This is a genomic window from Burkholderia sp. RS01, from assembly GCF_039748055.1.
Classification (GTDB): Bacteria; Actinomycetota; Actinomycetes; order Actinomycetales; family Micrococcaceae; genus Arthrobacter.
Map to the genome: position 1 here is coordinate 57,076 of NZ_JBDLAK010000018.1, position 51,226 is coordinate 108,301.

Sequence of the window (51,226 nt, forward strand, 5' to 3'; positions counted from 1 at the left end):
TTGTGCTGCGCCAAGCCTCGAAGGCCTCGAATCCCGCCCTGTTTTCGCGGCTGGATTCCGCCGGCCAGTGGCAGGACATCTCGGCCACCGAGTTCCTCGCGGACGTCTCCGCCCTGGCCAAGGGCCTCATCGCCAGCGGCGTCGACGCGGGTGACCGTGTGGGCATCATGTCCCGGACGCGCTATGAGTGGGCGTTGATCGACTTCGCCATCTGGTTCGCGGGCGCCGTCTCCGTGCCCATCTATGAGACGTCCTCGCCCTCGCAGGTCGCCTGGAACCTGGGCGACTCCGGCGCGGTGGCGGCTTTCGGCGAGTCTGCCCATCACGAGAACATCATCCGGCAGGCCGCAGCGTCCGAGGGGCTCACCGCGCTGGCCCACGTGTGGCAGCTTGAAGGCAGCGGCCTCGATGCGGTCCGTGCGGCCGGAACCGGCGTCAGCGACGACGACCTGGAAGCACGGCGGAGGGCCGCCGGGCTCAGTGACCTCGCCACCATCATCTACACCTCGGGAACGACGGGCCGGCCCAAGGGCTGTGAACTGACCCACGGCAACTTTGTGGAACTGTCCGAAAACGCCCTGGCCACATCGCTGCGCCAGATCGTCAATCAGCAGGCCAGGACCATCATGTTCCTCCCCCTGGCGCATGTCTTTGCACGGTTCATTTCCGTCCTGTCCGTTGCGGCCGGTGTCACCGTGGCCCACACGCCCGACATCAAGCACCTGCTGCCCGATCTGCAGAGCTACCAGCCCACCTTCATCCTCGCCGTGCCCCGGGTGTTCGAAAAGGTGTACAACTCGGCCCTCACCAAGGCAGAGGACGGCGGCAAGGGAGCAATCTTCCACAAGGCCGCGGATACTGCCATCGCCTATTCCCGCGCCAGGCAGAACGGCAGCGTCGGACTCGGCCTCAAAATCAAGCACGCGATCTTCGACAGGCTCGTCTACAGCAAGCTCCGCGCGGCCATGGGCGGCCAGGTGGCCCATGCCGTATCCGGCGGAGGCCCGCTGGGCGAACGGCTGGGCCACTTTTTCCAGGGAATCGGCATGCAGATCCTGGAAGGCTACGGCCTCACCGAGACCACGGCGCCCATCAGTGTCAACACGCCCGAACGGATCAAAATCGGGACGGTCGGCGCGCCGATTCCCGGCAACACCGTCAAGATTGCCGACGACGGGGAAATCCTCATCAAGGGCACGTGCGTCATGCGCGGCTACTACAACCGTGATGACCTGACTGCGGAGGCATTCGTGGACGGCTGGTTCCGCACCGGGGACATCGGCCAGCTCGACGACGACGGCTTCCTGACCATTACCGGCCGGAAAAAGGAAATCATCGTGACGGCCGGCGGCAAGAACGTGGTGCCCGCCCAGCTCGAGGACCAGATCCGGGCGGACGCCCTGGTCTCGCAGGTGCTCGTGGTGGGCGACAACCGCCCGTTCATCGGCGCACTGGTGACGCTCGATGAGGAAGCCCTTCCCGGGTGGCTGCAGCGCCACGGACTGCCCGCGGAGATCACGGTCACCGACGCGGGCGGCAACGCCGTGGTCAAGGCCGCGGTGCAGGAGCTGATCAGCCATGCGAACCAGTCCGTATCGCAGGCGGAGGCCATCAAGGCATTCAGGATCGTGCCCAGCGACTTCACGGAAGCGTCCGGTCACTTGACACCGTCCATGAAGGTCAAGCGGGCGCAGGTCATGAAGGACTTCGAGGACGTGATTGACGAGATGTACAAGTCGCCGAAGCCCACCCCGGCCTAGCCGGGCAGTTGCCACCGAGCCTCACAACAGATGACTGAGAGTGGTTTTTAGCTCAGGAAAGCGTCGGCTGCCGCCAGTGCCTCGTCCAGGATCGCCAGGCCGGCGGCGGCGTCGGCGTCGTTCACGTTGAGGGGAGGGGCGACGTTCACGCGGTTGCCCATGGTCAGCGGCAACAGGCCCCGCTCTAGGCACGCCTTCGTGAAGGCGGCCATCGGCGCATTCGCCTGGCCGGTGGCTCCTACCGGCACGAGCGGCTCTTTGGTCAGCCGGTCGCGGACCAGTTCGACGGTCCAGAGGCCGCCGATGCCGCGAACGTCGCCGGCCGTCCGGTGCTTCTTGGCAATTTCCCGGAGTCCTGGCCCGAGGATGTCCGCGCCGAGACGGGCAGCTGCCGCGACGGTGCCCTCCTCGTGCATCGCGTTGATGGCACCGACGGCTGCTGCGCAGGCGAGCGGGTGGCCGCTGTACGTCAGGCCCGCCGGGTAGGGGCGCTTGGTAAACGTCTCGTAGATTGCGTCGCCGACCAGCACGCCGCCGAGCGGCACGTACCCGGAGTTCACGCCCTTCGCGAACGCCAGCAGGTCCGGTGCCAGCCCAGCGTGGTCGACGCCGAACCAGGCTCCCGTGCGGCCGAAGCCGACCATCACCTCGTCGGCTATGTAGACGATCCCGTGGCGGTCGCACAGGTCGCGGACCCCACGCAGGTAGCCGGCCGGTGGCACGATAACGCCCGAGCTGCCGATCACCGATTCCAGGACCAGGCCGGCGATCGTCGACGGGCCTTCCATCAGGATCACCTGCTCGAGATGGGCCAGCGCCCGCTCGGACTCTTCTTCCGGGGTCCCCGATCCGAACGCCGACCTGTACAGGAAAGGTCCGAAGAAGTGGACGGCTCCCGCCGCGCCAGTGTCCGAGGCCCAGCGGCGAGGGTCGCCGGTGAGGTGGATGGAGGCCGCCGTCGAGCCGTGGTAGGAGCGGTAGGCGGCGAGCACCTTCGGCCGTCCAGTGTAGAGGCGCGCCATCCGAACCGCATGCTCGATGGCCTCCGTTCCCCCGGTGGTGAACAGCACGTGCCCAAGGCCCTCAGGCGCCACTTCCACAATCAGCCGCGCCGCTTCGCCCCGGACATCGGACGCATTGCCGGGTGCGAGCGTGCACAGGCGGTCAGCCTGGTCCTTGATCGCAGCAACGATGCGCGGATGTTGGTGACCAAGGTTGGTGAACACCAGCTGCGAGCTGAAGTCCAGGTAGCGCCGTCCGCTGGCGTCGACGACGTAGCTCCCGGAGCCCCCGACCAAGGTAGGCACGTCCCGCGGCCCCTGGACGGCCCAGGGATGGAAGACCAGTTCGTCGAGATTCATGACCAACCTCCGTTGCTTCAGTACCGGACTGTGCACCTGTACTGATTCACCTTGGCACCGTCATCCGGCAGCGTCCATACGGTGCAGGCTGACAGCCGCCCGCTGAAGGTCAGGCCTGCTGGAGTTCGTCCATCACCAAAGCGGCAAGCTCGACGGCGGCACCACGCGTTGCGGGCCGGAGCTGGCTCAGCTGGATCCGGGATCCCTCCGCAAGATGCCGGTCGTGCGGAATCCGGACCACATTCTTGACCCGGGACAGGAAGTGCTGCTCGATCTCATCTATGTTGACCAGTGTCCGGTCGCCCGCCGCCATGTTAATGACCACCGTGGCCTTGGCCACGAGGTCCTGGCGGCCGTGGGCTTCCAGCCACGACAATGTCTCCGAGGCCAGCCGCGCTTCATCCACACTGCCGCCCGAGACGAGGACCACGGCGTCGGCCTTTTCGAGGGTGCCCTTCATGACGGAGTGCACCATGCCGGTGCCGGAATCTGTCAGGACGATTGAGTAGTACCGGCCGAGGATGTCAGTGACGGCCCGGTAGTCGGCGTCGTCGAATGCGTGCGCCACCATGGGATCGGTGTCCGAGGCCAGGACGTCGAGCCGCGAGCCGTCGCGGGCCGTGTAATTGGACAGCTGCGCGAAGGAATTGACCGTGAACCTGTCCTTGACCAGCTGGCGTGCCGTGAAGTCCGCCCGGCCCGGAGAACGGTCTGACAGGGTTCCGCGGTCCGGATTGGCGTCCATGGCGATGACGCGGTCCTCGCGCAGGTCCGCGAGCACCATGCCCAGCAGGGTGGTGACCGTGGTCTTTCCGACGCCGCCCTTGCGGGAGAGGACCGGCACGTACCGCGTCCGCTCCCCCAGGCGCATGGCGATCCGGTGCTCCATGGCCCGCTGGATCCGGATCCGGTCCGGATCGCCCAGGTTCACGTAGCCAAAAGTCGCCTGGAACAGCCACCGGCGCCAGCCCTCGACGGGCGCGGCTGCCGTTCTGTTCAGCAGGCGGTCGGCGGTCAGCGCCGCTGCCGGCTCCGGCCCTTCGGCGCGTTCCCGGCGTTCGCTCACGTGTTCGTGTGCCTGACCTGAAGCGGGTGCCTGATCTGAAGCGGGTGCCTGCGCCGTTGAAGTCGCCGGCACGGCTTGCGTATCTGCGGGTTCCTGCACGGCGGGGTGCCCCGGCTCCGGCTGGCCGGCCTCCTGCGGACTGGCATCCTGCGGGCCGGGCCCGGCGGTGACAACGGGAATCGATGGTCCCGCAACAGGCTGCGGAATGCTGTTGACGGCCGACAGCGACCCCGCAGACGTGCGGTCCTGCGCGTCGGACACGGTCACGACACTGATTTCACCGGACGGCGGAAAATTTGGAACGGCCGGAACCGAGTCTGCACGCATGCCGTCCGCGCGAATGGCGTCGTCGTCGACGGCGCCTTCGTCTACGGCTAACGCGGGGGCCGCGCTTTCAGCTGCGGCCGCGGCCCCCAGAGTGGCCGCATCCGGCGGCGGGCTGTTCGTCTGGTCGGCGTTCATCTGGTCTGCGTTCAAATGGTCCGGGCTCATCCGGTCTGTGCCCGGGTCCGGCGCCGAAACTGCAGAACCGGGACTCCGGTCAGGCCGCGGCGCGGGCTTGGGCGTGTTCGTCTGCGTCATGGCTCCCGCTCAGTGTGGTCATCTCGTATGCGAAGGCTGTGAGGGCGGCAAATGCCGCCCTCACAGCCTTCACTCAGGATTCCAGCCTACCGGTATGAGGCCGCGGGAAGCAGGAGTGCTGCCCCGCGACGGAGCCGACGGCTACTCAACCACGAGCAGCAGGTCCCCGCCCTGTACCTGTTCCACGGCGGAAATGGCCAGTCGCGCCACTTTGCCGCCCACCGGCGTCGTGATGGATGCTTCCATCTTCATGGCCTCAATAGTGGCAACGGTGTCGCCTGCCTTGACAGTGTCGCCCGCCTTGACGGTGACCGTCACGGCTCCAGCGAACGGGGCGGCGACCTGGCCCTGCTGGGCGGGGTCGGCCTTCTCCGCGGCTTTAACGTTGCTGACCACGGACTTGTCGCGCACCAGGACCGGCCGGGACTGGCCGTTGAGGGTGCACATGACCGAGCGCATGCCCTTCTCGTCCGGTTCCGAGACGGCTTCCAGCGAGGCGATGAGACGGACGCCCTTCTCCAGCTGGATGACGTGCTCCTCGCCGCGCTGCAGGCCATAAAGGTAGTCGCGCGTGTCCAGCACGGAGACGTTGCCGTACGTCTCCACGCTCTTCAGGTAGTCCTTGGTGGGACCGGCGAACAGCAGCCGGTTCAGGGTCTGCTGCCGGGTCTTCGAATCGCCCTGGAGCGCTGCGCTGTCTTCGGCGCTAAGCTCGGCATCGCGGACCTTAATGCTCCTGCCCTGCAGGGCCTTCGTGCGGAACGGCTCCGGCCAGCCACCGGGAGGATCTCCGAGTTCGCCGGACAGGAAGCCGATGACCGAGTCCGGGATGTCGTAGTTCTGCGGGTTCTCGTTGAAGTCGGCCGGGTCGGCGTTGAGGCCGACGAGGTGCAGGGCGAGGTCGCCCACCACCTTGGAGGACGGCGTCACCTTCACGAGGCGGCCCAGGATGCGGTCCGCCGCGGTGTACATGTCCTCGATCGCCTCGAAGCGCTCGCCCAGGCCCAGGGCCATGGCCTGCTGCCGGAGGTTCGAGAGCTGCCCGCCCGGGATTTCGTGCTGGTAGACGCGGCCGGTGGGGCCCGGAAGTCCGGACTCGAACGGAGCGTAGACCCGGCGCACCGCTTCCCAGTAGGGTTCCAGCGAACTGACGTTGGCCAGGCTCAGCCCGGTGTCCCGCTCGGTGTGGGCCAGTGCCGCGACCAGCGCGGAGGCCGACGGCTGGCTGGTGGTCCCGGCCAGTGACGCGGAGGCAACGTCCACGGCGTCCACACCCGCATCAACCGCGGCGAGCAAGGTGGCAAGCTGTCCGCCGGCGGTGTCGTGGGTGTGCAGGTGGACGGGGAGGTCGAACCGTTCCCGCAGCGCCGTGACGAGCTTCGCGGCGGCGGCGGGCCGGAGGAGTCCGGCCATGTCCTTGATCGCGAGGATGTGGGCGCCGGCGTCGACGATCTTCTGCGCCAGCTCCAGGTAGTAGTCCAGGGTGTAGAGCTTCTCGTCCGGGTCCAGCATGTCGGCCGTGTAGCACAGTGCGACTTCGGCGACGGCCGTTCCGGTGGCGCGGACAGCACGGATGGCAGGTGCCATCTGGTTGACGTCGTTGAGGGCGTCGAAGATCCGGAAGATGTCGATGCCGGTGGCGGCAGCCTCGTTCACGAACGCCTCGGTGACCTCTTCCGGGTACGGCGTGTAGCCCACGGTGTTCCGGCCGCGGAGCAGCATCTGCAGGCAGATGTTCGGCAGCGCCTTCCGGAGTGCCGCGAGGCGGTCCCAGGGATCCTCGCCCAGGAAGCGCAGGGCGACGTCGTAAGTCGCGCCACCCCAGGCCTCAACGGAGAGCAGCCCGGGCAGCAGCGAGGACACGGCGGGTCCGGCGGCAACCAGATCCCTGGTGCGGACGCGGGTGGCCAGCAGCGACTGGTGGGCGTCGCGGAAGGTGGTATCGGTGACCGCAACAGCTGACTGCTCGCGCAGGGCGCGGGCGAACCCTTCCGGACCGAGCTCCTGCAGCCGCTGGCGTGAGCCGGGCTGCGGCGTGCGGCCCGCCACGGCGGGGAGCTTGGCGGCCGGATCGGAGTGCACGGTGAGCTCGCCGTTGGGCTTGTTCACCGTGACTTCGGCGAGCCACGTCAGCAGCTTGGTGCCACGGTCGGCGGAAACGCGGGCCTTCAGCAGCTCGGGACGCTCGTCGATGAACGACGTCGCCACGTTGCCGGAGATGAAGTCGGCATCGTCCAGCACGGCCTGCAGGAACGAGATGTTGGTGGACACGCCGCGGATACGGAACTCAGCCAGGGCACGGCGTGCCCTGGCCACGGCTGCGGGGTAGTCCCGGCCGCGGCACGTGAGCTTCACGAGCATGGAGTCAAAGTGCGGGCTGATTTCGGCGCCCGAGTAGACCGTACCGCCGTCGAGCCTGACGCCGGCACCGCCGGCAGAGCGGTAGCCGGTGATCTTTCCGACGTCGGGGCGGAAGCCGTTGGCAGGGTCCTCGGTGGTGATGCGGCACTGCAGCGCCGCGCCCTTGAGGAAGACCGTGTCCTGGGAGAGGCCAAGATCGGCCAGGGTTTCGCCGGAGGCGATGCGCATCTGCGCCTGGACGAGGTCGACGTCGGTGACTTCTTCCGTGACGGTGTGCTCCACCTGGATGCGCGGGTTCATTTCGATGAACACGTGCTGCCCGGCACGCTCCCCCACGGTGTCCACGAGGAACTCGACCGTTCCGGCGTTGACGTAGTTGAGGGCCTTGGCGAACTTGACGGCGTCGCGGTACAGCGCCTGCCGGATGCCTTCGTCCAGGTTGGGGGCCGGAGCGATCTCGATCACCTTCTGGTGGCGCCGCTGGATGGAGCAGTCGCGCTCGAAGAGGTGCATGACGTTGCCCTCGGCATCCGCCAGGATCTGCACTTCGATGTGGCGCGGGCGCAACACCGCCTGCTCAAGGAACATCGTGGGATCACCGAATGCGGCGTCGGCCTCGCGCATGGCTGACTGCAGGGCCTCGGGCAGGGCCTCCCGGGTGTCCACCCGGCGCATGCCGCGGCCGCCGCCGCCCGCCACGGCCTTGGCGAAGATCGGGAAGCCGATCTCGTCCGCGGCCGCGATCAGTTCATCGAGGTCCTTTGACGGCTGGCTGGACTTCAGCACCGGGACGCCGGCCTTGCGCGCGGCCTCCAGGGCTGCGACCTTGTTGCCGGCGAGCTCGAGGACCTCGGCAGGCGGCCCGACGAAGGTGATGCCGGCTGCTTTCGCGGCGCGGGCGAGGTCCGGGTTTTCGGACAGGAAGCCGTAGCCGGGGTATATGGCGTCGGCCCCGGACTCCTTGGCCACGCGCACCACTTCGTCAACGTCAAGGTAGGCGCGGACGGGGTGGCCCTCTTCACCGATCAGATACGCCTCGTCGGCCTTCTGGCGGTGGATCGAGTTACGGTCCTCGTTGGGGAACACAGCGACGGTTTTTGCGCCGAGCTCGTAGCCCGCGCGGAAAGCGCGGATAGCGATTTCGCCGCGGTTGGCCACCAGAATCTTGGAAAACATACTTCTCCTGCATCATTGCGGGTGTATCGGTAAGTGGTCACAGTGTCTAAGACGGGCGCGTTGAAACACAAATCATTGTGTCTACCATCACAGAATTATCCGTCATGTCGGGGCCACATTCACTCCTGTGCCCGGCTGGAGCCGGAGCTGCTTACCGATGAGCCATGCCCGGGCCGGATAAGGAGGGTTTCGGGGCGGGGTCAACATATGATGAATGGGGCGGCGGAAGCCTGTCCCCGGTTCCGGCAGTACCGGAACGGAAACTACCCCAACTCGGCAACCGGCGTTAGGTATTGGTTTTTCAAGTGCAAGTAGTCAGCATCAGCAGCCTCAAAGGCGGTGTCGGCAAGACATCGGTCACAACCGGATTGGCGTCTGCGGCGCTGGCCGCAGGCATTCCCACGCTCGTGGTGGACCTCGATCCGCATGCCGACGCCAGCACTGCCCTGGGAGTGCAGCCCAACGACAAGCTGGACATCGGAAGGATGCTCCGGAACCCGCGCAAGGCCCGGCTTCCTGAGAATGTGGTCCCCAGCGGCTGGATCGGGCGCGCGGAAAGCAACGGCTCCGGCCCGGCCGTGCTGGACGTGGCCGTCGGGTCTGCCTACACCGGAATCTACGACCGCCCCGATCTCGGCAAAAGGGACCTGCGCAGGCTTTCCGCGGTCCTGGCCGGCGCGGACAAGTATGAGCTCGTCCTGGTGGACTGCCCGCCGTCGCTGAACGGGCTGACGCGCATGGCGTGGTCGGCCAGCAACAAGGTGGCCCTGGTGGCCGAACCGGGACTGTTCTCGGTGGCCGGCACGGAGCGGACCATGCGCGCCATCCAGCTGTTCCGGCAGGAGTTCGCCCCCAATCTTTCCCCGGCGGGCATCGTGGCCAACCGCGTCCGGACCGGATCCTCGGAGCATGCGTTCCGGCTCGCCGAAATGAAGTCCATGTTCGGCGAGCTCCTACTGACGCCGCACATCCCGGAACAGGCCAACTGGCAGCAGATCCAGGGGGCCGCACACTCCGTGCACCATTGGCCCGGCGAATCCGCCAAGTCCGCGGCAGGCCTCTACGACACGTTGCTCGGCAACCTGATGTCACTGACCAAGGTCAGCAGGAGCCGCAGCCACCGTTAAGGGGCTCCTTCACTGCCCACCAGCTTCCGCTGACAACAAATGAAGGCCGCTTCCCCATCAGGGAGGCGGCCTTCGTTGTATGCGATGGACGGCGCTTAGCCGATCTTCCGGGCTGCACGGCGCTTGCTCAGTTCGTCGTCGGGAAACGTCTGCTCGACTGCGTGCTCACTGGGCAGGGACGCCAGGCTGCCTTCCACTTCGCGCCACACGCGGCCCACGGCAATGCCAAAGACGCCCTGACCGCCCTGGACGAGGTCGATGACCTCGTCTGCGGAGGTGCATTCGTAGACGCTCGCGCCGTCGCTCATGAGAGTGATCTGGGCCAGGTCCTCCACCCCGCGCTCGCGCAGGTGTTCCACCGCGGAGCGGATCTGCTGAAGTGAGACGCCGGTGTCCAGGAGCCGCTTGACCACCTTCAGCACGAGGATGTCTCGGAAGCCGTAGAGCCGCTGCGAACCCGAGCCGGCGGCGCCGCGCACGGCGGGTTCGACCAGTCCGGTGCGGGCCCAGTAGTCAAGCTGCCGGTAGGTGATGCCTGCCGCCTTGCAGGCCGTGGGGCCACGGTAGCCCGCGTCCTCGTCAAGGACGGGGAGGTCCTCAGTGAAGAGAAGGCCCTGAGCGCCGCTCGCGGGCACAGCTACGCCGGCCGTGGAGGGCTGCTTCAGCTCGCCTGCTTCGCCTTTCGGACTCACGTGGATCCTCCTTGTCATGAGTTCCCCGGGGGAACTTGCCGCAACAGCTTCTACAGGCATGAAGATCACGCATGTAATTTGGCCGGAGTAGCACTTTCCAGTGTGACTTGCGCGGCTGTTGTATGCAATGGGAACTTGGTACCTTCGACGTTAGGCCCGCCACGGCCCAAGGTCAAAGACGTTCGGGTCATTGTTGGGGCGTGTCGAAACTTTCACCCTTAACTTTAACCTTAACGTGACCTTCAGCCGTCGAAGTCCTCTGGCTCCACGTCATCCAGGAACTCCCGGAACCTGCGCAGCTCACGCTCTTCGTCCACAGTGGGGCCGGGCTCGGTGTCCTCGCCGTCGTCGTGTTCGGTGATCCTCACGCCGGCCTCGTCCATCACGGAGTCGGCGCACCAGATGCGGCATTTTGCCCGCAGGGCGATGGCCAGGGCGTCCGAGGCCCGGGAACTGACCGTGGCGCCGTTGTCGAACTGGAGCTGGCCGTAGAAGATGTTGTCTTCCACTGCCACGATGTTCACGCTGACCACGGCATGCCCCAGGGTTTCCACGACGTCGACAAGGAGGTCGTGGGTCATGGGCCGCGGCGGCACGACACCTTGTTGTGCCAAGGCGATCGCGCTTGCTTCCGGCGTACCGATCCAGATCGGTACGTGCCGTTCACCGTGGATCTCCCGAAGCAGAACCAGCGGCTGGTTGGAGGGCAACTCGATCCGTACGCCCACAATCTCTACTTCGATCATCAGATTTCCATCCGCGAAATACGGTCCTGGACCAGCGCTCTGTGCAGTGTCAGGCAGAGGTCGCTGATTTCGCGGGCCGCCTCAGCGGCCCGTGCCTGCGATGCCGCGTCCTTGCGCGACGTCAGCGTGGCCACGGCGCGTTCCACCAGGCCGAATTCCCGCTCAGCCGCGGCCTGGAAGGGACGCAGGTGCCGGGGCTCCAGGCCGTGTCCCTCGAGTTGGACGCATGCACGGGCCACCTGCAGGGCGTGTTCGTCGAACTTGCCGTTGGTGTGGCCGATCAGGCCGAAGCTCAGCAGGGACTGCAGGAGCGGAACGCTGGCGCCTGACTCCGCGCGCAGCTGTTCCTCGCTCAGCTTGCGGGCTTTATTCTGCAGCTCGGCGGCGAGTTCATCCGAGACGATCCGCGGGGACACCGTCACGCCGGGCGGGAGGTTTTCGGGGCGTTCCCCGCGGTCTATCGCGTCAAGGTAGTCCTTGATCACCTTCAGCGGCAGGTACTGGTCGCGCTGGAGGGACAGGACGAAGCGGAGGCGCTCGACGTCGCTGTCCGAATACTGCCGGTATCCCGCGGGCGTGCGCCGCGGATTAATGAGCCCTTTTTCCTCAAGGAACCTGATTTTCGACGCCGTCATGCTTGGAAAGTCGTCGCTCAACTGAGCGAGCACTTCCCCGATGTTCAGGACCTGGGGTCCCCGGCGCTCCGGTTGTGCCATTGCCACAGGCAGCCGCTCCGAATCAGACGCGTCCTGCTGCGCGGGCAGGGCTCAGGTAGAAGGTGAGTCGGAATTTGCCGATCTGGACTTCGTTTCCGGACTTCAGCTCCACGCTGTCCACGCGGTCGTGGTTGACGTATGTGCCGTTCAGGCTGCCGGTGTCCACCACCTCGAAGCTCCGGGACGTGCGCCGGAACTCGACATGGCGGCGGGACACCGTCACGTCGTCGAGGAAGATGTCGGCGTCCGGGTGCCGCCCGGCCGTGGTGACGTCGGAGTCAAGCAGGAATCGGGCACCCGAGTTGGGCCCGCTGTGGGCCACGAGCAGCGCGGAGCCGGAGGGCAGCGCCTCGACCGCGGAGCGTTCCTCCGGGGAAAGCTTAGGCACGATCGTGGGCTCATCATGGACGGGAGTGAGGTTGATCGAGGTTGTCTCCGAAGCCCTGCCCACGCCCGTGCCGTAATCGCTGTTGGTGTGGTTCTGTTCGCCGCCAACCATGGATTCCTCCTCCTTCGTTGCAGATGTCCCCCTGCAATCAACGCATACCGTCCGGAAATGCCTGGCAAATCCGGTGTACCGCCTGCTGGCCGGCCATTGGACTCCAATAGCCGGTCAGCGGGACCGGTTAGCTTTAGCCTACCTGCTGTTCGTACTCCGATGCACTGAGCAGGGAGTCCACCGCGTCGGCTTCGGCGAGCTTGACCTCGATGAGCCAGCCGTCGCCGTAGGGATCGGAGTTGATCAGGGCCGAATCGGTGTCCAGCGATTCATTCCGGGCGACAATTTCGCCCGAGACCGGGGCGTAAATGTCGCTGACGCTCTTGGTGGACTCAACCTCACCGATGACGTCGTTTGCCTTAACAGTGGTGCCGACTTCCGGCATCTGGGCGTAAACGACGTCCCCGAGCGCGTCCTGGGCGAAGTCGGTGATCCCCACGCGGACAACACCGTCGGCATTCGGAGCGGACACCCATTCGTGTTCGGCGGTGTAGGACAGATCAGAGGGAATGTTGCTCATCAGGGGCCTTTCATCGGGTTTGTCACCAATGTCAACGGAGGCGTAGGGAACAAGCCACCGCTGAAAGTATATGCACATCTCCGAAGCCGCCGGACGCGGCCCTAACGCCCACTCCGGCGTCCGGCTGTGGCAAAGTGGGTGCATGCCAGAACTACCGGAAGTGGCCGGTCTGACGTCTTTCCTGAACGGGCGTCTGCGGGGCGCCGTGCTGGAGAAGCTCCAGGTGCTGTCCGTGGCCGTGCTCAAGACAGCGGACCCGCCCTACACGGCCCTGGTGGGCCGCACCGTCACCGGCGTGGAACGCTTCGGAAAATTCATCAGCATCGACGCCGACGGCCTGCACCTCGTGTTTCACCTCGCCAGGGCGGGGTGGGTCCGGTACACGGAATCTCCCTCGGCCGCTCCCCTCCGTCCGGGAAAGGGCCCCATCGCCGCCCGGGTCGGGTTCGCCGGAGCGGACGGCCAGCATGTCGGCATCGACCTGACTGAAGCCGGGACCAAGAAGAGCCTGGCGGTCTATGTGGTGCGTGATCCCCGTGATGTCCCGGGCGTTGCCGGGCTGGGACCGGATCCGCTGGACCCCGGATTCGGCCCCGGGGAGTTCGCCGATATTCTCGCGTCACATTCGCAGCAGATCAAGGGCGTGCTACGGAGCCAGGGCGTCATGGCCGGCATCGGGAACGCCTACAGCGACGAAATCCTGCACGCGGCAAGAATCTCGCCGTTTGCCATCGCCAGTTCCCTCGACCGGGACAGCGTGCGGATTCTGTACGACGCCGTCCACAGTGTCCTGGGGGCAGCGGTGAAGGAGGCAGTGGGCAAGGCGCCCGGCGACCTGAAGGACACGAAGCGGGGCGCCATGAGGGTCCACGGCCGCACCGGCCTGCCGTGCCCGGTGTGCGGCGATACCGTGCGTGAAGTGTCCTTCTCCGACACCGCGCTTCAGTACTGCCCGACGTGCCAGACCAAGGGGAAGATCCTGGCCGACCGCAGGACGTCCCGCTTCCTCAAATAGTCGCCTTTCCGGCAGGGCCTACGCGGCCGGTTCCGGACAACAAAAAACCCCGCCAATCCGGATACCGGATTGGCGGGGTTTAGTTGGTCGGGCTGACAGGATTTGAACCTGCGACCCCTTGACCCCCAGTCAAGTGCGCTACCAAGCTGCGCTACAGCCCGTCAGTTCCGCCGTTCTCCGCTTCAGTGAAGTTCAGAAGAATTTCACCTAAGCAGTCCGGCCGAACCACCTCCAAAAGCTTACACGATTCCGGAGGGTGCCCGTGACATTTTCAGCCGCCACGGGCACGGTGTGTCCTAATTAACGCTTCTTGCCGCGTTTTTCGCGGACACGCATGTTGACTTCAATGGGCGTGCCTTCGAAACCGAACGTTTCGCGGAGCCGCCGGGTGATGAACCGGCGGTATCCGGGGTCCAGGAAGCCTGTGGTGAACAGGACGAACTTCGGCGGCCGGCTGGAGGCCTGCGTGCCGAAGAGGATCCTGGGCTGCTTGCCGCCGCGGACCGGGTGCGGGTGGGCGGCCACGAGCTCGCCCAGGAAGGCGTTGAGCCGGCCCGTGGGGATGCGCTTGTCCCAGTTTTCGAGGGCAAGGTCCAGCGCGGGCACGAGGCGGTCCTTGTGCCAGCCGGTCTTGGCCGAGATGTTGACCCGCGGCGCCCAGGCCACGTGGGCCAGGTCCTGCTCAATTTCGCGTTCCAGGTAAGTCCGGCGTTCGTCGTCCAGCAGGTCCCACTTGTTGAACGCCAGCACCATGGCGCGTCCGGATTCGATGGCGAGCTGGAGGATGCGGACATCCTGCTCGCTGAGGACCTCGTCCACGGCGAGGAGCACGACGGCGACCTCCGCCTTTTCGAGCGCGCTCTGGGTCCGCAGGGAGGCGTAGAAGTCGGCGCCCTGGGCCATGTGCTGGCGGCGCCGGATGCCGGCGGTGTCGACGAAGCGCCAGGTACGGCCGCCGAGTTCGATGAACTCATCCACCGGGTCGCGCGTGGTGCCCGCAGTGTTGTCCACGACGACACGCTCGGAACCGGCGAGCTTGTTCAGGAGCGACGACTTGCCCACGTTCGGGCGGCCGATCAGGGCCACACGCCGGGGGCCGCCGGAACGTTCCAGGCCCTCGATGGTGGAGAATTCCGGCAGCGTGTCCATGACATGGTCCAGAAGGTCGGCGACGCCGCGGCCGTGCAGGGCGGACACGGGGTACGGCTCGCCGAATCCCAGGCCCCAGAGCGTGGCGGAATCGGCTTCCTGCGCAAAGTCATCCACCTTGTTGGCGACCATGATGACCGGCTTCTTGCTCTTGCGCAGCATCTTCATGACGCCTTCGTCCGTGGCAGTCGCGCCCACGGCGGAGTCAACGACGAACAGCACGGCATCAGCCAGCTCCACGGCCATTTCGGCCTGTTCCGCCACCCGGGCGTGGATGCCGCGGGCATCGTGCTCCCAGCCGCCGGTGTCCACCACGGTGAAGTTACGGCCGTTCCAGTGGGCGGAGTACATCACGCGGTCGCGGGTCACGCCCGGGGTGTCCTCCACGACGGCCTCGCGGCGGCCGAGGATGCGGTTCACAAGGGTGGACTTGCCCACGTTCGGGCGGCCGATGATGGCCAGCACGGGATCGAGCTTGACCGGCCCTTCAAAGTCCTCGTCGTCGTAGCGGCCGCTGAGCAGCGCTGCGTCTTCGTCGTCGAGTTCGTAGTCGTCCAGCCCGGCCCGGAGAGAGGCCGCGCGGAGCTCGGCCTCGTCATCGTCCAGGGCTGCGAGATGCTCAGCCACCTGGTCGGTGCCGGTGGGCGTGTATTCGTCTTCGCCGGCGCCCGAGAGGCCGGAGGTTTGAGTCGTATCGCTCATTGCACTTTCCTTAGTGGTGATCTGCCGGCGACCCGGCTACTGCGTTGGGACGTTCTTGCGGGAATTCCGCGTCGGGCAATGGCTGCCCGCTCAGGTAAATGGTGTCCTGGACATGTTTCGCCAGCGCAGCGCGGATTTCCATTCCCGCCCTGTCCATTGAAGCACGCCCGGTTTCGTTGGGTTTTCGGCCAATGCGGAGGGGCTCAGCGAAGCTCACGTGCAGCCTCCGGCCCGGCCTGGGAACCGTGTCCAGGTGTTCGCCGCCCTTCCGCGTGCCGAGGATGGCCACCGGGACCACCGCTGCCGCGGAGTTCAAGGCGAGCCATGCCACTCCGTTACTGATTCCGGATGCCTTGCCGCTGCCCCGCGTGCCTTCGGGAAGAATCCCGACGCAACGGCCGGCGTCGAGCACCTCCTTGCCGAGCTGGAGGGCAGACCGGTCCCCGGAGCGGTCCACCGGAAGCTGGCCGGAGGCCCTCAGCACGCGCCCCAGGAAGCCCTTGAACATCTCCTGTTTGACGAGGATGTGCATGGGGCGCGGGGATGCGCCGAACATGACCGGGCCGTCCAGGAAGCTGATGTGGTTGCCCGCAAAGATCACCGGGCCGTCGGCCGGCACGTTGTCGCGGCCCGTGACGGAGGTCCGGTAGATGACGTGGTCCAGCAGCCAGCCCACGGGCCGGCTCCATCCCATGGTCCAGGCCGCAGGCACGCCGCTGCCCGGAGCACCCTCGTTGGCCGCGCCGGACGCGTCACTCATGGTTGATGACCTTGGTGACAATCCGCAGTGCCGCGGCCACGGTCTCCTCGAAGTCGAGCTCCGACGAATCGAGCGTGACCACACCGTCAGCGGCCTGCGTGAAATTCACAACGGTTGAATCCCTGGCGTCGCGCTGGGTCACCTGGGCGGCAAGCTCCTCCGCGCTTTGGGTGCCGCCAAGCTGGATGCCGCGCCGGCGCAGGCGGGCTTCCTCGCTTGCGGTCAGGAGCATGCGCACCTGTGCACCGGGCACGACGACGGTGGTGATGTCCCTGCCTTCCACCACCATGCGGCGGTGGTGCTTTTCGATCAGCGCGCGCTGGCGCCGGATGAGTTCGGTCCGGGCTCCCAGCGTTGTGGCCACGGCGCTGACCGCGGCGGAGATCGCCGGCTCGCGGATGGCCTCGGTGACGTCTTTGCCGTCCACGCGCACATACTCTTCATGCGGAGTGGTGCTGATGTCGAGCGGCAGTTCTTCAGCCGCAAGTTCGACGGCGGCTGCGTCGGTGAGGTCGATGGCGCGGTCGAGGCAGAACCAGGTCAGCGCCCGGTACATGGCGCCGGTGTCCAGGTAGGCGAGGTTCAGCCGGCGGGCAACTTCCTTGCTGACGCTTGATTTTCCGGATCCGGACGGCCCGTCGATGGCGACAACGAGGGGCCGGCCCAGGCGCAGGGCAGGCAAAGTATCAATCAGTTCCTGTGTCATTTACTGCAGTACCCGCCATCCGCGGTCATTGAGGGCTTCGATGAGGAGATCGTGCCTGTTGGGGAGAACGGACAGTTCCACCATGCCGACGTTTTGGCCGGATGAGTGGTCGAGCCGCAGGTCCTCCACGTTGACGCCGATCTCGCCGATCTCCGTCAGGAGCCGGGCGATCTGGCCCGGCTTGTCGTCCACGAGGACGGTCAGCCAGGAATACGCCTGCGGCGGCCCCCCGTGCTTGCCAGGGATCCGTGCCTGCCCGGCGTTGCCTTCGCTGATCAGCTGGGCCAGGTCCAGGCGGGCGCCCGGGGCCGTTGGATCCTCCAGCGTGCCGATCAGCCTGTTCAGGTCCTCGCGGACTCCGTGCAGGATGCCAACGACCTTTTCGGCGTTGGCCCCAAGAATCTGCACCCAGAGCGTGGGATCACTGGCGGCGATGCGCGTCACGTCCCGCAGCCCGTTGCCGGAGAGGGACAACGCGGGCAGCGGAGTGCCCTGCAGCCGGCTGGCCAGCAGCGACGACATGACCTGGGGCAGGTGCGATACGAGCGCTACGGCCTCGTCGTGTTCGTCCGCGGTGAACTGCGAGACGACGGCGCCAAGGTCGCCCGCCAGGGCGCGGGCGGCCTGCAGCGCCGCGGGAGAGGACTCCTCGGCGGCGCACACCACCCAGGGCATGGACGTGAAGAGCTCGCCGCGTGCGGCAACAGGCCCGGACTTCTCGCGCCCTGCCATGGGGTGCGTTCCGACGTACCGCGACAGGTCCACGCCGCGGCGGCGCAGTTCGTCCAGGATGGCCGCCTTGACGCTGGCAATGTCCACGACGGTGGCCTCCGGGAAGTCAGCCAGTGCACGTTCCACGACGTCCGCCGTCACGTCCGGCGGAGCCGCCACGACGACGAGTTCGGGCTGCTCCTGGCCCAGTGCGTCCAGCGGCAGGCCGGCGCCGATGTCCACGGCGACGGCCTGGTTGGTGGGCGACGGGTCAGAGAGGTACACGGCGACGCCCCGGCCGCGCAGGCCGAGGCCGATGCTGGCGCCGAGCAGCCCGGTGCCGATCACGGCGACCGGGCCGTTCAGGTGCCCGCGGCCGTGCGTGCGGAAAGCAGACATGCCTTACAGCCCCACGGACGCCAGCAGGTGGCCGACTTCCTGCTTGCCGAGGTTGCGGATGCTCCCCTGGCGCTGGTCGCCCAGGCCGATGGGGCCCACCTTGACGCGCACCAGGCGCAGCACGGGGAATCCGACGGCGTCGAAGAGCCGGCGGACAATACGGTTCTTGCCCGAGTGCAGCACGACTTCGATGAGCACATGCCCGGGAGTCGAATCAACGAGCCGGAACGAGTCCACCGAGGCGATGCCGTCCTCCAGTTCAACGCCGGCCTTCAGCTGCGCGCCGATGCCCTGCGGGAACGGCCCCCGGACCTGGACCAGGTACGTCTTGGGAACCTCGTAGGAAGGGTGCGTCAGGCGGTTGGCCAGTTCGCCGTCGTTGGTCAGCAGCAGGAGGCCCTCGGTGGCGACGTCCAGGCGGCCGACGTGGAAGAGGCGCTCTCCATGGGTGTTGCGGACGAAGTCGCTGATGCAGGGACGCCCGTCCGGGTCCTCCATGGTGGACACGACGCCCTTGGGCTTGTTGAAGACCATGTACACGAGGGACTCATCGAGCTGGATGCGCAGGCCGTCCACGTGGATAACGGACGCCTTGGGATCGACGCGGACACCGAGCTCGGTGACTACCTGGCCGTCGACTTCCACGCGGCCTTCGGCGATCATCTCTTCGCAGACGCGCCGCGAAGCCACTCCCGCCTGCGCCATGACCTTCTGCAGGCGGACGCCGTCGGCGTCGTGCAGTTCGGACTGCGGCACGGGACCGCTGGGGCCGCGCTTGCGCGAAGGCTTGCGGACCGCGCCGAGGCTCTGGCCGAACCGTTCGCCGCCGAATGCGCGCGTGCCGAAGGTCTTGGCCGCAGCGGACCGCGGCTTGGGCTTGAGCGCGCCGGGGGTGCCGGGCGCCTTTCCTGCCCCGGGCTTGCGGGCTCCGGGCTTCCGGACTGCCGGCTTGGCGCCGGACTTCCAGTCGCCAGCGGCCGGCCGGCCGGCCGTCTCGCCGGCGGGCGATTCGTCGGGATCGACGAAAGGCTCCTCCCGCGGCCTGGGTGCCTTGTAGGGGCGGTCGCCGCCCTTGGAGAAGTCCCGCTGGCCGGCGCCGAAGCCGCCGCCGCGCGGGCTGGGGGCACCGCGTCCTGCGCTGCCCGCTGAATTTCGTTCCGGACCTTTACGTCCTGAACTTTTACGTGGTGAACCCTGGCGTCCCGCCTGTGTCATGACCCGTCCTTCGTTGTGTTGACCGGCAACGGTTGTCCTAGGACAACACTAGCCAGCCGTGCAGATTAAATCTGCCCTGGTGAATACTGTTGCGCAGGCAAAACTGCCTACATTCTTCCGGCGTCATAGAACTCTTCAATTCCTTCAAGCCCCGGAAGGTGCGGTGAAAGCTGAGGCAACTCAGCCACCGAGCCGATTCCCATGCGTTCAAGGAAATACGACGTCGTACGGTACAGGACAGCGCCTGACTCCGGATCTGTTCCGGAGTCCTCGATCAGCCCCCGCTGGGTCAGCGTCCGCACGACAGAGTCAACATTGACCCCGCGAATTGCAGACACCCTCGCCCTGGAAACGGGCTGCCGGTACGCGATGACGGCGAGCGTTTCGAGCGCCGCCTGCGTCAGCCTGGCCGTCTGTCCCTCCAAGACGAAGGCACCGACGACGTCAGCGAATTCAGCCCTGGAGTAGATGCGCCAGCCACCGGCGACATTCCGCAATTCAAAGCCCCGGGGGCTGGAGGTGAAGCCAGCGTTACTGGCAATTTCCATATCCGGGGCTTTAACAGTATAGCCGTCATACTCGCGCTGCAGTTCCAGCAGCAGGTTCTCCACGGCCGCCACGGTCAGGTTGAGTCCCGCGGCGAGGTCCGTTGCCGATGCCGGCTGGTCCAGCACCATCAGGACGGCCTCGAGCGCAGCGCGCGCTCCGCCCGGCAGCGCCGTGACATCGGTGCCGCCGCTGTCCGTGTCATCCGACGACGGTTCCTGCACAGGTTTCCTCACGGCTGTTCCTCATATTCTTCGGTCAGGTGGTCGCTGCTCCACTCCGCGCCGGGCGCCGTCCAGCGGACGGTGAGGTCACCCAGCGGCGCAAGCTGGTTGAAGGCCACCACCTGGTCGCGGAACAGCTCAAGCAGGGCCAGGAAGCGGGCAACCACCACCAGCGTGGATTCTGCATCTGCAATCAGGGCGCGGAACGACAGTGGCCTGCCCTGCTGCAGGCGCAGTCCGATCAGCTCAGCCTGTTCCTTGACGCTGACGGGGCTGCCGTGGAGGTGCGCCAGCCCCACTTCGGTGGGCGCGGGGGTCTTGGGTTTCAGGGCAGTTTCCGCGAGGGCGGCGAACTGCTGAGGCGTATGCTTCCAGACGAGCTCCGGCAGCATGGCCGCGAAGTGCTCTTCCAGCGCCACCTGCCTCGGGTACCGCCGAGCCTCCAGCTCGAGCGTGGCATCCAGCAGCGCCGCCACCTGCTTGAACGCCTTGTACTGCAGCAGCCGCGCAAAGAGCAGGTCCCGCGCCTCCAGCAGGGCGACGTCTTCGTCGTCCTCGACCTCGCCGGCCGGAAGCAGGCGTGCAGCCTTCAGATCCAGCAGGGTGGCAGCGATGACGAGGAACTCGCTGGCCTCATCAAGGGCCCACTCCTCCCCCAGTTTCTGCAGGTTCCGGATGTACTTGATGAACTCATCGGTCACTGTGGCCAACGCCACCTCGGTGATGTCCAGCTGGTGCTTGGAGATCAGGCCCAGAAGCAGGTCGAACGGGCCGGTGAAGTTCGCCAGCCGGACTTCGAAGCCGGGCTTCCGGACTTCCGGCGGGGTCCCGCCGTCGTCCGCCTGCTGGCCGTGCTGCGCGAGCGGCGTTGCCGACTCAGCCGACATCCAGGCTAGGGCGCGCCGCCGCGCGAGATGAGTTCCTTGGCGAGGCGGCGGTAGGCGTCGGCGCCGATGTGGTTGCCGGCGTAGCTGGTGATGGGTTCGGCGGCCACAGTGGCATCGGCGAACTTGATGGAACGCTTGATGACGGTCTCGAAGACTTTGTCGCCGAAGGCTTCCACGAGGCGCGTAATGACCTCGCGGCTGTGGAGCGTGCGGGCGTCGTACATGGTGGCGAGCACGCCGTCCACCTGCAGCCGCGGGTTGAGGCGGTCCTGGACTTTGTCGATGGTCTCGACCAGGAGGGCCACCGCCCGCAACGCGAAGAATTCGCAGATCAGCGGGATGATGACGCCGTGGGCGGCCGTCAGGGCGTTGACGGTGAGGAGCCCGAGGGACGGCTGGCAGTCGATGAGGACGACGTCGTAATCGTCTTCAACCTTCTTCAGCGCCCGGTCCAGCACCTGTTCGCGGGCAACCTCATTGACCAGCTGGACCTCGGCAGCGGAAAGGTCGATGTTGGCGGGCAGGAGATCAACGTTTTCCACGCCGGTCTGGTGGATGGCATCGCGGATGTCCACCTTGCGGTCCATGAGGACGTTGTAGACAGTGAGATCAAGTTCGTGGGGGTTGACGCCCAGCCCGGCGGACAATGCACCCTGGGGGTCGAAGTCCACCAGGAGCACGCGGCGGCCGTATTCCGCCAGCGCGGCCGCGAGGTTGATGGTGGACGTGGTCTTACCCACGCCGCCCTTCTGGTTGACCATGGCAATCACACGGGCCGGTCCATGGGAGGACAGCGGCGCGGGCTCCGGAAATTCGCGGTAGGGACGTCCTGTGGGACCCATCACGGCGTCTTCCAGGTCGAGTTCCGTGCCTTCCAGAGTTGCTGAACCCTGTTCGCTGCTCACGTATCTATCCACACTTTCGATGACGGTGATTGTTCTCTGCCGCTGAATGCCCGGGCCGCTATCTGCCCGGCGCCCATGCTGCTTCCACCCAAGGCTACAGCGCCCGACACGGCATTCGGTGGAACTTGACTTTTGATGGCGCTTGAGCCTTGACCTTTTACCTGAGGTCGAAGGTTGGTGTTCCGCCCAAGCAAACCGCCCGCACAGGCTGGGCCTGTACGGGCGGTTGGCCGGCGCCGAGGCGCCGTGGACTCGGGAGTCCTAGGCGTGGGCAGGAATTGCCTTCTCCTGGGTTTCGAGCACTCCGTGATGGGCCATCATGGTCTGCTCGTCGAAGGGCTCTTCGCCGGACAGGACGCGGCTGACCTGTTCGCCGTCGATCTCCTTGACCCAGGTTCCGATCAGGACCGTGGCCACGGCGTTGCCGGTGAAGTTGGTCAGGGCGCGGGCCTCGGACATGAACCGGTCGATGCCGACGATCATGCCGACGCCGCCGAGGAGTTCCGGCCTGTGGGCCTGCAGGCCGGCCGCCAGGGTGGCAAGGCCTGCACCGGTCACACCGGCTGCGCCCTTGGAAGCGATGATCATGAAGATCAGCAGGGAGATCTGGGCCCCCAGGTCAAGAGGGGTTCCCATCGCGTTGGCCACGAACAGTGATGCCATGGTCAGGTAAATGGCAGTGCCGTCCAGGTTGAACGAGTAGCCCGTGGGCACGGTCACGCCGACCACCGGCTTGGAGACGCCCAGGTGTTCCATCTTGGCGATCAGTCGGGGCAGCGCGGCCTCGGAGGACGAGGTGGAGAAGATCAGGAGGTACTCACGTGCGAGGTACTTCATGAGCTTGAAGATGTTCACTCCGGCCACGACCTGCAGCAGGCCGCCCAGGATGACGACGATGAAGAGTGCGCAGGTGATGTAGAAAGCGACCATGAGGGTGAACATGCTCACGATGGCCTGGAAGCCCGTGGCGCCGACAACCGCGGCGATGGCACCGAAGGCGCCGACCGGGGCGAGCCACATGATCATGATCAGGATCCGGAAGACGACTGCCTGGCCGAGGCCGATGGCCTTCAGGACCGGGGCGCCCTGCGGGCCCATTTTCTGGAGGGCGAAGCCAACGAGGATCGCGGCGAGCAGCGTGGGAAGCACGGGGACGTCACTCGGGATGATGCCCAGCAGGAAGTCCACGGTGCTGTCCGTTGCGGCCTTCTTGTTCGGGTCGTAGGGAGCAAGCTCCAGTCCCTCACCGGGGTGGATGATGTTGCCGACAACGAGACCGATGGCCAGCGCGAACGTCGACATGACAACGAAGTAGCCGAGGGCAAGACCGCCCACCTTGCCGACCGTTGCGGCCTTGGCAATGGAGCCGATGCCCAAAACGATGGTGCAGAAGATGATCGGGGCGATCATCATCTTGATGAGCTTGATGAACCCGTCCCCCAGCGGCTTCAGCGATTTGCCGACCTCCGGGAACAGCAGCCCCACCAGTGCGCCCAGGATGACAGCGGCGATGACGGCAATGTAAAGGTAGTGGGACTTGTCCAGTCCCTTGCGCCCGGTCTTGGCCGGTGCGGCCGACTCTCCTCGTTGAGAAGCCATGATGTGTCTCCTTATGGATAATCTGGAAGACGCTTCGGCACAGTCTCTGGGCTCTTCGCGTCCGTCCTTTGTGATTTCCATCATTCGCCACTGAGTGACTTGGCTCACCGTTGCGTTCATATTGGTCATAGGAGGTGTTGTGATCCACCGTTGGAGCATTGCCAGGCGGCTGTTCGTGGCCAACCTGCTGTTCGTGCTGGCATTGACCGCTGTCGTGGGGACGGCCGCCTTCGTGGACGCCCGCGACCGCACGTACGACGAAACCGGACGCCGGATGGCTGCCCTGGCGGTCTCCATCGCCGATAACCCGCTGGTGCTCCAGGCCGCGGCCTCCCCTGATCCGTCCGCCCGGCTCCAGCCTTACGCGCTCAAGGTGATGGACAATGCCGACGCCGACTTCATCACCATCATGGCCCCGGACCGGACACGGTGGACGCACCCCCTCCACGAGGAGATTGGCCAGCCGTACATTGGCTCGATCTCCGATGCCCTCGCCGGGCACGTGTTCACGGAGATCACGGCCGGAACCCTGGGGCCCTCCGTGCGGACGATCGCTCCGGTCAAGGCCGCTGACGGCTCGGTCAAGGCGCTGGTGGCTGCGGGGGTGACCGTTCGGAACATTGATGTGGCGGTTGCCGGCAGGATTCCGGCGTTGCTCGTCATCGCGGGAGGCCTCCTCCTGGGCGGATCGCTGACGTCCTGGCTCCTGGGGCGTTATCTCCGCGGGGTAACCCGTGGCTGGGGACCCGAACAGCTGGCCCAGCTCTTTGCCTACTACGAATCGGTGCTCCACTCGGTGCGCGAAGGCGTCATCCTGATCGACTCCAAGGGGCGCGTGGTGATGTACAACGACCAGGCGGCTGAGCTGCTGGGGCTTGAGCCGCGGGACTCCGGCGATGATCCGGCGAACACGCCTCTCCTGGCCGACCTCCCGCTGGCTCCCAGCCTGAAAAACCTGTTTGAGTCAGGCCGCGCCGCCCACGACGAGATCCATTTGACCGGCTCCGGCGTCCTCGTGGTGAACCAGGGTCCGGCCGTGGGCCCGGGTTCCCGGTCCGGACGCCCGGCGGCGGCGTTCGGCACAGCCGTGTTCGGAACTGTGGCGACGATCCGGGACCGGACCGAAATCGAGTCCCTGGGAACCGAGCTTGAGACGATGCGGACACTTTCGAACGCACTGCGGGCCCAGACCCACGAGCACGCAAACCGGCTCCACACCATGGTTTCGCTCCTGGAGCTGGGGCGCACGGGGGATGCACTGGACTTCGCCACCCAGGATCTCGAACTGAGCCAGCAGCTGACGGACGACATGGTGAGCTCAGTGCAGGAACCCGTGGTCAGCGCCCTCGTCATGGGCAAGGCCGCCGAGGCCAACGAACGCGGGGTGGAGCTGGCGGTGCAGGCATCCGGCGCAGCGGGCGCGGCAGGCCTCGCCGTCCAGGACCTCGTCACCATCCTCGGCAACCTGCTGGACAACGCCATCGATGCCGCCGCCGACGCCCCCGCGCCGAGGCGGGTGGAGCTGCAGGTGAATTCACACGACGGCGGACTGGAGATCACCGTGCAGGATTCCGGAAAGGGCATTGAACCAGGTGCCGTCGACGACATCTTCCGGTACGGCTTCAGCACCAAGGAGGCCGGTCCCTTCGGCCGCGGCCTCGGGCTGGCGCTTGTGAAGCAGGCCGTTCAGCGTCTGGCCGGTACGATGACCATCACCAACTCCGGCGGCACCGGCGGTGCACGATTCCATATCGTGCTGCCCGCGCCGGACCCGCACAGCCTCCCGGAGGAACACGCGTGACAGACATCCGAGTCCTCGTCGTCGAGGACGAGCCGATAGCTTCGGCAGCCCATGCCGCCTACGTGGGCAGGCTGGACGGGTTCACCCTGGCGGGCACCGCTCCCGACGGACAGTCTGCCCTGCGGATGCTCACGGAATTCGCAGCGGCCGGCACCCCCGTGGAGCTGGTGCTCCTGGACATGAACCTTCCGGACCTGCACGGACTCGACATCGCGCGCCGGATGCGCTCCTCCGGCCATTTCGCGGACATCATCGCGATCACCGCGGTCAGGGAGCTCGCGATCGTCCGCAGCGCCGTGTCAATCGGCGTGGTGCAGTACCTCATCAAGCCGTTCACGTTTGCCACGTTCTCGGACAAGCTGGACAGCTACCGCCAGTTCCGCGAGCAGCTTGCCAGCGCCGAGGCTGGATCAGCCAAGGCCGGCGCCTCCCAGAGCGACGTCGACCAGGCATTCGCCAGCCTCAGGGCGCCGTCGGAACTGCCCCTCCCGAAAGGCCTGGCACCCTCAACCCTTGACGCCGTCCGCGACTTCATCCGGAACCAGCCGGGGGCGGTGTCCGCCACCGAGGTCATGACCGCGCTGGGAATGTCGCGCGTGACGGCCCGGCGCTACCTGGAGTATCTTGCCGACGCCGGCACCGTCTCCAGGACCGCACGCTACGGCGCGCCGGGGCGCCCCGAGAATGAATACCGCTGGTCCCGGGCCTAGGTTTCGACAAGCTCAACCAGCAGCGCCGGCCGCCGGGCGCAGAATTCCGATCAGCCGGTCGAGCACGCCGGGGTCCTCTATGGTGGACGGCACCACGTAGTTGTCGCCGTCGGCAATTTGCCGCATCGTCTTCCGAAGGATCTTCCCGGACCTGGTCTTGGGCAGTGCCTCAACCACCGCAACGTGCTTGAAATCGGCCACCGCCCCGATGTCCCGCCGGACCAGGGCGATAAGCTCCTGCACCAGCACGTCCTCCGGCACGTCAGCCCCGGCCTTGAGCACCACGTAGCCGCTGGCATGCTGGCCTTTCAGGGTGTCAGCCACGCCGATGACCGCGCACTCCGCCACCGCCGGGTGCTGCCCGATGACCTGCTCCATCGATCCCGTGGACAGCCGGTGACCGGCCACGTTGATGACGTCGTCGGTGCGCCCCATCACGAAGACGTAGCCGTCCTCGTCCCGGTAGCCGGAGTCGCCGGTGGCGTAGCAGCCCTCAAACGCCCGGAGGTACGACGAGACATACCGCTCATCATTTCCCCATAGCGTGGTGAGGGTCCCCGGCGGCAGCGGAAGCCCCAGCACAATATTGCCTTCCACGCCTGCCTCGACCGCTGCGCCAGCGGCATCCACGATGCCAAGGTTGAAGCCGGGCATCGGCATCGAGGGTGAGCCGGGCTTGATGGGCAGGGCGTCCAGGCCCCGGGGATTGGCGCAGATGGCCCAGCCAGTTTCGGTCTGCCACCAGTGGTCCACGACCGGCACGCCCAGCGCTGCCGCGGCCCAGTGGTAGGTGTCGGTGTCCAGGCGCTCCCCGGCGACGAAGAGGGTCTTGAGGCTGGAAGTGTCGTAGCCGGCCAGCAGGGCGGCCCCGGGATCCGCCTTGCGGATGGCACGCAGGGCAGTCGGCGCGGTGAATAGCACGTTGACTTTGTGGTCACCGATCACGCGCCAGAAGGCCCCGGCATCCGGCGTGCCCACGGGCTTGCCCTCGTACAGCACGGTGGTGGCCCCGGCGATGAGGGGACCGTACACGATGTAGGAATGGCCCACCACCCATCCGACGTCGGACGCGGTCCACATCACGTCCCCCGGGCCGGCGTCGTAGATGTTTTTCATGGTCCAGCTCAGGGCCACGGCATGCCCGCCGTTGTCACGGACCACGCCCTTGGGGCTCCCGGTGGTGCCCGACGTGTACAGGATATAGAGCGGATCCGTGGCGGCGACGTCGACCGGCCCTGCGGGTTCGGCCGCGGCCATTTCGTCATCCCAGTCCAGCCAGCCGGAAAAGTCCGTGCCGCGGGCCTCGAAGCCGTCCCGCTCCTTGACCAGGACCCGCGCGCCTTCCGCTCCAGCGAGCGCGAGGGCTTCCGCGACTGCCGGCAGATACTCCACGCGCCGGGACGGCTCCATTCCGCCGGACGCGGTGACGACGGCCACCGGGGAGGCATCCTTGATGCGGGAAGCCAGTTCCTTGGGGGCGAATCCGCCGAACACCACGGAGTGGATTGCACCCAGCCGGGCTGTTGCAAGCATGGCGATGGCGGCCTCGGGGATCATGGGCATGTAGATCACCACCCGGTCCCCCTTGCCCACGCCCTGTGCCCTCAGGACGCCGGCGAACCTGGCCACGAGATCGGTGAGTTCCGCATAGCTGTACCGGCGCTGGCTGCCCAGCATGGCGGAGTCATAGATGAGTGCGTCCTGGTCTCCGCGGCCGGCCAGGACGTGCCGGTCCAGGGCATTGAAGGACGTGTTGAGGACGCCGTCGGGGTACCAGCCGTAGAGCGGAGCACGGGTGCTGTCCACCGCCTGTTGCGGCGCCCGCGACCAGGACACCCCCGCGGCCGCCTCCAGCCAGAATCGGTCGGGTTCGGCGAGGCTTCGGCCATAGGCGTCGCGGTAACTGTTGGTGACCATGAAGAGTTCCTGTCCACTGCGTTGTGTTGCGGCCCATGCTATCCCCGGCGCTGGTCCGCCGACAAGGGTTGTGTATACATACGGGAAGGATTTCCGGCAATTTTTCCGTAATCGCTGGGACAGATCGGGTTTTCTGTATACACTGAAGGCGATCACCAACGAAGGGAGGCGGGATGCGCGCCAGCGACAGGGCGTATGCGGCACTGCGCGACGACATCATCGAATGGCGCCTCCGCCCCGGATCCGTCCTTGCCGAAGTGGAACAGTCCGAGCGGCTGGGTATTTCCCGGACGCCCCTCCGCGAGGCCTTGAGCAGGCTCACGGCCGAAGGGCTCACGACGACGGCCGGCGGCCGCGGCGTCGTCGTCACCGACATCTCGCTGGAGGACATCGACGAACTCTTCGAGCTCCGCGAAACGCTCGAAGGAAAGGCTGCCGCACTGGCAGCCGAACGAGGCGATGCCGCCATCTTCCTGCAACTGCAGGGCGAGCTGCTCGAAGCGCCGTCACTTATTAGCACCACTGATCCGGCCCGTCACGAGTACTACGAGCTCGTGGGCCGGCTCGATTCGGCGATCGACGCCGCCATCTCCAACTCCTACCTGGCGCAGGCCATGCGGAGCCTGCGGGTGCACCTGGTCCGGGTCCGCAGGCTCGCCGCCGACGACTACGCGCGGCTGACAGCCGCCGCTGCCGAACACGCCGCCATCGCCGAGGCGATAGCGGCCGGCAACCCGCGGCTGGCCCAGGCCGCCACCACCATGCACCTGCACCGCAGCCTTTCCCACGTCAAAGCCACCCATACACCTCAATAGCAAGGAGCCCACATGGTCAAGGAACACCACGTCCGCGTGTACAAGAGCGAGGAAAACCTGCCGCGCGAAGACCAGCTCGCCCACAAGATCGCGGTGGTGGCGGCCGATCCCGTGGCAGTCACGGACGACGTCACCGACATGGTGATCAACCGCGTCATCGACAACGCCTCTGTCGCCGTTGCCTCGCTGAACCGTGCCCCGATCATCGCCGCGCGGGCGCAGGCCCTGACCCATGGGCCCTCGGCCAACGGCAAGGGCGCCAAGGTCTTCGGCATCGGCGAGCGCGTTTCCCCCGAATGGGCAGCATGGGCCAACGGGGTGGCGGTCCGCGAACTGGACTACCACGACACCTTCCTGGCAGCTGACTACTCCCACCCCGGCGACAACATCCCGCCCATCACGGCCGTGGCACAGCACGTGGGCTCCAGCGGGGCGGACCTCATCCGCGGAATCGCCACCGGCTATGAGATCCAAGTCAACTTGGTCAAGGCCATCTGCCTGCACAAGCACAAGATTGACCACGTGGCGCACCTCGGCCCGTCGGCGGCTGCCGGGATCGGCACGCTGCTGGGGCTCGACGTCGAAACCATCTTCCAGTCAGTTGGGCAGGCGCTGCACACGACCACCGCAACCCGTCAGTCGCGCAAGGGTGAGATCTCCACCTGGAAGGCCCACGCCCCCGCGTTTGCCGGCAAAATGGCCGTCGAAGCCGTGGACCGCTCCATGCGCGGCCAGACCTCCCCGGTTCCCATCTATGAAGGCGAAGACGGCGTGATCGCCTGGATGCTCGACGGCCCGGACGCTTCCTACATGGTTCCGCTCCCCGAGGCCGGCGAGGCCAAGCGGGCCATCCTGGACACCTACACCAAGGAACACTCCGCCGAGTACCAGGCCCAGGCCTGGATCGACCTGGCCCGGAAACTCCACAAGGAACACCCGGAGGCCACCGACCCGGCCAACGTCAAGTCCGTGCTGATCAGGACGAGCCACCACACGCACTACGTGATCGGCTCCGGCGCAAACGATCCGCAGAAGTACAGCCCCACCGCCAGCCGCGAAACCCTGGACCACTCCATCCCCTATATCTTCACCGTGGCCCTGCAGGACGGCTCCTGGCACCACGTGGATTCCTACTCCCCCGAGCGCGCCGGCCGGCCGGACACCGTGGAACTCTGGCACAAGGTCACCACCGTGGAAGACCCGGAGTGGACCCGCCGCTACCACTCCCTGGACATCTCCGAGAAGGCATTCGGCGGTTCCGTCGAAATCACGCTGGCCGACGGCACCGTCGTCACCGACGAGATTGCCGTGGCGGACGCCCATCCGCTGGGCGCCCGGCCGTTCGCCCGCGAGCAGTACGTGGACAAGTTCCGCACACTCGCAGCAGGTTTGGTGGAGGACGCGGAAATCGAACGGTTCCTCGACGCCGCTGCCCGGCTTCCGCAGCTGGCCGCCGGCGAGCTTGACCAGCTGAACATCACGGCCGCACCCGGTGTCATCGACTTCGCCGCCGCGCCCAAGGGGCTGTTCTAAATGCTGTATTCCAAGACCACTCCGGAGCAGAAGCGCATCCGCTTCCGTGAGCTGCTCGCGTCCGGGACCGTCCAGCAGTTCCCGGGTGCCTTCAATCCGCTCTCGGCCCGGCTGATCGAGGAGAAGGGCTTCGCCGGCGTCTACATTTCCGGCGCCGTGCTGGCGAACGACCTCGGGCTGCCGGACATCGGCCTCACCACCCTCACCGAAGTGGCCACCCGCGCCGGGCAGATCGCGCGCATGACCGACCTTCCATGCATCGTGGATGCCGATACCGGCTTCGGCGAGCCAATGAACGTTGCCCGGAGCGTCCAGGAACTGGAGAACGCCGGGCTGGCCGGCTGCCACATCGAGGACCAGTTCAACCCGAAGCGCTGCGGCCACCTGGACGGCAAGAACGTGGTGGACCTGGACACGGCCACGAAACGGATCCGGGCCGCGGCCGACGCACGCCGGGATCCGAACTTCCTGATCATGGCCCGCACAGACATCCGTGCCGTGGACGGGCTGGAAGCGGCGCAGGAGCGGGCCAAAGCCCTGGTCGAGGCCGGTGCGGACGCTATTTTCCCGGAGGCCATGAAGGACCTCGGCGAATTTCAGGCCATTCGGGACGCAGTGGACGTGCCGATCCTGGCCAACATGACCGAATTCGGCAAGAGCGACCTTTTCACCGTGGAGCAGCTGCAGGGCGTGGGCGTGAACATGGTGATATATCCCGTCACCCTGCTCCGTAGTGCCATGGGCGCTGCGGAGCGTACGCTGGAATCGATTAAGGCCGACGGAACGCAGGAGGCACAGGTAGGGAACATGCTGACCCGCGCGCGGCTGTATGACCTCGTGGACTACGAGGCCTACAACCGCTTCGACACCGGCGTCTTCAACTTCCGGATCCCCGGAACGCACTGACGCGCATTCCATCCAGGACCACCGGCCGGGGCGGCCGGTGTACAGACAGACGCAAGGAACGAAGGAGTTCAGCATGGCTGAAGAAGAGATCAAGAAGGGCCTCGCCGGCGTCGTGGTGGACTACACCGCCGTCTCCAAGGTCAATTCCGACACGAATTCACTGCTGTACCGCGGCTACCCCGTCCAGGAACTGGCGGCACGGTGCAGCTTCGAGGAGGTCGCCTTCCTGCTGTGGAACGGCGAACTCCCCAATGCCGAGGAACTGGCCGCCTTCACAGCCAGGGAGCGGGCCGGCCGGCGCCTGGATCCGGTGGTCAAGCAGGTGGTTGACGCCATCCCCACCACCGCGCACCCCATGGACGTCTGCCGGACCGCGGCGTCGGTGATGGGGGCCCGCCACGAGCTCTCGGAGGATTCGTCCCGCGAAGCAAACATGACCAAGGCCGTGGACCTGTTCGCGGCCATGCCCGCGGTGGTGGCCTATGACCAGCGCCGCCGTCGCGGCCAGGAACTGGTGGAGCCCCGGGACGACCTGGGCTACTCCGCCAATTTCCTGTGGATGGCGTTCGGGGAGGAATCAGTTCCCGAGGTGGTGGATGCGTTCAACGTCTCCATGATCCTGTACGCGGAGCACTCGTTTAACGCCTCCACCTTCGCCGGACGCGTCATCATGTCCACGTTGTCCGATCTCCATTCGGCCGTGACGGGTGCCATCGGCGCGCTCAAGGGACCGCTGCACGGCGGCGCCAACGAAGCCGTCATGCACACCTTCGACGAGATCGGCATCCGTCCCGAGGAATCGCTCGAGGAGGCAGCCACCAGGGCCAAGACCTGGATGGAAGACGCCCTGGCCCAGAAGAAGAAAGTGATGGGCTTCGGGCACCGGGTCTACAAGCACGGTGACTCCCGTGTGCCCACCATGAAGGCCGCCCTGGACAAGATGATCGCGCATTACGGCCGCCCGGAACTGCTGGGACTGTACAACGGGCTCGAGACCGCCATGGATGAGGCCAAGGGAATCAAGCCGAACCTTGACTACCCGGCGGGCCCGACGTACCACCTGATGGGCTTCGACACGCTCATGTTCACGCCGTTGTTCGTCGCCAGCCGGATCACGGGCTGGACCGCGCACTTCATGGAGCAGCTGGACTCGAACTCGCTGATCCGTCCGCTGAGCGCCTACAACGGCGTAGAGGAACGGCACGTTCCGTAGCGTCCGCTTCCGCGGAACGCACGACGCCGGGCCGGTTACCTTATCGGGTGACCGGCCCGGCGTCGTCATGTCGGGGATGCTATTTCACAGGCCGCAGCTCCAGTGAGACCAGCATCTTTTTCACGTCCTGATACTCCTGCGTCTTCATATAGGCCTTCGCTTCGGCAAGCGAATCGAAGGTGAGCGCCGCCCCCCGGCCGCTGGCCTCGAGCCACAACGCGTCGCCAAAATGAACGAAGGGAACGTCGTCCGGGGCGAGGATCATGTTGTCCAACCCGCAGGTTACGGTGCCGGGACTCTGGGGGATGTCGGTTAATGCCATGGAGCCATACACCTTGTCTGACTGGATAACCCTGAACACAAAGGCCGACGGACCGCGGGGAAACTCCCTGAGCTTCGACGCCTTCTGCGGAATGTCGAGGACGACTGAATCGAGCATGGCGAACGGCTTGGGTTCCGGGCAGGCCGGACCGCCCGCGCCGTCGTAGGCCAATGACAAGGTTGCCATGGTTTTGCCGGCCGGATTCCTCACTTCAACGGTGTTGAACGCACCCACATCGGTCTTCTGGGGAGCTTCAGATAAGGTCCAGCCAGCAGGGTGTTCAAAGGTTGCCTGCCCCGTGCCGTCGGTGAAGGAAGTCCATGCGGCGGCCGCCGGTGATGGCGTGCGTGTGCGTGTGGGTCCGGGTGTCGCCGCCGTCGATTCCGACGGGGCCACCATTCCGGCCGGAGAGGTCGAGGAGGTCAGCGGACCAAGGTTGGTGGCCACGAGGATGCCTGCGGTGACGGCTGCCGCGAGCATCAGTACGCCAGCCAGCCGGGCGCGCCTCAGCCTGCGGTCCGGAAGTGCTGTGATGCTGGCCGGCAGGCTGTCGCTGAATATCGGGGCCTCGTTGAGCACTCTGCGCAGGGCAGCCTCAGCGGCGGGTTCCGCGGCGGGATCGTGGCGGAGCGGGTCTGCACTGGAAATCAGGTTTTTGATCGGATCCATCTCATGCACCCATCTTCTGTGTGACCGACCCGGCGGCCACAGGCATGTGCTTGCGGAAGGCGGCCCTGGCACGGTGCAGGCGGACCTTTGCGGCGGATTCGCTGCACCCCAGGACACCGGCGATCTCGGCCGTGCTCAGCTCGTCCCAGTAGGCCATTTGGAGGATGTCGCGCTCACTGTCGCGGAGGGCGGCCAGCGCGTCGTGGACCACCAGGTCCTCGGACCCCGAGCCGGAGAGCTCAGCGGATGCCCGCAGTTTTATCTGGAGCGCCAGGAGCCGGTCACGGCTGCGGTACGCATTTCCGATCAGGTTCCGCGCGACGGTGAACATCCAGGCGATGTCGGTCCGCGGCGCGTCACCCCATTTCTGCCACACAACGCGGAACACGTCCGCGGCGAGCTCTTCGGCGAGCTCCGTCGATTCCACGCGCCGCCGCACAAATCTGTAAACCCGCGGATAGCTGTCCCTGTGAACGGCGATGAACGCCAGTTCGCGTTCCGATTCCACGCATCCCCCAAACGTAAGAAGTTGAGTCCTGACCTGGCAGGCTAACCGGTTAGTTTCCGCGAAGAAGCGTGCGGTTACACGCCCCGGTAAGAATATTCGGCGGACGCCACTGTTTCGTTGTCCTCGTTCAGCGTGATGATCGCGTCGACGACGCCACCGTTGAGCGCCACCGGCAGCCAGTGCTCTGCGTCCTGCCACATGCGGCCCAGGGGAAGGGCGGAGGTCAGGAACCACTCCGGAATAATCTCGGAACTCTCCGCGGGGTCGCCCGCCCACCGACGGGCAGTAAATAGTCGTGTGGACATGTTCCAGTCCGGCCGGGCGGGGAATACAAACTCCACTGTTCCCGCATCGCGCAGGTCCTCCTCGAGGACAACGATGGCCGCCTCTTCCAGTACCTCACGGCAGGCGGCCTCGGCGTCCGTTTCGCCCGCTTCGACGTGCCCGCCCAGGCCGACGATTTTCCCGGTTCCGAATCCGGTCTTCTTCAGGCCCAGCAGGACCTCCGTCCCGTCACCAGGGCGCTCCCGGAGGAGGAAGCACAGGGTGACGGGCACAGAGGTCATGCAGACCAGCCTAGCCGCGGAATGTCTGTCAGTCCGAAATCCGGAGCGACGTGATCATACGTTTGGCGTCCGCGTACGCCGGCGTCTTCATGTAGGCACGGGCAGCATCGAGGTTGGCAAACTGCAGAACACCCTGCTGCGGTGAATTACCCGGCCCCATCTGGAGAGCACCGGCGAACATGTAGATCGGCGAGGCGGATGTTCCGTTGACCAGGTTGTAGATCGTGCATGCTTTGCCGTCCGGGCCGCCCGCCGTGCTCGTCAGTCCATAGGTGGCGATGACTCCGCCGGCATCCTCCATGGCACGGAAGGCGAACCGCGGGGTCACGGAATCCGGAACCTGCGGGTTGTACGGGAGGTCCACTTCGGCGAAGTCCAGCACCGTGTAGGGGACGGGCTCCGTGAAGCAGGCACCGCCCACCGCTCCGGACCCTCCGTAGGTCAAGATCGCCACGATCTTTCCGGCGTGATCCTTCACCTCGATGTTGACGGCGTCCGGGGCAGCGCCTGCGGCGGGAACAACGGTCCAGGTGCCGGGGTGGTCGAAGCTGACCTTCCCGCCGCTGCTCCGGTACGTGGCCCAGCCGGCGGGCAGCGGCGGTGCGCTGGCGGCGGCGGTGGCGGACGTTGCCGGCGCTGCGGGCTCGGCCGGCAGCGGAGGCAATGCCACGGGAGGCGTCGGCGGCGCCGCCGTGGCTACCGTCGCCGAGGCGGCGCCCGGCGAAGGCGGGCCTGATGAAGCCGGTGCGGACGGGGAGGGTGTGACTGGCCGCGCGGTCTCGGTGCTGGCCGCCGGCGCCGGCACGGGAGCGGGACTACCGACGTTTCCGGCTACGACGCCCACCGTGATGACGGCCGCAGCGGCCAGCCCGGCCACGGAAGCCCTGAGCACGGTCCGGTTGTTCCGGCGCCCGTCCGGGCGTGCCTGCGAGGCAGAAGCCCGGCCGGCGTCGTCCGTGAAGGCACGAATCCCGCCGTCTGCCCCGGGGACTCCCCCGGGCGCTGGCACTGCAGACAAATGAACCGCCGGCGCCGCCGTGACACCAATGGGACTGCCGGGCGGCTGGTCCGGAACCGCGACGCGGGGCCGGGCGTTCCTCATAAGCTCTTCAATGCGGTCCATTCCTAGCCCTTCCTGTCCGTCTTCAGGTGTGCCGGGAGGCGCCGTGCAAATGCCTTACGGGCACGGTGAAGCCGCACCCCGGCCGCCGACACGGAGCATTTGAGCGTTTCGGCGAGTTCCGCCGTCGTCAGGTCATCCCAATAACTGAGCATGAGCACTTCACGGTGCTTGTCGTTGAGCTGGAGCAGTATTTCGGCGACAGCTGCGCGCTCGTCGTCGCCGCCGGATTGGGCCGAAATCCGGGCTTCGGCCTGCAGCCGCTCCGTCAGCCGCTGTTTGCGTTCCCTCCCCCGGTATTCGTTGCCGACGACGTTTCTTGCGGTGGCGATCAGCCAGCCGGGGCTGGGGGCCTCGGGAAAGTCCTTCTCCCATGCGATGCGAAAGACGTCGTTGGCCAGTTCTTCAGCCCGGGGGCTGTCATTGACGCGGTACGCGATGTATTTGTACACCCGGCCGAAGTGTTCGGAGTGCATCGCGATGAACTGATGCTCCCTGGTAGCCAACATGCTGTTTCCCCCTGTGACGGCTGACCTTCACCCGCTGACCGTTAAGTGTCTCCGGAGCGGCCGGTTTTTACATGCATTTCTGTTAAATGCATGTCGTCGCAGGTGGCAGCGATAAGCGGCGCGATTTTCGCGTCGTCAATTGCGCCGGGGCAGCTCTGGGTCTCCCGCTGTTTCGCTAGAGGGCCGTTGTGAATGCATTGCGCTGGAACGCCCGGGGCGCTTAGCCCAGGGCCCGGGGGTGGGCGGCGGCGTAGATCTCCCGCAGGGTATCCGCCGTCACCAGGGTGTAGACCTGCGTGGTGGTCACGGACGCGTGCCCGAGGAGTTCCTGGACGACGCGCACGTCCGCGCCGCCCTCAAGCAGGTGGGTGGCGAACGAGTGGCGGAGCGTGTGGGGGGAAACGTCCTTGGTGATGTTGGCCTTGTCCGCCGCAGCCTTCAGGATGGTCCAGGCGCTCTGCCTGCTGATGCGCCCTCCCCTGGCGTTTAGGAAAAGCGCGGGCGTGCCCTTGCCTTTGGCGGCCAGCAGGGGGCGGCCGCGGACCAGGTAGGCATCAAGCGCCCGGGCTCCGTACGAACCCAGCGGAACGAGCCGCTCCTTGGAGCCTTTGCCGAACAGGCGTACGATCGCGGGCCCGTGCTCGGCCGGCTGCAGCGAGATGTCGTCCACGTCCAGCCCCACGGCTTCGCTGATGCGCGCCCCGGTGGAGTAGAGGAACTCGAGCAGCGCCCGGTCCCGCAGGCCCGTGGCGGTGTCCGTACCGGCCGCTTCCAGGATCCTGGTGACCTCGTCCACCGTGATGGCCTTGGGCAGCCTTTTCCCCGGCATGGGCGGGTGGACATCGCTGGCCGGGTCCGCCGTCGTGGTCCCTTCCAGTGCCCAGAACTTGTGCAGTCCGCGGACGGCAACCACCGTCCGCGCCGCCGAGCGCACCCCAAGCGGGGTCCCGCCGTCGGAGCCGTCGGACAGCGCCTGCACGAAGACCGTCACGTGGTGGCGGGTCACGTCGCCGGGGCTGCTGACGCCCTCGGCGGCGAGGTAGTTCGAGTAGCGGGCAAGGTCACGACGGTAGGCAGAGAGCGTGTTGGCCGCCAGGCCGCGTTCGACGCCCATGTGCTGGAGGTAATCCGTCACCGCGCGGTCGATGGCCGTCCGCGGGCGTTCCGGGCGCGCGGGGACCGGAACGGCTTCTGCCGGCGCCGGATCCCCGCGCCCCGGACCCGTTGGAGTGCCTGCTTCCCCCGCGGCGTCCGCCGGAGGCCGTTCTGCTGCTGCCGTGCCCGCAGTCATCAGCGCTGGCTTGGATGGGCGGGCCAGGGCGCGTCTGCGGGCCGGAGGCCGCCGAAGTCATCGGCCGCCGCGGCCGCGGCGGCGAGGATTCCGACGACGGCGGACGGGTTGTGCAGGCGGCCGTCAAGAACCGCCGCAACGGCGTCCTCGAGCGGAATCCAGTGGAGCTCGATTTCCGCTTCCTCGTCCGTGCGCACGTGCAGTTCGTGATGCGGCACCTCGCTGATCCCGCGGGCAAGGTAGATGCGGATCGCCTCACTGGAGGACCCCGGTGAATTGAAAAAATCCACCAGGACATTCCAGGTGCCGGCCACGAGGTCGGCCTCCTCGGCGAGTTCCCGTGCGGCGCCTGCCACGAAGTCCTCACCCTCCACGTCCAGCAGGCCGGCCGGAATCTCCCAGAGGTCCATGCCCACCGGGTGCCGGTACTGCTTGATCAGCAGCACCTCGCCGGCGTCATTCATGGGCAGCACGGCGACGGCCCCAGGGTGGTCGATGTAGTCGCGGACCAGGGCCTCGCCGTCGTCAGTGAGCTTGAAGCTGTCACTGACAACGTCCCAGATCCGTCCCTCGTAGACCTTTTCCGTAGACAGCAGACGGCGCGGGCTCGGCGCATCCGAAACCTGCCGGGCAGCAGGAGTATTTTCAGAATTACCGGGCATCGCGCCGTCCTTTCGTTGTGGCTGTATCTACTTTGCGGTGACCGTACGGGCAGCCTTGCCGGCGGCACCGGCTTCCACAGCTGCCGCTTCCGGAGCTGCTGCTTCCCCGGCCGTCGTCCCGGCGGCCGCCGTGCCGTTGTCGGAGCTGCCGCTCTGGTGCTCCAGGGCAGCCTTGACGAGGCCGGCGAATAGCGGGTGCGGCCGGGTGGGCCGTGAGCTCAGCTCCGGGTGGGCCTGGGTTGCCACGTAGTACGGGTGCACCTCGCGGGGCAGCTCCACGTATTCCACGAGCTTGCCGTCGGGGGACGTTCCGGAGAACACCAGCCCCTGCTGGGCAATCTGCTCGCGGTACTTGTTGTTGACCTCGTAGCGGTGGCGGTGGCGTTCGCTGACGGTGGTGGTGCCGTAGGTTTCGGCAATGACGGAACCTTCGTCAAGCTTGGCTTCGTAGAGGCCCAGGCGCATGGTGCCGCCGAGGTCTCCCTTGCCTTCAACGATGTCCAGCTGCTCTTCCATGGTGGCGATCACCGGGTACTTGGAGTCCGGCTCGAACTCGCTGGAGGACGCTCCCTCCAGGCCCACCACGTTCCGGGCGTACTCAATGACCATGCACTGCAGGCCCAGGCACAGGCCCAGGACCGGCAGCTTGGTTTCGCGGGCGAACTTCAGCGCGCCCAGCTTGCCTTCAAGGCCGCGGATGCCGAACCCGCCCGGCACGCAAATGGCGTCCACGCCCTCCAGCGACCGAACGGCGCCTTCATGCGTTTCGCACTCATCCGACGGGACCCAGCGGATCTTGACCTTGGCGTCGTTGGCGAAGCCGCCGGCGCGCAGGGCCTCGGTCACGGAGAGGTAGGCGTCCGGGAGGTCGATGTACTTGCCCACGAGGGCAATCTCGACCTCGTGCTTGGGGTTGTGCACGGCCTCCAGCAGCTTGTCCCAGCTGGTCCAGTCGACGTCCTTGAACGGCAGGTCCAGGGCACGGACGATGTAGGAGTCCAGGCCCTGCGTGTGCAGCGTCTTGGGGATGTCGTAGATGCTGGGGGCATCTGCGGCGTTGACCACGGCGTCGATGTCGACGTCGCACATGCGGCCGATCTTCTCGCGCATGGCGTCGGGCACTTCGCGGTCCGAGCGGATCACGATGGCCTCGGGCTGGATGCCGATGGAGCGGAGGGCTGCCACGGAGTGCTGCGTGGGCTTGGTCTTGAGCTCCTGCGAGGGACCGATGTACGGGACCAGCGACACGTGCAGGAAGAAGACGTTGCCGCGGCCGATGTCCTGGCGGACCTGGCGGGCGGACTCAAGGAAGGGCTGCGACTCGATGTCGCCCACCGTGCCGCCGATCTCGGTGATGATGACGTCCGGCGCGTTCTTGCCCTCGGCGGGAAGCCGCATGCGGCGCTTGATCTCATCGGTGATATGCGGGATGACCTGGACGGTGTCGCCGAGGTACTCGCCGCGGCGTTCCTTGGCGATCACCGTGGAGTAGACCTGGCCGGTGGTCACGTTGGCCGAGCCCTCGAGGTTCTCGTCGAGGAAGCGCTCGTAGTGGCCGATGTCCAGGTCCGTCTCGGCGCCGTCGTCTGTGACGAAGACCTCGCCGTGCTGGAAGGGGTTCATCGTGCCCGGATCCACATTCAGATAGGGATCGAGCTTCTGCATAGTTACAGACAAACCGCGTGCCCGCAGCAGGTGGCCGAGGCTCGAAGCCGTCAGTCCCTTACCTAGCGAGGACGCCACACCACCGGTGACGAAGATGTGTTTGGTCGTCTTGGACGAGCCCGGGAACCGGGAATTTACACGGGAATTTGATCGCTGCACCACGGAATTCGAGCCTATCATCAATTGAGCCTTCCACGGATCGGATAACGCATCCCCAACTGCCCAAGTTTGCCGTGCCCGTGCGCCATGGGCAAGGGCGGCACGAATCGGGCGGCCGAATCCGGCGCCGGTTCAGGCCGGACGGGATCAGGCGCGCTGCGGCAGCAGCTTGGCGTCGTCCAGCAGTTCCTGGGCGTGCGCCTGAGCCGTTTCGGAGTCCTCCTGGCCGGCGAGCATCCGGGCCAACTCCCTGACCCGCTCCGCTTCGTCCAGGAGCTGGACATCACTGGAGGTGAACCCGGTGGCGGTGCCGCCGTCGGATCCCCGCACCGAGGTCTTGGTCACGCGGATGTGCTGATCCGCGAAGGCAGCCACCTGGGGCAGGTGGGTGACCACCAGGACCTGCACGTGCTGCGCCAGCATGGCGAGCCGCCGGCCGATCTCGACGGCGGCACGCCCGCCCACGCCGGCATCCACCTCATCGAAGACGAACGTGGGCACCGGATCAACGGCGGCCAGCACCACCTCGATGGCGAGCATCACCCGGGAGAGCTCGCCGCCGGAGGCACCCTTGCCCAGCGGCCGGGCGGGCGCGCCGGAGTGCGGCTGGAGCAGGAAGGAAATCTCGTCCGCGCCGTGGGGCCCCAGCTGTGCGGCGGCTTCGATGGTGATAACGAGCGTGGCATCGGCCATGGCCAGGGCCTTCAGCTCCGCGCTGACCCGTGCGGACAGCTCCTTGGCCGCTTTGGCCCGGATCTTGCTGATGGCCGTTGCCTGTTTCCTGAGTTCGGCCTCGGCCCGCACCACTTCGGCGTCGAGGCCCTCGATCCGGGTGGAATCGTCCTGGAGTTCGTCGAAGCGGACACGGGCGTTTTCCGCCCACACCAGGACCTCGTCGATGCTCGGCGCGTACTTGCGGACCAGCTTGGCCAGGGCCGCCCGCCGGTCTTCGATCTCGGCCAGCCGCTCCGGCCCCTCCGAATCCAGCCCGGCCTGGTAGCTGGCAAGCTCGGTGGCGATGTCGTTGAGCAGGAAGCCCACTTCGGCGAGTCGGGCTGCGGCCGTGCCGAGCTCCTCATCGTGCTCGGCCACGTGCTCCAGCGTCCGCTTGGCCGCGTCCACGAGGGACGTGGCATCGCCGGTCTCTGCGAAGTCCTCGGCAATGATGGCCTGGTGCGCCGTGGTGGCGGCGATGCGGAGTTCCTCGACGTTGGCGAGCTTCACGGCCTCGGCCTTGAGCGCATCGTCCTCCCCCGGCTGCGGGTCCACGGCATCGATCTCCGCCAGGGCCGCTTCCAGCGACTCCGCTTCGCGCAGCCGGTCCCTCGCCGCGCTGCGGAGCGATTCGAGCTCGGCCTGGCTGGATTTCCACGAGCCGTAGAGTTCCTGGAAACTGGCCAGCGCGGCGGCGAGGTTTTCTCCCGCGAACCTGTCGAGGGCTTCACGCTGCGCCGCCGAGCCCTTGAGCCGGATCTGGTCCGACTGCCCGTGTACCACCACGAGCGATTCGCCGATTTCGGCCAGCACACCCACCGGCGCACCCCGGCCGCCCAGGAAGGCCCGGCTGCGTCCGTCCGCGCCCAGACGCCGTGCCAGCAGCAATTCCGCGCCGCCGTCGAACTCCTCGATCTCCGCGCCCGCATCACGGGCGCGTTCCAGGGCGAAGTGCCCGGCGTCGAGCCGCACCACGGCTTCAGCGGAGGCGCTCTTCGCTCCGCTCCGCACCGCGCCCGCATCCGACCGCGCGCCGAGCAGCAGCCCGACGGCGGTGACCACCATGGTCTTGCCGGCACCGGTCTCGCCGGTAACCACGCTGAGCCCGGGGCCCAGCGGCAGCGTGGCGTCGGCGATGACGCCCAGATCTCGGATTCTCAGTTCTTCAAGCATGGTTCACTTCTCCGTCAGAGGATCGGATTCGTCGTCGGACGCGGCAGCGTGCTGCGCGGAGGGCGGCGTCATGGGCCGGGGGGTGCGCACGATGGGCACCGGTCCGGTGTGGACGGTCTCTGACTGCGGCACTGGTCCGCGCCAGCCATGGATGGGCAGTTCAAACTTGCGGACCAGCCGTGCCGAGAACGGCGTCTGGTGGGTGCGCGCCAGCCGGACCGGCGTGGCGGACCGGGTGACTTCGACGCGGGCGCCGGGCGGCAGGTCCACCGAACGCCGGCCGTCGCACCACAGCACGCCCTGGGCATCCGTCCGGTTCAGCACCTCGACGGCCAGCCGGGACCGCGGCGACACCACCAGCGGCTTCGCGAACAGGGCGTGAGCGCTGATGGGGACGATCAGCAGGGCTTCCACTTCCGGCCACACCACCGGGCCGCCGGCGGAGAAGGCGTAGGCGGTGGAGCCCGTGGGAGTTGCCAGCACCACGCCGTCGCAGCCGAATGAGGTCAGCGGGCGTTCGTCCACTTCGGTGACCACTTCAAGCATCCGCTCACGGTTGCCCTTTTCGATGGCGGCTTCGTTGAGGGCCCAGGTGTGCCAGATCTTCTGGCCACGGACCCAGACCTGGACGTCGATGGTCATCCGCTCCTCCACCGTGTACTCACGGCTGGCGATCCATTCGACCGTCTGGGCGAGGTCCGCACGCTCGCTTTCGGCCAGGAAGCCGACGTGGCCAAGGTTGACGCCCAGCAGCGGCACGTCCACTTCCCGCACCAGTTCCGCGGCGCGCAGGATGGTGCCGTCCCCGCCAAGGACCATGACCAGTTCGACGTCGGGGAGCTGGATGTGGTCGTGCAGGATCTCGACCGGCTGCTCCAGCCGGCCGAAAAACCCTTCCATGTCCCCCAGCTCGGACTTCTGCATCACGGGGATGATGCCCGAGGCGTGCAACTGGGCGCACGCCTCCCAGGCAGCCTTCAGGGATTCTTCGCGGCCGGTGTGGGCAAGTACCAGTACACGCCTGCTCATCGGGTTCCGCTCTCTAATGGTTCGGCCAGATCTTTCCCAGCAACGCAGCCACGGCTGCGTCCCGCTCTTCGATCTTAGGCAAGTCTTCGGCAATTCTTCGTTTTATCCACAGGAAGTATTCGACATTTCCGTCCTGCCCGGGGAGGGGGCTGGCGGCCAACCCGCGCAGTTCGAGGCCTGCGTCGATGGCTGCCCCCGCCACTTTACCGACCGCCATCCGCCGTTCGCGCTCTGACGTGACCACGCCGGTGCGCCCCAGCCGGTCCTTGCCGATCTCGAACTGCGGCTTGACCATGAGCACCAGGTCACCGCCGGGGCTGGTGCATGCGGCCAGGGGCGCCAGCACCAGCGTCAAGGAGATGAAGGACAGGTCCGCAACCGTCAGCTCGGCCCTGCCGCCGATCTCTTCCGGATCCATGTAGCGGACGTTGAGCCCTTCGTGGACGGTTACGCGCGCGTCGCTTCGGAGCTGCGGCACCAGCTGTCCGTGCCCGACGTCGACCGCCACCACGTGCGCGGCGCCGCGCCGCAGCAGGACATCGGTGAAACCGCCGGTGGAGGCACCCGCGTCCAGGCACCTTTTGCCGCCGACGGCGACGGCGGGAAATGCGTCCAGCGCCCCTGCAAGTTTGTGGCCGGCCCGGCTGACGTACGCATCCGTGGCGTCTTCCGCCACGGACAGCTCGCGGTCATCGGCCATCTGCAGGGACGCTTTTCCGAGCACATCGCCCGCCGAGGAAACCTTGCCCTCGGCGATGAGCCGCGCGGCATGCGTGCGGGACCGCGCCAGTCCCCTGCTGACGAGCAGCTGGTCGAGTCTGGCCATGGTCAGGCGGCCCCGGGGCGGGGTGCTGCACCGGGCACGGACGACGTGTCCTGGTTCAGCGCTTCGAGCAGGGCGTCATGCATGTCCGTGTACGCGTCAGGGTGCTCGGAGACCTGGAGCCCAGGAACGTCCCGGACCCGGCGGAGGACCTCCTGGACGGCACCGTCGGACACTGCACTGGAGTCTTCCGCCCCGGAAAGAGGCAGTTCCGGCCAGGCAACGTCCGGTGCGGCCCCGGAAAGGTCATTCTGATTCAGCTCGGTCATGGCACCAGTCTATTGATCCAGCCACTCAAGCTCGGGAGCCGTGGGTTCCGCCGCATGGGGGTGGGCCGCCCACCAGGCAGCGCATGCCGCACGCCACGAATCGAGGCTCGCCTTGTCACCCCGGACCCGGATGCCGTTGGCGTCGACGGATGCCGTGGCGTCCCCGCAACGGTACGTTCCGTCGCCGCCCTCCACCTCCGGATACGGCTCGTACAGCCCGGTCAGGTCGTTGATGACGTACCCAGGCCGTTCGTCAGTGCGGGCGGCCAGGATGGTTTCCAGGGTGTCGACGCCGGTCAGGACGGCGACCGTGGCAAAGCCGGCTCTGTTGCCGCCCAGGATGTCCGTGTCCAGCCTGTCGCCCACGACGAGCGGCCGCTCCGCGGACAGCCGCTTCGCCGCGGCATGGAAAAGTGGAGCCTCGGGTTTGCCTGCGACGAGGGGGGTTTGGCGTGTTGCTGCCGCGACGGCAGCCACGAGGGTGCCGTTGCCCGGCGCAATTCCGCGGGCCTGCGGAATGGACATGTCCGTGTTGGTGGCGACCCACAGTGCCCCGCCTGCCACGACATACGACGCTTCAGCCAGGTCCTTCCAGCCGATCCCCGGGTTGAAACCCTGGACGACGGCCACCGGCTTGTCCTCGGCGCCGTGCACGGGCTTGAGGCCAACGAGCTCTATTTCGTGGGCAAGCGCCGGGCTGCCGGTGATCAGGACTGCGGCGCCCGCCGGAAGGAGCGATGCCAGCAGCTCCGCCGCCGCCTGCGAGGAGCTCACCACCTGGTGGTCCTCGGCCGGGGCGCCGAGCTCGCGCAGGTGGGCGGCAACCTGGGCCGGTGTGCGTGAGGCGTTGTTGGTCACGTAGCCGAGGCCAATGCCGGCGCCGGCCAGCCGCAGCAGCGACTCAACCGCGCCGGGGATGGCATGCGGGCCTGCGTAAACCACGCCGTCCAGGTCCGAGAGCAGGGCGTCGAACCGCGAAATGAGCTGAGCGTCAGTCATGCGCGGCTAGTCCTCCTGGCCCTCGTGCCGGGTGTCCTTGGCGGATGCCTCGCCGTCGCCGTCTTCGTCCTCATCCGGCTCCGCGGAGTCGGCGTCGGACTCGGCGTCGTCGGACTCAAAGTAGTCCGATTCGACGTCGTCGAGGTTGTCATCGGCGGACGCAGCTTCAGGCTGTTCAGGAGCCGTCTCGGCTGCCGGCGCGATGCCGGTGGCATGCTCCGAGGTCCGGGCTTCCTGGGGAGCAGCGTCTGTGGCGGCGTGGGCCATCAGCCGCTTTCGTTCGGCTTCCTCCCGGGCCTCCTCTTCCTCGTCCCAGCCGAGGTCGATGATGTCCGGCTCCTCGGAGACGCCCATGCCGAGGGCCTCCTCGGCGACGGCAGCCTGCCGCAGCCACTTCTCGGATTCGGCTCCGCGGCCCACTGCTGCGAGGGCGTCCGCGTAGGCACGGAACAGGCGCGGGCTGTAGGAGAAGGCGCGGTTGATGTCCAGCTGCGGGATCTCCAGCTCGGCCACTGCAGCGTCCAGCTGGCCCAGATCCGAGCGCGCACCGGAGGCAACGATCGCCAGTTCCACCTTCCCGGGAGCGTCCAGGTCCTGGGCTTCTTCGGAGCGGACCACGTCCAGGGCACGGTCCGGGCGTCCCAGTCCGCGTTCGCAGTCCGCCATGACGGGAAGGTGGACGTTGGAGCCGCTGATCCTGCGGTACGTGCGGAACTCGCGGAGGGCCTCGCCGTAGTGTCCGGCGGCGTAGGCGGTCAGGCCCACGGCTTCGCGGACGGCGGAAAGGCGTCCGCCGCGACGGCTGGCGGCCAGTGCATGCTGGAAGGCCAGCTCGGGTTCGTCATCAATGAGGCGTCCGGCCATGACCAGGTGGCGTGCCACCCATTCAGCGCTTTTGGCTTCGAGTGTCTTGATCTGGTGCTGTGTGGCCCGGTCCAGCTCCTTGCCTGTGACGTCCTCGTCGATTTGGGGAGAGCGCTCACGGTCCGGGCGGTTGGCACTGCGGAGGTCGCGGGCGTTGGGCACGCGGACCGGGCGGTCTTCTGCCCTGTCGCGGCCGAACTGACGCGGGCCTGAATCGTTGCGGTCAAAACTGCGCGGGGCCCGGTCCTGGCGGTCGCCGAACGGCTTGCGGTTCTCGCCGCCGCCGAAGCTGCGGCGCTCCCCCTCGCCATCACGACGGCGGTCGCCTTCGCCTTCGCGGCGCGGACGGTCGCCGAAGGGCTTGCGGTCACGGTCGCCGAAGGGCTTACGCTCGCCGGCACCGAAGCTGCGGCGCTCTCCGTCACGCTCGCCGCGCGGACGGTCACCAAACGGCTTGCGGTCACGGTCACCGAAGGGTTTGCGCTCACCCTCGCCATCGCGGCGCGGACGGTCACCAAACGGCTTGCGGTCGCGATCGCCGAACGGCTTGCGCTCACCCTCGCCATCGCGGCGCGGACGGTCACCAAACGGCTTGCGCTCGCCGTCACGCTCGCCGCGGGGCCTGTCCCCGAACGGCTTGCGCTCACCGGCGCCAAAGCTGCGGCGCTCACCGTCACCTTCGCGGCGCGGACGGTCACCAAACGGCTTGCGGTCACGATCGGCAAAGGGGTTCTTCTCGCCGCCGTCAAAGCCGCGGCGGTCGCCGTCGCCCTCCCGGCGCGGACGGTCAGCAAACGGCTTGCGGTCGTCGCCGCCCGGAGCCCGACGGGGGCCGTCTGAGCCGCGGCCGTCCTTGGCACGGAAGCCGCGGGGGTCTCCGCCTGAGTTGTTGGTCCCCCTGAAAGGGCCGCCCTGTGATCCGCGGTTACTGCCCGAGTATCCCCGGTCATTTCCTCCGCGGTTGCCGCCGTTGTGCTCAGCCATTGTGGATTCCTCCTGTAGTGAGCCGACCACTGGCGCAATTTGCAGCCGCTCTTGTCCGTGTTTTGTTGTCCTGCGGGACCCGGGGTGAACCACCCGCCGTCCGCGTATCTTCTGCAATTCTAGGCGAGAGCGCGTCCCAGCCACTAACGGCGAGGCCGTTTGCCGGGCCGGCGTGTGAATCCTCACAACGGCTGCGTGTGCAGACCCGTTCCTGCGCGCGATGTCCTGCCGCGGCCGGTTGGCAACCAGCGGCCGGCACCGGTGCCCATAGGGAAATTCCAAGGCGTGGTGGCCAGACTTTCCCCGACTGTTAGCGGCTGAGGGAGAACCATGTACAAGTCACGCACAATGGCAGTGGCCGTCGCGGCGGTGGTCTTGGGAAGCGGGCTCCTTGCCCTGGTCATTTCGTACTCTGCCGAGGCCGGTGCCGATGCGGGCGCCGCACTGGACCGGACAGGGCCGGCGGTAGCGTGGGGGCTGCCCATTGCCAAGCTGGTCTTCAACGCCTCGGCTGCCTGCACTGTCGGGGCGCTTGCTTTGGCGCTCGTTGCCCTGCGGCCCAAGGAAAGAGCGTTTCGGCTGGCCCTTGACCTCGCCGGCTTCTCCGCCGCGGCCTGGACGGCCGCTGCCTCGGTGATGAGCTTCCTGACATTCCATTCGCTGGCCAATCTCCCGCTGTTCTCGGACGGCTCGGGCGGAGCGTTGGTCAGTTTCCTGGCCGACGTCGACGCCGGGAGGCGGGGAGCCCTGACCATTCTGATCGCCGCGGCTGTGACGTGCCTTTGTTTCGCGGCAGCGAGCCAGCGGTCTGTGGCCCTGACGGTGGTGCTTGCCCTCGCCGGGCTCTTTCCGCTCGCTTTGAACTCCCATGCTGCGGGAGGCGGGAGCCATCCGGACAGCACTGTCACGGTGGTGATGCACATGGGCGCTGCGGCCGTCTGGCTTGGCGGGCTCGCCGCCGTCGTCATACTGCGCCGGGCGCTAAACCCTGACAGGGTCGCCACGGTGGTCCGGCGGTACTCAACGCTGGCGTTGGGTGCGTTCGTGGCCTTGGCTGTAACAGGATTCCTGGCCGCGTGGGCGGGCATGGGTTCGCTGGAAGGACTGGCGTCGCCCTACGGAACCATCGTCGCGGCCAAGTGCGTCGCCTTCGTGGTTCTGGGGCTGATCGGGGCACTGCACCGAGGGTGGGTCATCCGCAGGCTGGACGCAAATCCGGGCGGCGGCGCGCTGACGTTCACTGTCTTGGCCGTGGCCGAACTGGCGGTCATGGGAGCTGCCTCAGGAATGGCGGCCGCGCTGGCCCGGACGCCGCCCCCGGCGGTCACCCGTACCGGTTTCTCCCTGGAGACACCGAAGATTCCTTCGCTCATGGATTCATTCATCAGCTGGAAACCCGATCCGTTGTGGACCCTCTTCTGCGGTGCCGCTGTTTTCCTGTACCTGGCGGGAACGCGCCGGCTGCGGCAGCAGGGCCGGTCTTGGCCGCCCTACCGCTCCATCCTGTGGGTGCTGGGCATAGCGGTCCTCTTCACCGTGACAAGCGGAGGGCTTCGCGCCCTGCAGGAATCCCTCATCAGCGCACATGTCTTGACCCAGATGGCGCTGATGGCGGTGGTTCCCCTCCTCCTGGTGCCGGCGTCGCCGCTCACCTTGGCCAGCCAGGTTATACCCCGCAGGACGGACGGGACCGTAGGCGGCGCGGAAGTGCTCCGCCTCGGACTCCGGCCGTTTTACGCCGCCACAGCGGCCCCCTACGTTCCCGCCGTCGGGCTGGCCGCCGTGCTGGCTGTGCTGTACTACACGCCCCTCCTGGAATACTCGTCACGCACCCAGCTCGGTTACGAAGCCATGTCCGTACTGGCGCTCCTGTCCGGTTGCCTCTTCGCCTCTTCGCTGGCCGGTTCCTCCGGTGCCAGGCAGGCGTCCGGCCTGGCAGCAAAGCTCCTGAGCATCGGCGGCACAGCAGTCCTGTACGCGATCCATGGCTGGGCACTGGCACAGCAGCCCGACCAACAGCCGGACAGCAGAAGGCAAGAGTGGCTGATAACGGTCCAGCAGCCATGGAACCACTCCGTCCTGGCGGCGCCGGAACCCGCCGGGGCGGTGATGTGGATCGTGGCGGCAGCCACGTTGGGCGTTGCCGCGCTGACCGTCGTCCTCAAGGCACGCCGCACCGCCATGGCCCGGCACGGTAAGGGCCGCGCCATCGATCGTGCCCGGGAACTGGTCCGCTGATCAGCAAGGTGGTGGCCGCCTGCGTTTGGCGGCGTTTCCAGGTGGCGGGACCGCCCAACGCCGCGGCCGGGCGTTGAGACCAGCCCTTTCTGGTTCCTCAAGGCCCATGTTTGCTCAAGGTATTCGCAGGGTGGGCCTCACATCCTTTATCTAAACCAATTGGACTTACGGCACGCCGGAGGAAAACATGCCAGTTTCACGTCGCCAAGCGCTCCAGATCGGTGGGGTGGGAATTATCGGGGCCATGGGGCTCGCGGTGCCGCTGTCATCGGTCAGCGCGAAGTCTGCCAGCCTGCTGGATCCGCGAAACATGCCTAAGCCTTACCAGCAGGCGCTCACCGTCCCGCCGGTGCTCAAGCCCAAGAGCACGGTAGTAGGTACGGACGGTAAGAAGACGCACCTCTATCACATCGAGCAGACGGCCGGCATGGCCAGCATCGTTCCAGGCCTGAAGACGCCGATCCTGGGATACAACGGCTCCTTTCCCGGTCCCACCATCAAGGTGAACCAAGGAGAGCGCATCAAACTGGAAATGGATAACGTCCTGCCGCTCTTCCATCCGCAGTGGGGATACCGCCTGGATACCTCGACGCATCTCCACGGTTCCGCGTCCTTGCCTCAGTTCGACGGGTACGCCAACGACATCACCGGCCGCGGGATGTGCAAGGACTACGAGTACCCCAACTTCCAGCCCGCGCGCACGTTGTGGTACCACGACCATGCCGTGCACAACACCGCGCAAAGCGTGTATTCGGGCCTGGCAGGCCAATACCACCTTCACGACGAGGTGGAGCAAAACCTGCTGCCGCAGGGCCAGTACGACGTGCCCCTGACAGTCTCCGACGCCATGTTTGCCAGGAACGGGGCACTCGGCTACAACGACAACACGCATTCCGGTCTGTGGGGCGACGTCATCCTGGTCAACGGTGCGCCGTGGCCGTACATGAAGGTTCAGCGCCGAATTTACCGCTTCCGCATCCTCAATGCGTCCATCTCGCGCTCCTACAGGTTCCAGCTCAGCACCGGAGACCCGGTGACCGTGGTTGGAACCGACGGCGGCCTGATGCCGTCCGCCCAGCAGGTCACCTCCTGGCGGCAAGCCGGTGCCGAACGCTACGAGATCCTCATTGACTTCTCCAAGTACCCGGCAGGCAAGCGCGTTGAACTGCGCAACCTGTCGAACAAGAACAACGTCGATTACGACAACACCGGCAGGATCATGGCCTTCGACGTCACCGGCGATCCGGTCGACACGTCCGGTCCCGCTGCCACGGTGATGCCGACGCTCCTCGCCGGCAGCACGGCCATGAGCCTGACGCCGTCCCAGTCCGTCAAAACCCGGCAAATGCGCCTGAAAAGGGACAACGGCATCTGGACCATTGGCGGCACGACGTGGGATGAAGTCATCAAGAGCGGCTACAAGAAGGTCCTGGCTAACCCGGACCTGAACGATGTTGAAATCTGGGAGGTCGAAAACAGCTCGGGAGGCTGGTTCCATCCGCTGCATATCCATCTTGTGGATTTCCAGATCCTCAGCCGCAACGGCCAGGCACCTTTCGCTTACGAGCGTGGCCCCAAGGACGTCGTGTATGTCGGAGAAGGCGAGACGGTTCGCCTGCTCATGAAGTTCGAGCATAACCGGGGCCGGTACATGATCCACTGCCACAACCTTCCGCATGAGGACCACGACATGATGGGCCAGTTCAGCGTGGGCTATAACCCGAACGAGCCCGACCCCAACGACCCCATCGAAGCCGTGAAACCGCATCCCATCGGCCAGGTCCCGCCGGCCGGCGGGGCGGCAACGCAGCCGGCCGAATCCACCGGCGGCGGGGGCGGCGGATCTAGCGAGCCCACCGAGGCTGCGGCGCCGGCGGCACCGGCGGCACCGCAGCCGGCAGCCCCGGTGACCCCCGTGACCACGGCGCCAAAGGACGTGGTCACCGTTAGCACCGCCAGGCACCGGCTGAACAAGGACATCACCTTCGCGGGGACGTCCAAGAACGCCGGCCCTGCGACAGGGGCCAGCGTTATGCTCTACGACGTCACACCGGGCCGTGCGGCCGCCCGCCTCGGCGCCGCAACGATCAACTCCCTCGGAAACTGGTCGTGGACGGCAAAGCCCGGCCCCACGCGGCAAGTCACCGCGGTCAGGGCAGACTCGAGCCGTGGAGGCACGGCGCAGGCCGCGGTGCGGCCGGGTTGAGGGGGTTAAATGCGGGAGAGCCCCAACCGTGTGGTTGGGGCTCTCGACCGTGTAATGGTTGTCCGGCGGTGACCTACTCTCCCACACCCTCCCGGGTGCAGTACCATCGGCGCTGTGGGTCTTAGCTTCCGGGTTCG

Annotated in this window: 43 protein-coding genes and 1 tRNA gene (1 of these 44 cut by a window edge); 11 read left to right on the forward strand and 33 right to left on the reverse strand. The window is 66.8% G+C overall.

The genetic code is table 11. The annotated features are described in order from the left end of the window. Positions 1-1,760: the 3' portion of an AMP-dependent synthetase/ligase gene (locus ABFP37_RS16435; protein WP_347034200.1), read on the forward strand. Its footprint begins 61 nt before the window's first position; 1,760 of the gene's 1,821 nt are visible here — the last part of the coding sequence; the start codon falls outside the window, past its left edge; its stop codon occupies positions 1,758-1,760. A 47-nt stretch (positions 1,761-1,807) separates the two neighbouring features. Here the strand turns inward: ABFP37_RS16435 and ABFP37_RS16440 are convergent, their stop codons facing one another. From ABFP37_RS16440 to ABFP37_RS16450, 3 genes are all read right to left on the reverse strand, one after another. Beyond that, positions 1,808-3,157, reverse strand: a complete 1,350-nt coding sequence (locus ABFP37_RS16440) for an aspartate aminotransferase family protein (protein WP_347034201.1) — start codon at positions 3,155-3,157, stop codon at positions 1,808-1,810. A gap of 73 nt (positions 3,158-3,230) precedes the next feature. Then, on the reverse strand, positions 3,231-4,769 hold the full coding sequence (locus tag ABFP37_RS16445; RefSeq protein ID WP_347034202.1) for a hypothetical protein: 1,539 nt from the start codon (positions 4,767-4,769) through the stop codon (positions 3,231-3,233). Between the two features lie 141 nt (positions 4,770-4,910). Next, positions 4,911-8,306: a pyruvate carboxylase gene (locus ABFP37_RS16450; RefSeq protein ID WP_347034203.1), complete on the reverse strand. Its 3,396-nt coding sequence runs from the start codon at positions 8,304-8,306 to the stop codon at positions 4,911-4,913. Between the two features lie 305 nt (positions 8,307-8,611). On the opposite strand from ABFP37_RS16450, the gene ABFP37_RS16455 reads away from it, so the two are divergent. Beyond that, positions 8,612-9,433, forward strand: a complete 822-nt coding sequence (locus tag ABFP37_RS16455; RefSeq protein WP_347034204.1) for a ParA family protein — start codon at positions 8,612-8,614, stop codon at positions 9,431-9,433. A gap of 95 nt (positions 9,434-9,528) precedes the next feature. Here ABFP37_RS16455 and ABFP37_RS16460 read toward each other — a convergent pair whose 3' ends face one another. From ABFP37_RS16460 to gcvH, 5 genes are all read right to left on the reverse strand, one after another. Beyond that, positions 9,529-10,068 (reverse strand): MerR family transcriptional regulator, encoded by a 540-nt coding sequence (locus ABFP37_RS16460; RefSeq protein WP_347034222.1) that lies wholly within the window; start codon positions 10,066-10,068, stop codon positions 9,529-9,531. A gap of 299 nt (positions 10,069-10,367) precedes the next feature. Beyond that, entirely contained in the window at positions 10,368-10,871 is a 504-nt protein-coding gene (locus ABFP37_RS16465; RefSeq protein ID WP_056628245.1) for a bifunctional nuclease family protein, read from the reverse strand. After that, positions 10,871-11,587 carry a MerR family transcriptional regulator gene (locus ABFP37_RS16470; RefSeq protein ID WP_078028990.1) on the reverse strand — a complete coding sequence of 239 codons (717 nt, stop codon included), beginning with the start codon at positions 11,585-11,587 and terminating at the stop codon, positions 10,871-10,873. Before ABFP37_RS16470 ends, ABFP37_RS16465 begins: the two co-directional genes overlap by 1 nt. Before the next feature lie 22 nt (positions 11,588-11,609). Then, a complete protein-coding gene (locus tag ABFP37_RS16475) occupies positions 11,610-12,086 on the reverse strand; it encodes an FHA domain-containing protein (protein ID WP_078028991.1) in 477 nt (158 codons plus the stop codon). Positions 12,087-12,219: 133 nt separating this feature from the next. Continuing rightward, positions 12,220-12,606: a glycine cleavage system protein GcvH gene (gene gcvH / locus ABFP37_RS16480; protein ID WP_078028992.1), complete on the reverse strand. Its 387-nt coding sequence runs from the start codon at positions 12,604-12,606 to the stop codon at positions 12,220-12,222. Positions 12,607-12,748: 142 nt separating this feature from the next. Here gcvH and ABFP37_RS16485 point away from each other — a divergent pair, with 142 nt between their 5' ends. Next, positions 12,749-13,621 carry a DNA-formamidopyrimidine glycosylase family protein gene (locus ABFP37_RS16485; protein WP_078029025.1) on the forward strand — a complete coding sequence of 291 codons (873 nt, stop codon included), beginning with the start codon at positions 12,749-12,751 and terminating at the stop codon, positions 13,619-13,621. Between the two features lie 84 nt (positions 13,622-13,705). Here ABFP37_RS16485 and ABFP37_RS16490 read toward each other — a convergent pair. The 10 genes from ABFP37_RS16490 to ABFP37_RS16535 all read right to left on the reverse strand — a co-directional run bounded on the left by ABFP37_RS16490 (position 13,706) and on the right by ABFP37_RS16535 (position 23,424). Then, positions 13,706-13,782 (reverse strand) — tRNA-Pro (locus tag ABFP37_RS16490). A 139-nt stretch (positions 13,783-13,921) separates the two neighbouring features. Next, on the reverse strand, positions 13,922-15,472 hold the full coding sequence (gene der, locus ABFP37_RS16495; protein ID WP_078028993.1) for a ribosome biogenesis GTPase Der: 1,551 nt from the start codon (positions 15,470-15,472) through the stop codon (positions 13,922-13,924). A 10-nt stretch (positions 15,473-15,482) separates the two neighbouring features. Then, a complete protein-coding gene (locus ABFP37_RS16500) occupies positions 15,483-16,232 on the reverse strand; it encodes a lysophospholipid acyltransferase family protein (protein ID WP_347034205.1) in 750 nt (249 codons plus the stop codon). Then, entirely contained in the window at positions 16,225-16,938 is a 714-nt protein-coding gene (gene cmk, locus ABFP37_RS16505) for a (d)CMP kinase (RefSeq protein ID WP_078028995.1), read from the reverse strand. Before cmk ends, ABFP37_RS16500 begins: the two co-directional genes overlap by 8 nt. Beyond that, positions 16,939-18,048 (reverse strand): prephenate dehydrogenase, encoded by a 1,110-nt coding sequence (locus ABFP37_RS16510; protein WP_347034206.1) that lies wholly within the window; start codon positions 18,046-18,048, stop codon positions 16,939-16,941. A gap of 3 nt (positions 18,049-18,051) precedes the next feature. Next, entirely contained in the window at positions 18,052-19,263 is a 1,212-nt protein-coding gene (locus ABFP37_RS16515) for a pseudouridine synthase (RefSeq protein WP_078028997.1), read from the reverse strand. A gap of 107 nt (positions 19,264-19,370) precedes the next feature. Next, positions 19,371-20,045 carry an SMC-Scp complex subunit ScpB gene (locus ABFP37_RS16520; protein WP_347034207.1) on the reverse strand — a complete coding sequence of 225 codons (675 nt, stop codon included), beginning with the start codon at positions 20,043-20,045 and terminating at the stop codon, positions 19,371-19,373. Next, positions 20,042-20,920, reverse strand: coding sequence for a ScpA family protein (locus ABFP37_RS16525; protein WP_347034208.1), 879 nt, complete (start codon positions 20,918-20,920; stop codon positions 20,042-20,044). The genes ABFP37_RS16520 and ABFP37_RS16525 overlap by 4 nt, the downstream gene beginning before the upstream one ends. A 5-nt stretch (positions 20,921-20,925) precedes the next feature. Next, positions 20,926-21,762 (reverse strand): AAA family ATPase, encoded by an 837-nt coding sequence (locus tag ABFP37_RS16530; protein ID WP_251045729.1) that lies wholly within the window; start codon positions 21,760-21,762, stop codon positions 20,926-20,928. 324 nt (positions 21,763-22,086) lie between these two features. Further along, positions 22,087-23,424 carry a cation:dicarboxylase symporter family transporter gene (locus ABFP37_RS16535; RefSeq protein ID WP_078029000.1) on the reverse strand — a complete coding sequence of 446 codons (1,338 nt, stop codon included), beginning with the start codon at positions 23,422-23,424 and terminating at the stop codon, positions 22,087-22,089. A 139-nt stretch (positions 23,425-23,563) separates the two neighbouring features. Between ABFP37_RS16535 and ABFP37_RS16540 the strand changes: the two genes are divergently transcribed. Further along, positions 23,564-25,225 (forward strand): ATP-binding protein, encoded by a 1,662-nt coding sequence (locus ABFP37_RS16540; RefSeq protein ID WP_347034209.1) that lies wholly within the window; start codon positions 23,564-23,566, stop codon positions 25,223-25,225. Beyond that, the gene (locus tag ABFP37_RS16545; RefSeq protein WP_078029002.1) at positions 25,222-25,935 is read left to right on the forward strand and encodes a response regulator; all 714 of its coding nucleotides are present in this window, start codon (positions 25,222-25,224) and stop codon (positions 25,933-25,935) included. Before ABFP37_RS16540 ends, ABFP37_RS16545 begins: the two co-directional genes overlap by 4 nt. Positions 25,936-25,947: 12 nt before the next feature. On the opposite strand, the gene ABFP37_RS16550 is transcribed toward ABFP37_RS16545, so the two are convergent. Next, positions 25,948-27,852: an AMP-binding protein gene (locus ABFP37_RS16550; protein WP_347034210.1), complete on the reverse strand. Its 1,905-nt coding sequence runs from the start codon at positions 27,850-27,852 to the stop codon at positions 25,948-25,950. Between the two features lie 173 nt (positions 27,853-28,025). Here ABFP37_RS16550 and ABFP37_RS16555 point away from each other — a divergent pair, with 173 nt between their 5' ends. The 4 genes from ABFP37_RS16555 to ABFP37_RS16570 all read left to right on the forward strand — a co-directional run bounded on the left by ABFP37_RS16555 (position 28,026) and on the right by ABFP37_RS16570 (position 32,319). Beyond that, positions 28,026-28,667, forward strand: coding sequence for a GntR family transcriptional regulator (locus ABFP37_RS16555; protein ID WP_078029004.1), 642 nt, complete (start codon positions 28,026-28,028; stop codon positions 28,665-28,667). A gap of 12 nt (positions 28,668-28,679) precedes the next feature. Further along, positions 28,680-30,200: an MmgE/PrpD family protein gene (locus ABFP37_RS16560; RefSeq protein WP_347034211.1), complete on the forward strand. Its 1,521-nt coding sequence runs from the start codon at positions 28,680-28,682 to the stop codon at positions 30,198-30,200. Further along, positions 30,201-31,106 (forward strand): methylisocitrate lyase, encoded by a 906-nt coding sequence (prpB, locus tag ABFP37_RS16565; protein ID WP_078029006.1) that lies wholly within the window; start codon positions 30,201-30,203, stop codon positions 31,104-31,106. 73 nt (positions 31,107-31,179) lie between these two features. Further along, positions 31,180-32,319 (forward strand): bifunctional 2-methylcitrate synthase/citrate synthase, encoded by a 1,140-nt coding sequence (locus ABFP37_RS16570; protein WP_078029007.1) that lies wholly within the window; start codon positions 31,180-31,182, stop codon positions 32,317-32,319. 79 nt (positions 32,320-32,398) lie between these two features. On the opposite strand, the gene ABFP37_RS16575 is transcribed toward ABFP37_RS16570, so the two are convergent. From ABFP37_RS16575 to ABFP37_RS16640, 14 genes are all read right to left on the reverse strand, one after another. Next, positions 32,399-33,319, reverse strand: coding sequence for a hypothetical protein (locus tag ABFP37_RS16575; protein WP_347034212.1), 921 nt, complete (start codon positions 33,317-33,319; stop codon positions 32,399-32,401). Continuing rightward, a complete protein-coding gene (locus tag ABFP37_RS16580) occupies positions 33,312-33,818 on the reverse strand; it encodes a sigma-70 family RNA polymerase sigma factor (protein WP_078029009.1) in 507 nt (168 codons plus the stop codon). The genes ABFP37_RS16575 and ABFP37_RS16580 overlap by 8 nt, the downstream gene beginning before the upstream one ends. 74 nt (positions 33,819-33,892) lie before the next feature. Beyond that, positions 33,893-34,384 carry an 8-oxo-dGTP diphosphatase gene (locus tag ABFP37_RS16585; RefSeq protein ID WP_144275784.1) on the reverse strand — a complete coding sequence of 164 codons (492 nt, stop codon included), beginning with the start codon at positions 34,382-34,384 and terminating at the stop codon, positions 33,893-33,895. Positions 34,385-34,412: 28 nt separating this feature from the next. Continuing rightward, a complete protein-coding gene (locus tag ABFP37_RS16590) occupies positions 34,413-35,507 on the reverse strand; it encodes a hypothetical protein (RefSeq protein ID WP_347034213.1) in 1,095 nt (364 codons plus the stop codon). 2 nt (positions 35,508-35,509) lie between these two features. Then, positions 35,510-36,013: a sigma-70 family RNA polymerase sigma factor gene (locus tag ABFP37_RS16595; RefSeq protein ID WP_347034214.1), complete on the reverse strand. Its 504-nt coding sequence runs from the start codon at positions 36,011-36,013 to the stop codon at positions 35,510-35,512. A gap of 220 nt (positions 36,014-36,233) precedes the next feature. Further along, a complete protein-coding gene (gene xerD, locus ABFP37_RS16600; RefSeq protein ID WP_347034215.1) occupies positions 36,234-37,304 on the reverse strand; it encodes a site-specific tyrosine recombinase XerD in 1,071 nt (356 codons plus the stop codon). Further along, entirely contained in the window at positions 37,304-37,966 is a 663-nt protein-coding gene (locus ABFP37_RS16605; RefSeq protein ID WP_078029012.1) for an NUDIX hydrolase, read from the reverse strand. Before ABFP37_RS16605 ends, xerD begins: the two co-directional genes overlap by 1 nt. 27 nt (positions 37,967-37,993) lie before the next feature. Beyond that, positions 37,994-39,790: a CTP synthase gene (locus ABFP37_RS16610; protein ID WP_347034223.1), complete on the reverse strand. Its 1,797-nt coding sequence runs from the start codon at positions 39,788-39,790 to the stop codon at positions 37,994-37,996. A 147-nt stretch (positions 39,791-39,937) separates the two neighbouring features. Further along, positions 39,938-41,677: a DNA repair protein RecN gene (gene recN, locus ABFP37_RS16615; protein WP_078029013.1), complete on the reverse strand. Its 1,740-nt coding sequence runs from the start codon at positions 41,675-41,677 to the stop codon at positions 39,938-39,940. 3 nt (positions 41,678-41,680) lie between these two features. Beyond that, positions 41,681-42,706: an NAD kinase gene (locus ABFP37_RS16620; protein ID WP_078029014.1), complete on the reverse strand. Its 1,026-nt coding sequence runs from the start codon at positions 42,704-42,706 to the stop codon at positions 41,681-41,683. Positions 42,707-42,719: 13 nt separating this feature from the next. Further along, positions 42,720-43,532: a TlyA family RNA methyltransferase gene (locus ABFP37_RS16625; protein WP_078029015.1), complete on the reverse strand. Its 813-nt coding sequence runs from the start codon at positions 43,530-43,532 to the stop codon at positions 42,720-42,722. 2 nt (positions 43,533-43,534) lie between these two features. Further along, complete coding sequence (locus ABFP37_RS16630) at positions 43,535-43,798, reverse strand: hypothetical protein (protein WP_347034216.1); 264 nt, start codon at positions 43,796-43,798, stop codon at positions 43,535-43,537. 9 nt (positions 43,799-43,807) lie between these two features. Next, positions 43,808-44,797: an HAD-IIA family hydrolase gene (locus ABFP37_RS16635; protein ID WP_347034217.1), complete on the reverse strand. Its 990-nt coding sequence runs from the start codon at positions 44,795-44,797 to the stop codon at positions 43,808-43,810. A gap of 6 nt (positions 44,798-44,803) precedes the next feature. Continuing rightward, entirely contained in the window at positions 44,804-46,645 is a 1,842-nt protein-coding gene (locus ABFP37_RS16640) for a hypothetical protein (RefSeq protein ID WP_347034218.1), read from the reverse strand. A 330-nt stretch (positions 46,646-46,975) separates the two neighbouring features. Between ABFP37_RS16640 and ABFP37_RS16645 the strand changes: the two genes are divergently transcribed. Continuing rightward, a complete protein-coding gene (locus tag ABFP37_RS16645) occupies positions 46,976-48,883 on the forward strand; it encodes a cytochrome c oxidase assembly protein (protein ID WP_347034219.1) in 1,908 nt (635 codons plus the stop codon). 187 nt (positions 48,884-49,070) lie between these two features. Continuing rightward, positions 49,071-51,089, forward strand: a complete 2,019-nt coding sequence (locus tag ABFP37_RS16650; RefSeq protein WP_347034220.1) for a multicopper oxidase family protein — start codon at positions 49,071-49,073, stop codon at positions 51,087-51,089. Positions 51,090-51,226: the final 137 nt, after the last annotated feature.

What these genes read in the sequence shown, in the direction of transcription:
- ABFP37_RS16445 (WP_347034202.1), bottom strand. Translation starts at nt 4,769, where the DNA reads ATGACGCAGACGAACACGCCCAAGCCCGCGCCGCGGCCTGACCGGAGT.
- ABFP37_RS16450 (WP_347034203.1), bottom strand. Translation starts at nt 8,306, where the DNA reads ATGTTTTCCAAGATTCTGGTGGCCAACCGCGGCGAAATCGCTATCCGC.
- ABFP37_RS16465 (WP_056628245.1), bottom strand. Translation starts at nt 10,871, where the DNA reads ATGATCGAAGTAGAGATTGTGGGCGTACGGATCGAGTTGCCCTCCAAC.
- ABFP37_RS16470 (WP_078028990.1), bottom strand. Translation starts at nt 11,587, where the DNA reads ATGGCACAACCGGAGCGCCGGGGACCCCAGGTCCTGAACATCGGGGAA.
- ABFP37_RS16475 (WP_078028991.1), bottom strand. Translation starts at nt 12,086, where the DNA reads ATGGTTGGCGGCGAACAGAACCACACCAACAGCGATTACGGCACGGGC.
- gcvH (WP_078028992.1), bottom strand. Translation starts at nt 12,606, where the DNA reads ATGAGCAACATTCCCTCTGATCTGTCCTACACCGCCGAACACGAATGG.
- ABFP37_RS16485 (WP_078029025.1), top strand. Translation starts at nt 12,749, where the DNA reads ATGCCAGAACTACCGGAAGTGGCCGGTCTGACGTCTTTCCTGAACGGG.
- der (WP_078028993.1), bottom strand. Translation starts at nt 15,472, where the DNA reads ATGAGCGATACGACTCAAACCTCCGGCCTCTCGGGCGCCGGCGAAGAC.
- ABFP37_RS16500 (WP_347034205.1), bottom strand. Translation starts at nt 16,232, where the DNA reads ATGAGTGACGCGTCCGGCGCGGCCAACGAGGGTGCTCCGGGCAGCGGC.
- cmk (WP_078028995.1), bottom strand. Translation starts at nt 16,938, where the DNA reads ATGACACAGGAACTGATTGATACTTTGCCTGCCCTGCGCCTGGGCCGG.
- ABFP37_RS16510 (WP_347034206.1), bottom strand. Translation starts at nt 18,048, where the DNA reads ATGTCTGCTTTCCGCACGCACGGCCGCGGGCACCTGAACGGCCCGGTC.
- ABFP37_RS16515 (WP_078028997.1), bottom strand. Translation starts at nt 19,263, where the DNA reads ATGACACAGGCGGGACGCCAGGGTTCACCACGTAAAAGTTCAGGACGT.
- ABFP37_RS16525 (WP_347034208.1), bottom strand. Translation starts at nt 20,920, where the DNA reads ATGTCGGCTGAGTCGGCAACGCCGCTCGCGCAGCACGGCCAGCAGGCG.
- ABFP37_RS16530 (WP_251045729.1), bottom strand. Translation starts at nt 21,762, where the DNA reads ATGGGTCCCACAGGACGTCCCTACCGCGAATTTCCGGAGCCCGCGCCG.
- ABFP37_RS16535 (WP_078029000.1), bottom strand. Translation starts at nt 23,424, where the DNA reads ATGGCTTCTCAACGAGGAGAGTCGGCCGCACCGGCCAAGACCGGGCGC.
- ABFP37_RS16550 (WP_347034210.1), bottom strand. Translation starts at nt 27,852, where the DNA reads ATGGTCACCAACAGTTACCGCGACGCCTATGGCCGAAGCCTCGCCGAA.
- ABFP37_RS16555 (WP_078029004.1), top strand. Translation starts at nt 28,026, where the DNA reads ATGCGCGCCAGCGACAGGGCGTATGCGGCACTGCGCGACGACATCATC.
- ABFP37_RS16560 (WP_347034211.1), top strand. Translation starts at nt 28,680, where the DNA reads ATGGTCAAGGAACACCACGTCCGCGTGTACAAGAGCGAGGAAAACCTG.
- prpB (WP_078029006.1), top strand. Translation starts at nt 30,201, where the DNA reads ATGCTGTATTCCAAGACCACTCCGGAGCAGAAGCGCATCCGCTTCCGT.
- ABFP37_RS16570 (WP_078029007.1), top strand. Translation starts at nt 31,180, where the DNA reads ATGGCTGAAGAAGAGATCAAGAAGGGCCTCGCCGGCGTCGTGGTGGAC.
- ABFP37_RS16585 (WP_144275784.1), bottom strand. Translation starts at nt 34,384, where the DNA reads ATGACCTCTGTGCCCGTCACCCTGTGCTTCCTCCTCCGGGAGCGCCCT.
- ABFP37_RS16590 (WP_347034213.1), bottom strand. Translation starts at nt 35,507, where the DNA reads ATGGACCGCATTGAAGAGCTTATGAGGAACGCCCGGCCCCGCGTCGCG.
- ABFP37_RS16595 (WP_347034214.1), bottom strand. Translation starts at nt 36,013, where the DNA reads ATGTTGGCTACCAGGGAGCATCAGTTCATCGCGATGCACTCCGAACAC.
- xerD (WP_347034215.1), bottom strand. Translation starts at nt 37,304, where the DNA reads ATGACTGCGGGCACGGCAGCAGCAGAACGGCCTCCGGCGGACGCCGCG.
- ABFP37_RS16605 (WP_078029012.1), bottom strand. Translation starts at nt 37,966, where the DNA reads ATGCCCGGTAATTCTGAAAATACTCCTGCTGCCCGGCAGGTTTCGGAT.
- recN (WP_078029013.1), bottom strand. Translation starts at nt 41,677, where the DNA reads ATGCTTGAAGAACTGAGAATCCGAGATCTGGGCGTCATCGCCGACGCC.
- ABFP37_RS16620 (WP_078029014.1), bottom strand. Translation starts at nt 42,706, where the DNA reads ATGAGCAGGCGTGTACTGGTACTTGCCCACACCGGCCGCGAAGAATCC.
- ABFP37_RS16625 (WP_078029015.1), bottom strand. Translation starts at nt 43,532, where the DNA reads ATGGCCAGACTCGACCAGCTGCTCGTCAGCAGGGGACTGGCGCGGTCC.
- ABFP37_RS16630 (WP_347034216.1), bottom strand. Translation starts at nt 43,798, where the DNA reads ATGACCGAGCTGAATCAGAATGACCTTTCCGGGGCCGCACCGGACGTT.
- ABFP37_RS16635 (WP_347034217.1), bottom strand. Translation starts at nt 44,797, where the DNA reads ATGACTGACGCTCAGCTCATTTCGCGGTTCGACGCCCTGCTCTCGGAC.
- ABFP37_RS16640 (WP_347034218.1), bottom strand. Translation starts at nt 46,645, where the DNA reads ATGGCTGAGCACAACGGCGGCAACCGCGGAGGAAATGACCGGGGATAC.
- ABFP37_RS16645 (WP_347034219.1), top strand. Translation starts at nt 46,976, where the DNA reads ATGTACAAGTCACGCACAATGGCAGTGGCCGTCGCGGCGGTGGTCTTG.
- ABFP37_RS16650 (WP_347034220.1), top strand. Translation starts at nt 49,071, where the DNA reads ATGCCAGTTTCACGTCGCCAAGCGCTCCAGATCGGTGGGGTGGGAATT.